We start from the raw sequence: 57,269 nt of genomic DNA, 5'->3' as shown, positions 1-57,269 counted from the left end.
CTGCCGCCTGCCGGGGGCCGACGGCCCCGGACGGCTCTGGCGGCTGTTGGCGGACGGCGTCGACGCGGTCGGCAGGGTGCCGGGCGAGCGGGCCGCGCACCACCCGGGCTGGCGCGAGCCAGGGGTGGGCGAGGGCGGGTTCCTGCCGGACGTGGAGGGCTTCGACCCGGCGTTCTTCACGGTCAACGCCCGCGAGGCGGAGGCGATGGACCCGCAGCAGCGGCTGCTGCTGGAGGTCGCGCACGAGTCCCTGCAGGACGCCGGGCTCCGCCTCGCCGATCTGGCCGGGAGCCAGACGGGCGTGTTCGCGGGCATCAGCAGCGGGGACTTCCTGGTCAGCAGCTTCAGCCCGGGACTCGCCGCGGCCGAGCCCGGCCTCTACACCCCGACCGGTGTGGCGCACAGCGTGGCCGCCAACCGCATCTCCTACGTCTTCGACCTGCACGGCCCCTCGATGTCCGTCGACACCGCCTGCTCGTCGTCGCTGGTCGCCGTCCACCAGGCGGTGACCGCACTACGGACGGGGCAGTGCGACATCGCCCTCGCCGGCGGGGTCAACGCCATCCTCTCGCCGGAAATCGGCCTGTGCTTCCGTACGGCGGGCGTGCTGGCCCCCGACGGCCGGTGCAAGTCCTTCGGCGCCGGGGCCGACGGCATGGGCCGCTCCGAGGGCGCCGTCATGGTGACGCTCCGGCGCCTGGGCGACGCGCTCGCCGCAGGGGACCGGATCTACGCCCTCATCCTCGGTGGCGCGGTCAACAGCGACGGGCGTACCAACGGTCTGATGTCGCCGAGCGCCCCCGCGCAGGTACGGCTGCTGCGCGCGGCATGCCGAGCCGCGGGGGTCGACCCCGGTGACGTCGGCTACGTCGAGGCGCACGGCTCGGGCACCCGGCTGGGCGACCTGATGGAGCTGCGCGCCCTGTCGGAGGTGCTGGGCACGGCGCCGCGCCGCGCCGCGCTGCGGATCGGCTCGGTCAAGAGCAACCTGGGGCACCTGGAGGCGGCGGCCGGTGCGGCCGGCCTGGCCAAGCTGGCCCTCGCGCTCTTCCACGGCACGCTGCCCGCCAGCCTGCACGCCACCGAGCTCGCCGAGGACTTCGACTGGTCCGGCGGCGGCCTGCGCGTGCAGCGGAGCCTGGAACCCTGGACCGGCCGCCTGGCCGGCGTCAGCTCCTTCGGTTTCGGCGGCACCAACGCCCATCTGATCCTCCAGGCACCGCCCGAGCGGCGGCGCACACCCGTCACGCGTGGAGGCGTTCCCGCCCGGCGGCAGGCCTGGGAGGACTGCGAGGGGGGACCGCCCGCCGAGACGTGGTCGTATCCACCGGCAGCGGTTTCGCGCACCCGCCACTACCTGCCGCTCTCGGCGCACACGCACGCCGGGCTGCGGGAGCTGGTCGTGCGCTGGCGGACCGCGCTGGACGATCCGGAACTGGACCTGGCGGCGGCCTGCCACACGGCCGGGGAACGGCGCGACCACCACGCCTACCGGGTCGGGGTGACCGGTGCCGACGCCGCCGAGCTGAGCCGGGAGCTCGACAGGGCACTGACCGACCTGGCCGCCGCGACACCCGGCGGCGCGGCACCCGGCGGCCTGGCCCTGGTCTTCGCCGACGAGCCGGGCGCCGGGACGGCCGCCGCGCACGCCGGCCTCGCCGCCGAACTGCGCCGGGCGGGCGTCCGTCCCGACCTGGTGATCGGCCACGGCGCGGGGGAGGTCGCCGCCGCCCGCCACCGCGGCGTGCTGTCGCCCACCGCCGCGGACGCCGTCGCCGGGCACCGCGCCAGGCTGCTGGCCAGGTCGGCGCCGGTGCACGCGCTACGGGTGCGGCTGGCGCGCAGGCTGGCGGAGGCGCTGTGCGCGCGGATCGGTCCCGCGCTCGCGGTGGCCACCGTGGAGGACGCGCAGACCTGTGTCATCGTCGGTCCCCGGGCCGCGCTGGCCACCCTGGCCGCCACCCTCAGCGCGGGAGACGTGCTCTGCGGCGACCTCGGCCCCGCCACCGCCGACCACAGCGCGCTGGCCGCGCCACTCGCCGCCGAGCTGGAACTCGCCCTGCGGGGCCTGCCCGTCAACACCGGTGAGACGGTGGCGCTGTCGACGCTCACCGGCGGGCCGGTCGACGGCCGCGCGCAGGGCGCCCGGCACTGGGCGCGCCACCTGGCCACCCCGAGCCTGCTCGGCGACGCGCTCGCCCTCGCACTGGACCGGGGAGTACGCACCTTCGTGGAGATCGGTGCCGCCGAACTCGGCCCCCGGCTGCGCGGCGCCCCGGGGGGCAGGCAGGCTCGCGTGGTGCGCCACGCCACCGCGAGCGACCTGCCCGGCGTGCTGATCCGCCTCTACGAGCTCGGCCACGACCTCGACTGGGCCGTGCTCAACCCACCGGGGGCCGTGGCGTCCATCCCATTGCTGCCCTGGTCCCGCGAACGGCCCGCGCACCTGCCCGCGTCCGGCCACGCCGGCACCGTCCCGCAGGAGGTGGTCGCGTGAACACCGTCCTGCACGAGGTGGCCCGGCAGGTGAGACAGGCGCCCGGCGCGGTCGCCGCCCTCGACCCGGCCTCCGAGCTCAGCTACGGGCGACTGGCCGCCCGTGCCAACGCGGTGGCCGACGTCCTGCGGGAGAGAGGGGCACGCCCCGGTGACGTGGTCGGTGTCGCGCTGCCCCGCTCGGCCGACTACGTGGCGGTGATCCTGGGCATCTGGCAGGCCGGCGCGGTCTTCCTGCCCCTCGATCCGGCCCTGCCGCCCGAGCGGCTGCGCTTCCAGCAGCGCCAGGCGGGCATGAGCCTGCTCCTCGACTCCGTACCGTGCGCCGAGGGCGTCGAGGGCGCCGAGGGCACGGCCGAGTTGCGGACCGGTGACGCCGAGCCGGAGCGGTGCGCGTACGTGATGTTCACCTCCGGTTCCACCGGGCGGCCCAAGGCGGTGCTGGTCTCGCACGCCTCGCTGCACAACTGCGTGCGCGCCGTCGCCGAACTGCTCGGCCCCGGCCCCGACGACCGGTACGCCGCCAACCAGACCTTCTCCTTCGACATCGCGCTGCTGGAGATGTTCGTCCCGCTCAGTCACGGCGGGGCGACCCTGGTGACCTCCGAGGCGCTCCAGGCCGCCCCGGAACGGCTGGTGGGCTGGCTGGAGAGGCACCGCGCCACCGTCGTGCACGCCACCCCCACCGCCTGGCGCTTTCTGCTGCCGTACCTGACGCCGGGGCGCGAGGAACTGCAGGCCGTCTGCGGCGGCGAGGTGCTGACCGCCCGGCTGGCCGCCGAGCTGGCCGGGCGCGCCGGGCGCGTCTGGAACTTCTACGGCCCCACCGAGGTCACCGTGTGGTGCACCGCCGGGCTCGTCACCGCCCAAGAGCCGGACCCGCTACCGGTGGGCAGGCCGCTGGCCGGTTACCACGTCGTCCTGCTCGACGACGCCGGTGAACGGGTACCGGACGGCGAGCAGGGCGAGATCCACGTCGGCGGGCTCGGCGTGGCCCTCGGTTACGGCGGCGCCCCCGAGCTGACCGCCGAACGCTTCGTCGACCACCCCGAGCACGGCAGGCTCTACCGGACCGGCGACCTGGGCCGGCTGCGCCCCGACGGCCGGCTCTGGTTCACCGGGCGCCGTGACCGGCAGGTCCAGCTGCGCGGTTACCGGATCGAGCTGGGCGAGATCGAGTGCGTGGCCCAGGAGCACCCGCTGGTCGAGCTGGCCGCCGCGCACGTCGTGGACGAGGGTCTGCTGCTGTTCGCCCAGGGAGACGTCACCCCCCGGGCGCTGCGCAAGCACCTGGCCGCCCACCTGCCCGCCTACATGATCCCGTCCAGGATCGAGGTGCGCGGCGCCTTCCCGCTGACTCCCACCAAGAAGATCGACCGCGTCGCCCTGCTGGCGTCGGCGAACCGTTAGGAGAAGTCGTGGCCGGATTGCACGAGCTGGTCGAAGCCCAGGTGGAGCGGACCCCCCGCGCCGTGGCCGTCATCGATGCCGACGGCCACACCCTGACCTACCGCGAGCTGGACCGGCGCGCCAACCAGCTCGCCCACCACCTGCGCGAGCTGGGAGTGGTCGCCGACACCCCCGTGGCGGTGTGCGTGCACCGGGGACTGGACCTGGTCATCGCGCTGTGCGGCATCCTCAAAGCGGGCGGAGCCTACCTGCCGATCGACCCCGACGCGCCGCCCGCCCGGGCGCGGCTGATGGTCGCCGAGGGCGCGGCGCCGGTGTCGGTGGGCGAGCAGGCACTCGCCCACCTGCTGCCCGGCGACCTCACCCGCGTCGTGCTGCTCGACCGCGACAGCGCGCTGATCGACCGCCACCCGACGACCCCCGCCGGCTCCGGGGTACGCCCGGGCAACCTGGTCTCCCTCTACTACACCTCCGGCTCGACGGGCACTCCCAAGGGGGTCGCCAGCACGCACGGGGGCTGGGTCAACCGGATGCGGTGGATGCAGGCCGAGCACCGCCTCGAACCGGGCGAGGCCGTGCTGCACAAGACCACGCTCAGCTTCGACGACTCGGCGGTGGAGGTGTTCTGGCCGCTGTCGACCGGCGGGGTGGTGGCGATCCTGCCGCCGGGCGAGCACCGGGACCCGGTTGCGCTGCTGGAGGCCACCTCGCGCTTCGGCGCCGCCGTCGTGCAGTTCGTGCCCAGCATGCTCGCGCTGTTCCTGGCGGCGCATCGCCGCGCCGGGCTGCCGCCGCTGCCGCACCTGCGCCACGTGATCTCCAGCGGGGAGGCGCTGACCGCACCCCTGGCGCTCGCCTTCCACGAGCAGATCGGCGTGTACGGCTGCGGGCTGCACAACCAGTGGGGCGCCACCGAGGTGTCGATCGACTCCACCCTCTACACCTACGACCCGCACGACCCGCACGCGGGCCCGGTCGTCTCCATCGGGACGCCCTTCACCGGCAACCTCGTGCGCCTGCTGGACGAGGCGGGAGACCCCGTACCCGACGGCGAGGTGGGCGAGCTGTTCATCGGCGGGATCGGCCTGGCACGCGGCTACCACCGCAGGCCCGCGCTGACCGCCGAGCGCTTCGTCCCCGACCCGTACGGCCCGCCGGGCTCGCGGCTGTACCGCACCGGCGACCTGGGGCGCCGCCGCCCCGACGGCGCCCTGGACTTCCTCGGCCGCACCGACCACCAGGTCAAGATCCGCGGGGTACGGGTCGAACTGGGCGAGATCGAGGCCACCCTGGACGCCCATCCCGGGGTCGAGCGCTCCGCCGTCACGGTCGCCGGGGAACGCCTGCTCGGCTACGTGGTGGCCTCCGGTGCCGCCCCCGACCCGGCGGAGCTGCGGGCCCATCTGGTCGACCGGCTCCCGCCCTACCTCATTCCCGCGCAGCTCGCGGTGATCGACCGGATGCCGCTGACCAGCAGCGGGAAGGTGGACCGGGCCGCGCTACCGGAGATCGCCCCGCCCGCCGAGCGGGCCGCCGGGCGGCCCCCGGTCACCGCCGTGCAGCAGGCGCTGGCCACCATCTGGGCCGACGTCCTGGACCTGGACACGGTCTGCCTGGACGACAACTTCTTCGAGCTGGGCGGCAACTCCCTGCTCGCCACCCAGGTCATGTTCCGCATCCAGGACGACCTGCGCATCGACTTCCCGCTCTACCTGCTCTTCTCCGCCGAGTCGCTGGAGGAGCTCGCCGAGGAGGTGGCCGAGACCCGCGCCGAGCAGCTTCCGCCGCTGCCGAGGGTGTCCCGCGAGGGGACACTGCCGCTCTCCTACGGCCAGGAACGCCTCTGGTTCCTGCACCGGCTGGCGCCCGGCTCGACCGCGTACAACGTGCCGACCGCCTGCCGCCTGCACGGCCACCTCGATGTGGCGGCGTTCCGCCAGGCGTTCGACGAACTGGTCGCCCGGCACGAGATCCTGCGGACCCGGTACGTGGAGAGCCCCGAAGGCATCCCCGAGGTGCGCGTCGACGCTCACGGACCCCGGCTGAGGTTCGGCGTCGCGCCCGGCGAGACCCGCATCGCCCGCGAGAGCGCCGCCTCCGACGCCCTGCAGGCCGACTGGGAAACCCCCTTCGACCTCGCCGCCGCCGCGCCGGTGCGGGCCAGGCTGACCAGGTTGGACGCCTACGAGCACGTGTTCTCCCTGGTCGTCCACCACGTCGGCTACGACGCCGCCTCCGAGCAGGTGCTCTGGCAGGAGCTGGCCACCCTGTACGAGGCCGCGCTGGCCGGGCGGCCCGCCGTGCTCCCCGAGCCGGCCGCGCAGTACGTGGACTACGCCGCCTGGCAGCGTGAGCACGCCGCGGGTGGCGAGCAGCTCGACTACTGGCGCGCCCAGCTGGCCGGGATCACCCCGGCCGAGCTGCCCATCGACCGGCCGCGCCCGCCCGTGCAGACCTACGCGGGCGCCAGGGTCTCCTTCATGATCGAAGAACGGGTCACCGAGGAGCTGCGCCGGCTCGGCCGCGAGGCGGGTACGACGCTCTTCGCCGCCCTGCTCGGAGCCTTCCAGGCCACGCTCTTTCAGGCGTGCGGCGGCGCCGACGTCGCGGTGGGCTCCCCGGTACCCGGCCGTACCCGGCCGGAGACCGAGCAGATGATCGGTTTCTTCGTCAACACGCTGGTGCTGCGCACCCCCTGCGGCGGCGACCCGACCTTCGTCGAACTGCTCGGCCGCGTCCGCGAGGTGGTCCACGGCGCCTACGCCCACCAGGACGTCCCGCTGGAGCGGCTGGTCCAGGCGCTGCGCCCGCCGCGCGCGCCCGGCCGCTCCCCCTTCTTCGACGTCATCTTCAACGGCGTCCCGCTCAGCGCGCTCACCGGCGCCGAGGGCGTACGCCTGCCACAGCTGACGGTGACCCCCATCGACCTGGCGACCCGTACCACGGTCGCCGACCTCGTCTGCTCGGTCGCGGAGACCCCGGACTCGATCATCGGCGAGGTCGCCTACAACACCGGCCTGTTCGACGAATCCACCGTCGAGAGTCTGGTGGATGCATGGCTGCATCTGCTGGGAGCGGCAGTGCGCGACCCGCACGCGCCGCTCTCGGCACTGTCACCAGCCTCCCATGTGTGAACGGAATCCCGAGATGCTGCGCACGATGTTCAAATCCAAGATCCACCGAGCGACGGTCACCCACGCGAACCTGCACTACGTCGGCTCGGTGACGATCGACGAGAACCTGATGGACGCCGCCGACCTGCTGGACGGCGAGCAGGTGGCGATCGTCGACATCACCAACGGCGCCCGCCTGGAGACGTACGTCATCGCCGGGGAGCGCGGCAGCGGGGTGATCGGCATCAACGGAGCCGCCGCCCACCTGGTCGCGCCCGGGGACATGGTGATCCTGATCTCCTACGGCCAGTACTCGGGCGAAGAGCTGCCGGGCTACCGGCCCCGGGTCGTCCATGTGGACGGGGCCAACCGGATCGTCGACGTCGACCACGACCCCGCCCGCCCGGTGCCGGGGGCAGAAGACCAGCTCGCACCCGCGGGTGCGGCGAGGAGGACACGATGAGCGCGCCCACGCACACCCCCGTCCACCAGGCGCTGGCCGACGACTGGACGCTGCTGCTCGGCCTGGACGGTGTCGGTTTCGACGACGACTTCTTCGAGGCCGGGGGCCACTCGCTGGTCGCCATCCAGCTCGTCGCCAGGATCCGGGCACGGCACGGCGTCGAGGTGCCGGTCGCGGACGTGTTCACCCACCCGACGGTGGGCGAGCTGGCGCAGGTCGTCATCGGCCTGCTGGAAGACGGAGCGTCACCCCTCCCACCGCACTCGCCGCTGGAGGTGGAAGGTGCCGGTCGTAGCGCCTGAGACATCCTCGTCCGGAGCTTCCCCCGCCGGGACGCCCCGGTCCGAAGGGCCGCCGGCCGAGGCGCCCCCGGCCGTGACCTCTCCCGCCGGGACGCCGCTGTCGTACGCCCAGGAGCGGATGTGGCTCGGCCACCAGCTGGACCCCGCGGGGACGGAGTACAACGTCTGCCTGGCGCTGCGCCTGCGCGGCCCGCTGGACGTCCCGGCGCTCGCCGGGGCGCTCGGCGACGTCGTCGCCCGCCACCAGGCGCTGCGCACCGTCTACCCGAACGTCGAAGGACGGCCGGTGGCCTCGGTGCTGCCACCGGCGCCGGTCGAGCTGCCGGTACACCCCGTGGCCTCGGAGGAGGAGGCCCGCAGGACGGCCGTCGCCGAGGCGCGGCGGCCGTTCGACCTGGCCGCCGGGCCGGTGCTGCGCGTCCAGCTCGCCCGGCTGGCCGCCGACGACCACGTCCTGGTGCTCGCCGTGCACCACATCGCCTTCGACGAGTGGTCCATGGGCGTCTTCCTCGGCGAGCTCGACGCCCTCTACCGGGCACACCTCGCCGGGCTGCCCGACCCGCTGCCCCCGCTGCCCGCCGGGTACGACGAGGTGGTGGCCGCCGAACGGGCCGTGGATCTGGCGCCCGCCCTGGCGCACTGGCGCGGCGCCCTGGCCGGCCTGCCCGCGCTCGACCTGCCCACCGACCGCGTCCCCGCCACGAAGACCGCCGCCGAGCCCGCCACGGAGGGGGCGACGCTGACCTTCACCGTGCCGGCCGCCACCGCCGCCGTGCTCGGCACCGTCGCCCGGCGCTGCCGGGCCACCCCGTACATGGCCGGGCTCGCCGCGTTCGCCGCGCTGCTGTCGCGCCACTGCGGCCAGGACGACATCGCGCTCGGCAGCACCGTCGCCAACCGCGCCGCGCCGCACTCCGAGCACCTCGTCGGCGCCTTCTTCAACACCGTCGTGATGCGCGCCGACCTGTCGGGCGACCCGAGCTTCACCGAGTTGCTCCGCCGGGTCCGCGCCTACTGCCTGGACGCCCTCACCCACCAGCACCTGCCGTACCCGATGCTCGCCCAGGGCCGCGCCCCGCTCTTCCGCGTCCTGTACGAGCTGCACGCCGGCCTGCCGGGGAGCACGGCCCTCGGCGACCTGGCCGTGGAGCCGTTCGAGTTCCCCGACACCGCGGCCAAGTACGACCTCGCGCTGTCCCTGATGCCGGCAGGCGGCCACCTGCTGGGGCACCTGACCTACCGCGTCGACCTGTTCGAGCCCGGCACCGCCCGGCGGCTCGCCGAGTCCTTCGTCCACCTGCTCGCTCAGGTCGCCGCCGCACCCGACGTACCGCTCAGCGCCCTGGAGATCCTCCCGCCCGCCGAGCGCGAGACGCTGCTCGCGGCCTGCCGGGGGCCGGAACCACTGGGTTCGCCGGACGGTTGTGTGCACCAGCTCTTCGAGCGGCAGGCCCGGCGTACCCCCCAGGCCGTCGCGCTGACCTTCGGCGGGACCCGGCTGAGCTACCGGGAGCTGAACGCCAGGGCCAACCGGATCGCGCACTGGCTGCGCGGCAGAGGCATGGGCCCGGAGAGCATCGTCGCCGTCCGCCTGCGACGCTCCGACTGGCTCGTCGCCGCCTTCCTCGGCATCTGGAAGGCCGGGGCCGCCTACCTGCCGCTCGACCCCCAACTGCCGTCCGCCCGGCTGGAGTACATGCTGGCCGACTCCGGTGCCCGGCTGGTGCTGGACGATGAGGCCGCCCTGGAAGCCGAGAGCGCCGGATATCCCTCCGGCGACCCGGACCCGACCGCCGCGTCCGGCAACCTGGCCTACCTCATCTACACCTCCGGCTCGACCGGGCGTCCCAAGGGCGTCATGGTCGGGCACCGGGGCCTGGTGAACTTCCTGCGCTGGTGCGTGTCGGCCTACGCCGTCGGCGGCGTGGGCGGGGCCCCGCTCTTCTCCTCGGTCGCCTACGACATGGTCGTGCCCAACATCTACACGCCGCTGGTGGTGGGCCAGTGCCTGCACATCGCCGCCGAGGACACCGCCCTCGACGAGTTGGGCACCGCGCTGTCGGCCCGGCCGTACGGGTTCGTCAAGCTCACCCCCGGACACCTGGAGGTCCTGGCCGGGCAGCTCTCCGCCGAGCAGGCCGCGGGACTGGCCGGGGTCCTGGTGGTGGGCGCCGACGCCTTCCCCAGCCGGGCGCTGGCGTTCTGGCAGGCGCTGGACCCGGCACCGGTGCTGCTCAACGAGTACGGCCCGACCGAGGCGTCCGTCGCCAACTGCGTGCACACCGTGACCGGCCCGATCGGCGGAGAGCTGGTCCCCATCGGCAGGCCCATCCCCGGCACCGCCATGTACGTGCTGGACGACGCCATGCGTCCGCTCCCGATGGGGGTGCCCGGCGAGTTGTACATCGGTGGCGAGTGCGTGGTGCGCGGCTACCACGGCAGGCCCGCGCTGACCGCCGAGCGCTTCCTGCCCGACCCCTTCGGCCCGCCGGGCTCGCGGCTCTATCGCACCGGGGACCTGGGCAGGCTCCGTGCCGACGGGGAGTTCGAGTTCCTCGGCAGGCTCGACGACCAGGTGAAGGTAAGGGGATTCCGTGTCGAGTTGGGAGAGGTCGAGGCCGCCCTGGACGAACTGCCGGGCGTCGACCAGTCGGTCGTCATCGCCGCACCCGTGCCCGACCCCCGAACCGAACCCGGAACCGTACCGGTACCCGAACCCCGGCCCGGATCCGGAACCGCGCCCGCACCCGGGCCCCGGCCCGGACCTGGAACCGTACCCGTCCCCGAGCCCCGGCCCGGATCCGAAGCCGCATCCGGATCCTCTGGACCCGCATCCGCGATCGGTTCCGGCTCCGGAGGAGGGCGAAGGCTCGTCGCCTACGTCGTCGGCACCGCCACGGCGGCCGAGATGCGCGCGGGCCTGGCCCGGAGCCTGCCCGAGTACATGGTGCCCTCGGTCTTCGTGCCGCTGCCCGCGATCCCGCTCAACCGCAACGGCAAGGTGGACCGATCCGCGCTGCCGGAGGTGAACGCCGCCACCGTGCGGGACGCGGAGGAGGAGCCCGCTCCGCGCCGGGCGCGTACCGCCGTCGAGGGGCAGATCGCCGACCTGATCGCCGGGCTGCTCGGGATCGGCTCCGACGACGTCGGCGCGGACGAGGACCTGTTCGCCAGGGGTATCGACTCCCTCGGCGCGGTACGGCTGATGGCGAGCGTGGAACAGCGCCTGGGCGTGAAGGTCAAGCTCCGCAGGTTCCTGGCCAACGCCACGGTCAGCGGCCTGGCCACCCTGGTGTCCGCGGCCGTCCCCGGTTCCGACCGTGGCTTCGGGCACGCCTCCGACGGGTCTTCGGGGCACGACCCGGCCCCCGGCGCCGGCAGCGGCCCCGATCCCGGCTCCTCCGGTCTCGGTCACGGCCAAAAGAACGGCCCCATCTCCGGCTTCGGCCCCGCCCGGGAGCCCGGCCACGGCGCCGACCTGGGGAGTGACGGTGTTCCGGCCGCCTCGCTCCCCGTGATCACCCCGCTGGCCGTCTCCTCGTCCGCCGGAGCCCCGCTGTACTGCTTCCATCCGCTCGGCGGCTCCGCGCGCTGCTACGCGGGGCTGGCGGCCAGGCTCGCCGCGCACCGGCCGGTCCACGCGCTGCAGGCGCTGGAGTCGGGGGTGAAAGCCGGTTCGCTACCGGACATGGCCGCCAGGTACGCCCGGGAACTGGCCGGTTCGGGACTGGACCTGGCGCGTCCGTACACGCTCGCCGGCTGGTCCGCGGGCGGTGTGCTGGCCTTCGAGACGGCCAGGCGGCTACAGGCGCTCGGCCACCACGTCGACCACGTGGTGCTGATCGACTCGGTGCTGCCCGAGGTGTTCGTGACCGACCTGCTGGGCGAGCTGGCCGAACTGGAGACGCTGATCGACCGGCTGGCCCCGCTGGGCGCCGCCGAGGCCCGGCAGGCCCTGCTCGACTCCAAGGTGGGCTTCTTCGCCGGACTGGGCATGACGTCCTCCCAGGTGGCCGCCTACCACGAGGCGTACGGGCCGGAGCTGCTGCGGCTCTGGCGCGACAGCCTGCGCGGCCTGGCCGGCTACCGGGCCGGCTGGTTCCACGGCCGCGTCACCCTCCTGACCAGCGAACTGCACCCGCCCAAGCTGCGGGCCGTCCAGGAGGCGGGCTGGCGCCAGACCGTCTCCGACCTGACCGTCCACGAGATCCCCGGAGAGCATCACGAACTTCTCCGCGCCCCGCACGTCGACCTGATCAGCCGTTTCCTCACCGGCTGAGGACGTCGGCAGAGGGTCGGCCTTGGCGTCCTCATTTGTTTTTAGGTACCCTCGATCTTCAGGTCGAGAGGCGCTGCAACGGGTTCAGGCCCGCCACGCTCGACCCCGATCCTCGACCAAGGGCGCCTCCCACAACGGGAGGTGGTCTGGTGAGCGATTCTCCGAGGCACGGCGACGAGCACGGGCGTGACAGCGGAGCGAGTCACGAGAACGGCGTGCCGAAAGCGGGCGGCCAGGCACTGCGGGAGCTGCTGGATCGGCGGATCGCGGTGCTCGACGGGGCCTGGGGCACGATGCTGCAGGGCGCCTCGCTCACCCCGGCCGACTATCGCGACGAGCGGTTCGCAGAGCACCCGCGTGACCTGACCGGTGACCCGGACCTGCTGAACCTGACCCGCCCCGACGTCATCCTGGACATCCACCGCCGGTACCTCGCGGCGGGCGCGGACATCACCACCACGAACACCTTCACCGCGACCGGCATCGGCCAGGCCGACTACGGGCTGGAGCCATGGGTGCGGGAGATGAACCTGCGGGGCGCCCAGCTGGCGCGCCAGGCCGCGGACGAGGCGGGCGGGCGTTTCGTGGCCGGCTCGATCGGCCCGCTGAACGTCACACTCTCGCTCTCCCCGCGCGTCGAGGACCCGGCCTACCGGGCGGTGACCTTCGACGAGGTCCGCGCCGCCTACGCCGAGCAGATCCAGGCACTGGCCGACGGCGGGGTCGACCTGCTGCTGATCGAGACGATCTTCGACACGCTCAACGCGAAGGCCGCGATCGCCGCCGCGCGCGAGGTCGCCCCGCACCTGCCGCTGTGGATCTCGGTGACGATCGTCGACCTGAGCGGGCGCACGCTGTCGGGGCAGACCGTCGAGGCGTTCTGGAGCGCGATCCGGCACGCCGAACCGCTCGTGGTCGGCGTGAACTGCGCGCTGGGCGCCAAGGAGGCGCGCCCGCACGTCGCCGAGCTGTCGCGCCTGGCGGACACCTACGTGGCCTGCCATCCCAATGCCGGCCTGCCCAACGCGTTCGGCGGCTACGACGAGACCCCGGAGGAGACGGCGGCGCTGCTCGACGAGTTCGCCAGGGCGGGCATGGTCAACATCGTCGGCGGGTGCTGTGGGACCTCGCCGGGGCACATCGAGCGGATCGCGGCCGCCGTGTCCGGCCTCCCGCCCCGCCAGATCCCGGCGCCGGAGGCCCGCACCCGGTTCAGCGGCCTGGAGCCCTTCGAGATCGGACCGGACACCGGATTCGTCATGATCGGGGAGCGCACCAACGTCACCGGCTCGGCGCGTTTCCGGCGCCTGATCGAGGCGGACGACCACCAGGGCGCCGTCGATGTCGCCCTGGAACAGGTGCGCGGCGGGGCCAACCTGCTCGACGTCAACATGGACGCCGACCTGCTCGACAGCGAGCGGGCGATGACCACCTTCCTGAACCTGATCGCGACCGAGCCGGAGGTCGCCCGCATCCCGGTCATGATCGACAGTTCGCGCTGGAGCGTGCTGGAGGCCGGGCTCAAGTGCGTGCAGGGCAAGGGCGTCGTCAACTCGATCAGCCTCAAGGAGGGCGAGGAGTCGTTCCTGGAGCAGGCGCGGATCATCCGGGGCTACGGGGCCGGCGTGGTGGTCATGGCCTTCGACGAGCAGGGACAGGCCGACACCGTCGAGCGCAAGGTGTCGATCTGCGCTCGCGCCTACGACCTGCTGACGCAGAAGGCCGGGTTCGCCGCCGAGGACATCGTGTTCGACCCCAACGTGCTCGCGGTCGCCACCGGCATCGCCGAGCACGACGGCTACGCGAAGGCGTTCATCGAGGCGCTGCCGCTGATCAAGCAGCGCTGCCCGGGGGTGCGGACCAGCGGCGGCATCTCCAACCTGTCGTTCTCCTTCCGAGGCAACGACGTCGTACGCGAGGCGATGCACTCGGCGTTCCTCTTCCACGCCGTGCGCGCCGGCCTCGACATGGGCATCGTCAACGCCGGGCAGCTCGCGGTCTACCAGGACATCCCCGCCGACCTGCTCGAACTCGTCGAGGATGTGATCTTCGACCGGCGTCCGGACGCCACCGACCGGCTCGTCGCCTTCGCCGAGACGGTGAGCGGGTCCGGCACACGTCGGGTCGTGGACCTGTCCTGGCGGGACGCGCCGGTGGAGGAGCGGCTGGCGTACGCCCTCGTGCACGGCATCGTCGACTTCATCGAGGCCGACACCGAGGAGGCCCGGCAGCTGAAGGCGAGCCCCCTGGAGGTGATCGAGGGGCCGCTCATGGACGGGATGAAGACCGTGGGCGACCTGTTCGGCGCGGGGAAGATGTTCCTGCCGCAGGTGGTCAAGAGCGCGCGGGTGATGAAGCGTTCGGTCGCCTACCTTGAGCCCTTCATGGAGGCCGAGAAGGAGCAGGCGCGGCTGGAGGGGCGCCTGGACAGCGGCCGAGGGCAGGGCAAGGTGGTGCTCGCCACCGTCAAGGGCGACGTGCACGACATCGGCAAGAACATCGTGGGCGTCGTGCTGGGCTGCAACAACTACCAGGTCATCGACCTCGGGGTGATGGTCCCGGCCTCGGTGATCCTGGACACCGCGGTCGCCGAGGGCGCCGACGTCGTCGGGCTCTCCGGGCTGATCACCCCGTCGCTGGACGAGATGGTCACCGTCGCCGAGGAGATGCGGCGCCGCGGACTGAAGCTGCCGCTGCTGGTCGGCGGCGCCACGACGTCGCGCCAGCACACCGCGGTCCGCATCGCCCCCGCCTACGACCACAGCACGGTCCACGTGCTCGACGCCTCCCGCGTCGTCGGCGTGGTCTCCGACCTGCTGGACACCGAGCGGGCCGGAGAGCTGGACGCGAGCAACCGCGCCGACCAGGAGCGCCTCCGTGAGCAGTACGCGGGCAAGCAGCGCACCCCCCTGCTGGCCATCGATCGGGCCCGGGCGAACCCCGAGCGGGTCCCGTTCGACGATCTGCCCGTCCCCGATTTCACCGGCGTCCGCGTCGTGGAGCCGGACCTGGCCGTTCTCCGGGAGATGATCGACTGGCAGTTCCTCTTCCTGGCCTGGGAGCTGAAGGGCAAGTACCCGGCGATCCTCGACCAGCCGGTGGCCCGTGAGCTCTTCGACGACGCGAACACCCTGCTCGATCAGATCATCGCCGAGGGCCACTTCCAGGCCCTGGGCGCCTACGGCTACTGGCCCGCCCACTCCGAGGGCGACGACATCGTGCTTGAGCACGGCCTCCGCCTGCCGATGCTGCGCCAGCAGACGGCCAAGCCCGAAGGCCGGCCCAACAGGTGTCTGGCGGACTACCTGGCCCCGGCCGGGGATCACCTCGGCGGGTTCGCCGTGGCGATCCACGGCGCGGAAACCCTCGCGGACGCCTACCAGGCCCAGAACGACGACTACCGGGCGATCATGGTGAAGGCCCTCGCCGACCGGCTGGCCGAGGCGTTCGCCGAGCACATCCACCTGCGGGCGCGGCGGGACTGGTTCGAGCCGGACGCCGACCCCCGCATTGAGGACCTGCACGCCGAGCGCTTCCGCGGCATCCGCCCCGCGCTCGGCTACCCCGCGAGCCCGGACCACAGCCAGAAGCGGGACCTGTTCGACCTGCTCGGCGCCGACCGGCTGGGCATGGGCCTGACCGAGTCCTTCGCGATGACGCCCGCGGCCAGCGTCAGCGGGCTGATCTTCGCCCACCCGTCGTCGCGGTACTTCACCGTGGGGCGCCTCGGCAGGGACCAGGTCGAGGACTACGCGCTGCGGCGCGGCCTGGACCTCGCGGAGGTCGAGCGCTGGCTGCGTCCTAATCTCGCCTACGACCCCGAGTGATCCGAACCGTCGGCCGGTGCCGTGGGTCGCTGACGGCCCGGCCGCCGGGATGTGGTTCATCCCGATGACCGGTGGCGGAGGTCGGGGAGGGGCGAGGGTGACGTGCTCGCTGCTCGCCACGGGAGCTCGTGACCGCGTCCGAGGTAGGCCGGTCCCACGTCTCGCACCACGCCGCCGGCCATCGCGACGATCGAACGGCCCCCAGCCGCGCTGGGGGCCGTTCGCCGCGTTCAAAGAGCGGGAGATCAGACGCCGAACGCCGCCGGGTAGCGGATGACGCCGCCCGGGACCGGCCGTTCAGGGTCGAGGGCGAGCGCCATCATGTACTTGTCCTCGACGTCGAAGGGCGGGCGGACGCCGTACCCGGAGGCCGGGGTGAAGCCGAAGCGCGGGTAGTACTCGGCGTGGCCGAGCACGACCACCAGGTTCTCGCCCTGCTGGCGGGCGGCGTGCAAAGCGGCGCGGATGGCGGCGGAACCGGCGCCTTGCCGCTGATGTTCGGGCCTGACGGCGCACGGGCCCAGGGCGAGGGCGGGTGAGTCGTCGACGTGGCAGCGGGTGAGCAGCGCGTATCCGGTGAGGTCGCCGCCAGGGGCCTCGGTCAGCCAGGACATGCCGGGCAGCCACGCCTGCGGGTCGGCCCGCAGCGCCTCGACGAGGTCGGCCTCGTGCGGGCTGGGGAAAGCAGCAAGGTTGATGTCGCGGATGGCGGCGACGTCGCCGGCGCTCTCGGGGCGGGTGGTCCAGGAAGAGGTCATGGTCGGGTTCGTCTCCTTGTCCTGCGGGTGCAGGACGTAGCTGGTGTACTGGTAGTCCGCGCCGTGCTCGCGGCGCATGGTGATCTCTTGCAGGGTGGCCGTGACCGCCTCGCGCATCCCGGGTACGGCCAGGTCGGCCGCGTGGGCGCGCTGTGACAGCAGGTGGCGGGTGGTCGCGTCGGAGCCGGGGCCTTGACGTGCCAGGTTGTCGTGCAGGGCGAAGAACGCCGCCACTGCGGGATCGCTGATCGGGTCGTGCGGGCTTTCGGGCATGGTGGTGCGGGCTGCTGACGGACGATGAGCGGTCGGAAAGGTCGGTGGGACGCGGCCGGTCATGGCTGCTGGTCCCGGAACCTGTAGGTGGCGCGCAGGTGACTGGTAATGGCCTTCTGCCGGTTGACGCGCTCGTCGCGCAGCCGGGCATCGGTACGTGAGGCTGCCCAGACGTTCTCCCGTTGCAGCTTGCGGTAGCTGCGCAGACGACGTTCGGGCAGTTCACCCGCCCCGATGGCGGCCTGGACCGCACATCCTGGCTCGGTGTCGTGGGCGCAATCGCCGAAGCGGCAATGCGCGGCGAGGTCTTCGATCTCAGCGAAGACCTGCTCCAGGCCGTCGGCGGCGCCGTGCAGGCTGATCCCGCGCAGGCCAGGCGTGTCGATGAGGACCCCACCGCCGGGCAGGGGGACCAGCTCGCGGCGGACGGTGGTGTGGCGGCCCTTGCCGTCCTGCGCGCGTACCGTGCCGGTGGCCAGCAGTTCCTCGCCGAGCAGCGTGTTGCCGAGGCTGGACTTGCCCGCACCCGAGGGGCCGAGCAGCACGGTGGTGCCGCGCAGCAGAGCGGCCAGCACGTCGATGTTGTGACCGGTGGCGACGCTGGTGACCAAGATGTCCACGCCGGGTGCCAGCGTGCTGGCCTCGGCGTGGACGGCCTCGGGATCGGTGGCCAGGTCCGCCTTGGTCAAGACGATCACCGGCTGTGCCCCGCTCTCCCAGGCCAGGGCGAGCAGCCGCTCCAGTTTGGCCGCGTCCAGGGGCGTGGCCAGGGACAAGGCGATGACGACCGTGTCGACGTTGGCGGCGAGCACCTGCCCGTGGGAGGACCTGGACGCCGACGAGCGCACGATCGCGCTGTGCCGCGGCAGCAGCGCCGTCAGGTGCGGCTCGGCGCCCGGGCGCAGCGCGGCCCAGTCGCCGGTGCAGGGCGTCAGGAGCGGGGCGGGCGGGTGTGGCGCGACGAACGTGGCCCGCATCGGGCCCGACGCGGTGATCGCCGTGCACAGGCCGCGATCGACCCGGGAGATCCGGGCCGGCACCAGGCCCGCTTCGTGATGTTCAGTGAAGGTTTGGTCAAGTGCGCCGGTCCACCCGTACCGGGACAGGCCGGATGGAGCGGTGTATGTGTGTGGCAATGTGAGAGACCCTTGCGGAGAAGGGACCCCGACGAGACACGGACATCACCCTGCCTGGCGAGCCGGGTGGCTCAAGGCTGGGGGAAGAAGTGGGTCAGACCGGGGCCCGGGACGTGAGGTTGGTCCGGGCGCTGCGCATGGCAGCGGTCTTCACCGCGGTCATCAAACCTCACCTCCCTCCCACGAAGATCCAATACCGAACGAACGGCAGCCTAGCACCCCGGCAGGGTCGGTTGTACCGCTGCCGTTCCCGCTCTTGTCCGCCGACGCCTCCGGCGTGGCACCGGGTGCTGGACTCCGACGGCGGGGTGCTCGATGACGCGCACGCCGCATGGCCCTGTCGTCGTGGCACGCATCCGTAACTCCTCCCTACCCCCGAGACCCACCTCTCGCCGTGCAACGACACCGATCCCCTTTCAAGCTCATCCTGACTCGCCCGTCACCAGGTGCAGACCCGGGCCCAACTCTGCTCGCTTAACCACCGCGGTGGCGCATGAGGCATCCGGGCAGCTCCCGCTGCTACGTCAAAGAAGCGATAATCTGCTCACCCGGTGGAAACACACTTATCCATTCTCGGCTTTCCCGAACACCGCGAATGCGGGCTCATCTGTCGGTGGTGCGTGTTTACATCTCCCATAAGCCACTACACGGCGAAACACCACCAACATTTTCAGGGAGCCGTCATGTCGCGAGGCAGGTATTATCGGCGTGGGCATTGGGTCAATAGACCGAAGCCGAAAAGCGCGAAGGGATCCGGCTGGGTCCTTCTGGCCGCCATCGCCGCCATCGCATGGTTTTGGAACCAGAGCGGCACTGAGCAGCCCACCCCGGCCCAACCGCCGTCCTCGGTGTCAGAGCCCGCACCCCCGGCACAGGTCCTGGCCCCCGAGCAGGTTGCCGACGCCGGTCAGGAGTCGCCGCCCGAGCCGACCGGGGCGCCGTGAAACACCTCACACGCGCACTGCGGCGGCGCCTTCCCCGGCCACGAATGCCCGCCGGACCGGCGGAATGGTGTGCCGCCGCCGTCATCACACTCATCACCGGATCTTTCGCGATTCAAATCATCGGCGTCGTTGTCGACGCGATTTTCAGCACCTGGTACATCGGGGTTTCCGTGGGAGTGTGCGCCGTTCTGGCGATTATTGGATGGTCTCAACTCAAAGCCGTTGCCGCCCGGCACCGTTCTGAGCGGCTGCGCCATCTGCAGTTGACGCTGCCGCAACTGGATGCGATGAATCCCACTGATTTCGAGCGGGCCGTGTGCGACCTCATGATCCGGGACGGCATCGCGGCCCGGCACGTGGGACAGCGCGGAGACAAGGCGGCCGATGTCATCGGCCGCGAGCGCGGCGGCTACGTCATCGTCGTACAGTGCAAGCACACCACCACCGCCGCCAAGGTTGCTTCCCGAGTCATCTACGAGGTCAACGGCACGGCCGCCGCCGCGCACGGTGGCGACATCGCCGTGGTGGTCACCAATGGCTCCTTCACCCGCGATGCCCGCCAAACGGCCGATGACTTCCGGATCCACCTGCTGGGCCGCGACGAGCTCGGCCGCTGGGCCGCCGGCGAGACGTCCCTGCAGCATCTGCTGAGACTGACCACCCCGCTGCGCCGCTGGCGGCGTCTGCGCCACACCTCTTCCCGGCTCATCCGCCACCCCGCCCCGCACCACGACACCCTCCAACCCTGAAACGAAGGTGCGCCAACGGGTACGGTGTCGCGGACCGTAATTTCTGCTTGCGTTGCGTGACAAACTCCAGTTCCCTGGGCTTTCGTCGCTGTCCGAGGAGATGTTCGGGAGGGCTGGCGCTATCGCTGTCCATCGGCCCAAGGTCCTGGCCTCCGTGGGGCCTCCCGCTGGCGGCTTCGCCGTTTTCCTGGTCAGGCGGGGGAACCATCCTTCACTATTTTCGTGGACGCAACCGTCGACCGCCGACAAGGATTGATCGTGGACGAGACAGAGTTTCCGCCCTCCCTGGGTAAGGTTGCGCCACGTGGACTGGCGGCCAACGGGATAACCCGTTACGAACAGTTGGCCGCCCGGTCCGAACGCGAACTCCTGGACATCCATGGAGTCGGACCGAAGGCCATACGAATCCTCCGTGAGGAGTTGGCATCTCGCGGTCTGAGTTTCCGCGATGACTGATGCTGGACGTGCTGGGATGTGCTGCTGCCGAGACGGCCGACATCCTGGACACGTCGGTCGGTTCGGTGACGAGCGCACTTCAACGTGCGCTGGTGACCCTCGCAACGAAACAGGCGCCGTCGGTCCCGCTGGATCCGTCGTCTGAGGTGCTGCTCGCGCGGTACTGCGAAGCGTTCGAGAACGATGACGTCGACGCCCTGGCCGGGCTTCTGCGCGAGGACGGCACGACATCGATGCCTCCATTCCCCTGGTGGCTGCGCGGTCGCGCAGACATGGAAGCCGCATTGCGAGCAGCGGGCAACCCTTGCGCCGGCTCGCGCGTTGTGCCGGTTCATGCGAACGGGACAACCGCGGTCGCACTGTACTCGCCAGACGAGATCGGGCACCTGCGCCCGTTCGGGCTCACGGTCATCGAGTGGCTCGACGGCCAGATGATCGCCGGGACCACGTTCCTTGAACAGCCATCGCGGATGTTCGAGATGTTTGGTCTGCCCGATGAGTTTCGGGAGGCTGCCTCGTATACCTTGGCATGAGCAACTACATACACCTTGGCGAGGTCGATCTCTGGTACGACGAGAAGGGCGCTGGGGAGCCTGTCGTCCTGATGCACGGCAACTTCAGCGACTCTCGGGACTTCGCAGGGAACCTTGACACACTCTCCTCGCACTCGCGGCTGTTGCTGCCCGAACGCCGGGGCCACGGGCACACGGCGGATGTCGCCGGTCCCATCACCATCGACAACATGGCGGCGGACATGATCGCGTTCGCTGAGCGGATAGTCGGCGGCCCGTCCTCGCTTGTCGGATACAGTGCGGGCGCCAGCGTCGCCCTGTGGGTCGCGACCCAGCGCCCCGACCTCGTGTCGCAGCTCGTGCTGATCAGCTGCGCGTTCGACCCGGCCGGCCTGATCGTGCGACCCGATGCCGGCGGAGAGTGGCCGCCCCAAGTGATCAAGGCATATGGCGAGGTCTCGCCCGATGGCGAGGCCCACTTCCCCGTCATCGCACGCAAGATCGCAGCATCCGTCGATGACGGTGTGCCACTCACTTCCGAGGCCCTGGCACAGGTGAAGTGCCCCACGCTCGTGATCGCCGCGGACGACGACATCGTGACCCTTGAGCACACCCTGGAGCTGTATCGGGCTCTCCCCGACGGATACCTCGCGATCGTCCCCGGATCGAGTCACCTGCTGCTGTTCGAACACCCGGAACTATGCACGCGGCTCGTCGGCGATTTCCTCTCGGGACGACGCGGACCACGGTGGATGCCTGTCTCCCGTGCCGGAGAGTGAGCTAGGCCGTGTCTCACAACCTCCAAAGTGAGACGACTCGTCATTCCCGGTAGCCCCAGCTCGGCGAGATGGTCTGACACCAGCAGGCCGCCCGGACGCCCTGCGCGGCGGGATACCTTCACGGCGACCTCCTGGCCCTCTGTCGTCGTGGCTCGCAGGACCGAGGCATCGGTGTCCTGCGAGCCGGCGACGAAAGAGGGCACCGAGCAGCGGAAGCCGAAAATCGCTTCGATCTCACCCTGCAGCACTGCGACGTCGACCGCAGGCCTGGCCGGGGCCGAGAAGGCGCTCATCCCGTCACCGTCCCAGCGCCCGCGGGGAGCGAAGAAGCGTGCGCGTGCACCCACCAGGCGAGCGGAAGTGCGATCAGCACCACCGCCTGGATCGCGAGCAACGCCGGAACGATGCCCCAACGGTCTGCCACCAGGCCGGCTCCCAGGGCGACGAGCGCGTAGAGCACGCTGCCGAGCAGCGACGCAAGCGAACCCATCGTCGCGCGTTCCCGGTCGGTGAACTCGCGCTGCAGCAACGTCTGCTGGGCGATTGTCGACATGCCGTAGGCCGGTGACCCAAGCAGCACGGGCGAAAACACCGTCGGCTTGACCAGCGCCACGAAGTTCGCCACGTTGTCGAACAGCTCACCGAACAGCAGAGTGCGGGCCGCGCCCACCCGGCCGATCACCCAACCACTGACGCGGAAGCCGACGAAGGCCACGCCATGGCCGAAGGTGCGCCACAGGCCCAGCGCCCAGAGCGGCCACAGCCCTGCCACGAAAACAGGCGACAACTGGGCCGCGCTTTCGCTGCTGTAACGAAGCGCCGACACCAGAGTCATCCGGCGGAGCACCGGATTACGGCGGATGCCGCGCAGGGCCGATCCGAGATGCACCAGCACGTTCGATTCCAGCGGGCCGTGCACCCGCGGTTCCCGGACCCGCAAGGCGACGAGCACGCACAGCACCTGCGGCACGACCGACAGCACGACCACCACACGCAGCGACCACGCGCCGGCGACCACGCCACCCATGGCTGCCGCCAGTGCGAGCGCGATCTGGAACATCGAGTTCACCCGGCCCGAGTGCCGGGGGAACTCCTCCTCCCGGCCGGCTTCGAGCAACGTGTCGTAGAGCAGAGACTCGTTGTTGCCGCTCCACAGTGAGGTCGCCAATCCCTCCAGCACAACAGCTGCCAGGAGGAGGCCGTAGCCCGAAGCGCCGGCGTACCCGAGATGGGCGGCCACCATGACGACGGCACCGGCGATCATCGTGCCGCGTCGGCCGAGGCGGTCGGAGAGCACCCCGGTAGGGACTTCGAACGCTGCCGAAGACAGCATCTTCACCGCCAGGAGGCTGGCGGCAGCGGTGTACGAGCCGGTGACTTGCGCGAAGTAGATGACCATAATCGGCCCGTACATGCGGAAGTCGCCGAAGAAGTTGAACCAGCTCAGCAGGCGGACATTCCGGTTGACAGTCTGATCAGCGGAGTTCGGAGCAGGCGGAGCTGACCTCGACCGTTGAGATTTCCTGCCGAACGGGGCAGCGATCAGGCGTTCGACCAGGACACGTACACGGAGCAGTGAAGAATGACGAGCGGACACAGCAGAACTCCCGGAAAGGCGAACGGAGACGCCAAACAGCGCCAAGGGCCGGTGACACGTGTCACCTCGCCCCGGCGACCGGGATGTGTGCTGACTTTGCTGCTACACGCGCGGCGTTACAAGCCTGCGACTGCGGTCACCAAGGGGCGAACGGAAGCTCCGGTCATCGTTGTAGACATCAGTGCTCCTCAATTCCCCAGGTGGACGGGATTCCGCAACAGCTTCAACTCTAGCGACCGAAGGATCTACGTGTCCGCTGAATCACGGACACAACGGCGGGTGACCGCGCCTCATGGCCGCTTGAGCCAATCCAGGACGGCGGCGAGGACAACGCCGCCGCGGTAGACAACGGCATGCTTGTCGTAGCGGGTGGCCAGGCCGCGCCAGTTCTTCATCCGGTTGAAGAACCGTTCCACGACGTTGCGGTTCTTGTAGTCCTCGCTGTCATGGGAGACGGGCCGGCCACCCCGGGAGCCACGACGCCGGCGGTGCCCCGCCTGGTCTGCCGGCTCAGGAATGACCGTCTTGATGCCACGCGCCCGCAGCATCGCTCGATGGCCACGTGACGAATAGGCCTTGTCCCCCCGCAGCAGTTCAGGCGTGGTGCGGGGCCGGCCGGGGCCTTTACGGGCCACCCGCAGCTCGGCGAGCAGCTTGGGCAACGCCGGCGAGTCCCCGGCCTGACCAGGGCTGACAAGCACCACGAGCGGGCGGCCTTTGCCGTCGACCAGCGCGTGTGTCTTGGTGGTCAGGCCGCCGCGTGACCGGCCGATGCCATGATCGTCGGGCTCGACAAGCTGATTCGTGTCATTCGGTGCCGCCCCCCGTGTGCGAGAAGGGCGACACCGACGACCTCGCAGCGGTCGCACCGTGCTGATGCACCCGCGCGATCGTGGAGTCCACCGACACCCGCCAATCGACCTCTCCGTCCGCGTCAGCGTCTGCCTGCAGGGTGGCGAGGATCTCGTCCCGCACCCCGTCACGTGACCAGCTCTGATGGCGACGGTGCACCGTCTGCCACGCCCCGAATTCCTTCGGCAGATCTCGCCACGCCACTCCAGTGCGAAGGCGGTAGAGCACAGCCTCCACCACCGGACGATGCGGCCGGAACGGCGGACCCATCGGCCCCTTCGTCGGCGGCAGCAGAGGCTCGATCCGAGCCCACATGTCATCGGAAAGCAGCGCCAGACGCGTCATCTGCCGATCTTCTACTGAACGCGCGCTCAACTCGTGAGACGCGCCCTAAGTGGTGGGAGGAAACAAGCGATGCGCGCGGGTGATGGTCGAAACGGCTTCGACTTTCTCCACGGCGTCATCTTCCGCCGCCCCGATGCCATCCTCCAGGCGATCCAGGACCTACTCGGCGGACTCGGCAACTGAATAGTGGCCGAACGCGGTGTCGTCGCTCGTCCAGGTAGCGGGATGCCATCGACGGGCGACAGCTGTACCGGAACCCGCTCAGCCCCCGGACACGGCCGAGGGCGAGACTCACCCCGATGACCAGCGGCGGAGGTCGGCCAGGCCGGGTCGGAGGTCGGGGAGGGACGGGAAGATGAGGCGGTTGCCCGAGAGGGTGGGCAGGGCGAAGGCGACAGCCTTGCCGGGGGTGGCGGTGGTGAGGGTGATGGCCGGGTAGGTCTGGCAGTGGCCGCCGGAGAGCTGGTGGGCCAGGAGCAGGCCGCGGCCGTTCTCGGCGAGCAGGGGCAGGCCGATCTCCTTGACCGAGTGCAGCAGGTTGAGGATGAGGCGGACCTCGTGGGTGTTGGGGTCGCCGTCGACGATCTCGCACCAGCTGGGAGTGCCGTCCAGGCTGAAGACGCGCAGCTCGTACGGGGGACGGGCGTGCTTCTCGGCGTTGGCGGCCAGCTCGGCGACGATGAGTTCGGCGGTGTCGATGTCGTCCTCGGGCAGCCCCGTGTGCTGGAGCACCTCGCGGACGATGGCGCGGGCGCGGCGGGAGACGGAGCCGGGTCGCAGGACCTTGACCAGCGCACGGATGTCACTCCGCCCCGCCGCGTCGCTGGCTCGCCCCGTCGTCGTCCCGTTGTCCAGCCTGGCCGTGCTGCTTTCCCATGCCGTCGTCCCGCTGTATAGCTCCGTCGCACTACTGTCCTGTCCCGTCGTGCCGCTGGCCTTGCCCGGGGTTTCGGCGTTTTGTCCTGGCGTCTCGATATTCCGGTCCGTTGTTCCGGTGTCGTACCTCGGCGGGGCGACCGGTCCGGCCGGGGTGAAGGGCTTCCAGTTGTGGGTGGGTGGGGGAGCCGGGCTTTCTGCGGGGTGGTGCGGGGCACCTGGGGGGATGTCGCCGGCTGGTGGCATGGGCGTGCTCCGTTCGCTGTGGGGCTGTGCCCAGCAGGAAACGCCAGCATGGTGACGAGGGTGAACATCGACATCTGATCATTGATCACTGTCCGATGAGACCCGGCCAACGGCGAACGTGGCTGGGTGTCAGCCGGTCGTATCGAGCATTGGTGGGCGAAAATCTGTCGTTTGGCTGGGGGGATGGTGACCGAGGCCTGCGGACATCACAATGGGTGGTGATTCGACTACCGAAAGAGAGTGGCCATGAGGAAGGCGCGCGACGGGAAGGGGCGTCCGGATCTGTTGAGGGCGCGGCTGGAGCGGGGGATGACGCAGGAGGAGGCGGCGGCCGCGGTGGGGGTGGCCGTGGGGACCTGGGGGCGGTGGGAGCGGAGCGAGCAGGGAATCCGGCCGCACAGCCGCAGGAAGATCGCGGCGGTGTTCGAGGCGGAGTCCGCCGAGGTCGAGCAGTGGATAGAAGGGTGGGCCCTCGGGGAGACATCTTCGTGGCCGGTCGCGGAGTACGGCGACACATCGACGGCGGCTAGCGTGAAGTCGGCCGCTCTGCTGTGGAGGTATGAGATGGACGAGTCCCGTCGCCACCTGCTGGCCACGTTGCCGTTCGTGCCTTCGGTTTTGGCGGGGTGGATAACCGCATGGAACTACGGCGATTCACCTCAAACGGTCGCGCTGCGAGGAAACAGGCGCACGGTAGGGCAAGCCGACATCGATCGGATTAACGAGGCTCGCCAGGTGTTCGGTCAGATAGACGACCAGTTCGGGGCCGAGTTGGTCCGTCCGACGGTGGTGCGCTATCTCGACAGCACGGTGACCCCGTTGCTGCGGGGCCGCTACGACGACCAGGTGGGGTCGGCGCTGATGTCGGCGGCAGCGGGGATGACTCTGTTGGCAGGCTGGACAGCCTTTGACCTGAACCAGCATGGCCAGGCACAGCAGCACTTCGGTCAGGCGCTACGGCTGGCGAAGACGGGGAACGACCCGCTGACCGGTGTCTGGATACTGGCGACGATGACCCGGCAGGCGATTCATCTGGAGCAGGCCACCTTGGCGGTATGGCTGGCACGAGCCGCGACCGACGCCGCTCGCCGGGCGCAGGTCTCTCCCCGCGTAATGGCGTTTGTGCTGACCAGACAGGCATGGGCAACGGCCCTGCAGACCAAACCGGCCGAGACCAACGACAAGCACAGCGCCAAGCGGGTCGAACGCTTGCTCGCCGAGGCGGAGAACGCCTATGCCCAAGGACCCACGGATCGTGATCCGGACTGGGTTACCCGATATGAAGAGGTGGAACTGAACGCTCAGGGAGGTCGTTGCTGGAGCATGCTTGGCGACCACCAACGAGCGGCGGCCCGTGCGGAAGCAGCCGTGGTGGAGTTTGGCAATCGCATCCCGCGAACGGCCCAGTTCAACCAGGTGCATGTCGCCGAGGCGTACCTGGGAATGGGGGAATTGGAACAGTCCCTCGCCGCCGCCCGAGCCGCGATCCCGGCAACGAAGGCGTTGACCTCCGCCCGCTCGACCGACCTGATCCGGCAGTTCGCCGACCGGCTTGAGCCGTACAGGGGCAGCATGATGGTCCGTGAGTTCCGCGACCACCTCAACCACGAACTCGCCGCCTGAACACCTGCGGGACGGAGCTGCAACCGGTGAGCGGGTCTCACCGGTTGGTTCACCTCGTTTCCGCGACTGTCTGAACCGTGAGCTCGTTGCCTGATCGTGTGTGGGATGGGGGTGGTCGTTCGGTGGGCGGGTCTCGCCTGGTGGTTCGCTTCGTTTCCGTGACCGTCTGAACCACGAACTCGCCGCCTGACGATCAGGCCGGGGCCGATGTCGTAGGGGAGCGGGAAAGGCTGCCCGCCCGGAGCGGATTCGGCCCGGCAGTACCCCGGACCGCCCGCCAAGCCACCAGATGGATCCACCCACGGCGCCAGAGGCGGGCTGGAAAGACGTCTCATGGATCGCGGCAACACCGTGACGGCAACCGGCAACGGATTTGCATGCAATCTGCATGCTAGCGTGGAAGGATGGGAATCATTCAGATTCGAGATGTCCCCGAAGCGACCGAGCGGACGCTGAAGGCGCGAGCCGAGCGCGAGGGAAAATCACTGACGGCCTACCTACGTGACCTGCTGAACGAGGAGGCGGCCACCCCGGCGCTGGACGAGGTGATGGCCAAGATCGCCGCCGACGAGCCGGTGCCGTACGACCCCGATTTCGTCCGCGAGACGCTGCGCGAGGACCGCCGGTGAGCCTGGTCGTGGATGCCTCGATCGTTTTCCGCCTGCTGGCCAACGTGAAGGGCGACGACCTTCTCCGTCGGCGGCTGGCGCGCAAGGTGCACGCCCCGGCGTTGATCGATGTGGAGATCGCCTCGGTGGTGCGCGGTCATGTGATCACCAGTAAGCCGGAGGTGCGGATCTCCGAGACGCGGGGCCGGATCATGTTGGAGCGCTACGCCCAGCTGCGGATCGTCCGGCATCCGATGCTGCCGCTGCAGCCGCGAGTGCTGGAACTGCGCGACAATCTCACCGCCTACGACGGCATGTACGTGGCCCTCGCCGAACTGCTGGGCATGCCACTGCTGACCGACGACGCCAAGTTCGCCGGCGCGACGGGACACCGAGCGGAGATCCACCGCTACCCACCCCCGCTGTCGTAACCACGAAACAGCGGAGGCGTAATCGGTTGGCTGGTAGGTCCGCCTCCAGCTCAGCCAGGAGCCGCTGCTGTAACCACGAAACGCCAGAGGCGTAACCGGGAGAAAGCGCGAACGCCGGGCTCCCGATCTCACCGGGGAGTTCCCGGCGCCACTTCCGCACCCCGGAGGACACGCTTATCGCACTATGCCGTCGGGGCCCACTCGGTGGCGAAGGTTTCCATCTGCTTGAGGACGAGGTCCACGGCCGCGCGTTCCTCGTCCGGGGGATAGTCGAACCTCGTGAGCAGGCGTCGGATGCGGTTGCGGAGCTTGGCGCGTACCGGTTCGCGGGAGAGCCAGTCGACGGTCAGGTTCTTGCGGATGTCCGTGACCAGCGCGCGGGCGATCTGTGCGAGGGTGTCATCGCCCATCAGGGCCTTCGCCAGGCCATGGTTGGCCACCGCGTCGTAGAAGGCCAGTTCGGCGTGGTTGAGCGGAGGGTCGAAGCGCTCACCGCGCCGGGCTTCCGCGGAGACCTCCTTGGCCATGGCGATCATTTCGGCGCTGCTGAGCTGCTGCCGCATGTAGCGAATCATCAGGTCTTCGAGCTTCTCGGCGAAGCTCTCCCGGCGGATGATGTTGTGCCGGGTCACCTCGCGCATCTTCTGCTCGATCAACCGGCGCAGGGCCTCGGCCGTCAGGTGCGGGGCCTCGGAGTTCTGGAGTTTGCGCACGCCGTGCTACCGCGATCGTGCAGGCCATCCTCATCCTGCAACTCATCGAAGCAGGTCGCTACTCAGGGGGAAAGGGCGCAGGAGATGGTGATTGCATAGTCAATGTTGCTATTTTTCTGGATTGCCCAACTCTGTAAGCCGCCGCATGGCAAAGTGGGATGCTTCCAACTTTCCCGTCTACCGAACCGGCGGCCCAAAGATGCCTTCCTTTGTGCAGTCCGCTCTATTTTGGATCTTTCTGGCGATCACCGGAATCCTTGTGTTCATGATCTCAATAACGGTCCCCAAGTTGCCAATCTGGGCTGTTTTTATAGGGATTGGCATAGTGGCGATACTTTTAATGCTGATTGCTCGGAAGTATCGAGGGCAACAGCATACGCGCCAAAGCGAGCACGATGCGTCATCGCAGCCCGATGGAGGTGCCGAGGGCTCCGGCGCCCCATCCGTCCCCTTTCTGGTGACGTGCGTGTTGGGTATTACATCATTCATCGCAGGTAATATCGGCCAGCCGCTCATTCAACCTTACATACCCTTTCTTAACCCAATCATGGATAGCATGGTAGGGATTGAGCCGTTGAGAATATCCACTCAGAGCTGGCCTGCCGACTCGGGATGTGATTTCGCCACATCGGTGGCGATGCCCGCAGGCGGACCACGCGCCGAGCGCATCCCGTACACCTTTCAAGAAGATCCGCGAGAAAGTGTGATCAAGAAGGGGGGTGTCTCTTGGGAGCGTGGGGTTTTGACGGTCACCTTAAACTCTCATCGCACCGTGCACATCCAGTCCATTAATCCAGTCATTACCAGCCGCCTGGAAAAACCCGGCTTCGACTGGGTGCTCACACGAACGCGAGGTTGCGGACCGGGAACCGGAAAATTCCTGCGCCTTGATCTGGCCACTTCTCGATTATTCGAGGTGAAAGACGGAAAGGAATATCCGGAGGGTTCCTCCGAAGGCGGGCCAGGCGTGCGCGGCGCCACGGTCACCCCCAGCGCTCCTCTCCAACTGCGCTTGGAGGTGACGAGTTGTGCCGCCCGAACCTACAGCTGGTTTTTGAAAGTCCGCTACGTGTCCGAAGGCCGCCCTGATGAGCTGGAGATCGGTTCCGAACAGAATCCGTTCCGTTCGACCGGGGGAGTCGCGGGGATCCCCATTTTTAACATCAGCTCGGGGGAATTAGGGAACGAATACAAACCTATCGATACCAACAAGCGGACGTCCAAAAAGTGTGGGGATGGCTCATGACCCGGCTATATCGGGCGTTAACCGTCTGTCTCCTGCTCCTGACAGTCGCCGACAGTGGGTATCTGGCTGGGCCCGGCCTCGACCGTTGGCGCTTTCTGCCGCTCTCCAGCCTCGGTTTGGAGAGCGGGACTTTCAATCCCGAGTTTGTGGTCGCCGCTGCTGAGGGTTTTGTGGCCATAGGCGCAGCAGGTGATGGATCTCGTCTGCAATCCTGGATATCCAAAGACGGACTGCACTGGCGCCCAGGTCTCCTCGCCCGGATCGACCCACCGCCCAACATGCGTTTTCAGGCGAGTGGCCTTGTGGCGTGGAAGGGCGGGATCCTCGCTGTCGGTGCGATCCGGGATGATCGCCGTTTCCGCTACGCCACGTGGCTTTCACCCGACGGTCATACATGGACAGCGGGCCCAGGTATCCCCATGGACTCAGGCGGCGGACCCAGGTGGCCCGCCGCGGCACCCCACCGAGGCGAGGTCATGGCCCTCGCCGGCTATCCCGCTTCTCTGTGGATCATGCGCGAAGGTCAGCCATGGCAGCGCGTTGAACCTGACCTGCCTGCCCGCTGTACCATCCACCGGATGGAAACCGACGCGAATTCGCTCGGAGTCGTTCTACTAGGCGAATGTCCTGGCCATCCACCCGGGAGTCTGATTCCGCACGCCGTTTTCATCGAGCGCGAGAATGGCGCGTACGAGGAGATCACTCGGGAGCTGCCTCTCACCTGGGTTGAGAGCGTCGCTGCCAGTGGAACCGCAGTACTCATTGCCGGCGCTCAGAAGTCGTCGAAACCGACCACCACCACCCCCTCGAGGAGGAGGACGCCGTTGAATTAGTGGTGTACCGATCAACCGACCAAGGGCGGACTTGGTTCCCTGTCCAACGATTTCCAGAGAAATATGGGCGAAGGCCAGAACGAGTGAACTTGATGAGTGCCGGGTCGGGGACTTTCGTCGCAGCCGGGTTAAGCATTGACTTGGATACCACCACCGATGTGCCCACGGTATGGACTTCCGCAGACGATGGCGAGAATTGGGTCACGCATTGGTTGCCTGCATATAGTGATCAGATGAATATCCGTGCAATGGCGGTCTCGGGTAATACCGTCGTCGTTATCGCGCACATCGGATATGGTCCTGATTTCACCACAGCCGGCCTGATTACGAACGCCCGCGCCAGGTAGCCGTTGGCGGACCATATAATGAAGCATCAGTTCTCACTTGCAGTCAGGAGTGCGCACTCGTTCTGACAGGACCCCAGGCTTCGCGCTGTTCTCGAACAATCGCAGCACAGTCGATCGATGATCACACCTTCTCCGGGAATCTCCAGCAGTTCCGTATCCGTGTGGCCGCTGTCGAGATGACGCCCGTAAGAATGTCGGGAAGCCAGAGGAGTTCGTCGTGCAGGGGATCGGCCTAATCGACGCGCATCCCGTCAGGTAACACGTTCTGCGCGCGCAGAGCATTCACCATGTTGCCTGCCTGGCCCCGCTAAGCTGCCCGTTGAGGTCTTCGCCGTTCTCCTGGCCGGGCCTCGGGGCAGGCGGGAATCCCGTCTTCTGGGGAGGGCGGCGGTCAGGCGTGTTCGTGTCGGCTGGGCCGAGTTCTGTTCGCAGCCGCGTTATCAGGTGCCGAGTCGCTTCGAAGCGGCCGGCGGTATCGCCGGTGAGCATCGTTTCAACGAGTGTGTCCTCGTCTTCGGCCAACGGAACCCGATGCAGGTAGGCCAGCCGCCGCGCGCCGGCAGGCAATGGAACATCGTGTACGGCGTACAGGCCGTCCAGCGCCGTCTCCATGCAGATCGCGGCCCAGAATCCGAGTTCCCGGGGTGTTCCGGCCGCCTGTGCGCGGTCCGGTTTCGCCTGACCGTGCCAGAGAGTGGTCGCGAGCAGCTCACGCAGCTTCGCCGACGTGCGATAGGTCTCCAACACCCTCGTGGCCGCCTCCACGAGACGGGTGCCCGGCCCCAAGTCCATCAGGACCTCTGCCTCGAGAAACGAATACAGCCACGAGGTCTTCGGCCGGTCGAAACGGGTGAGCCATTCCGCTTCCGGCCGCGCGATCCACTCCACCAGCAGGCCCTCGACCAGCCGTCGAGGCCCCACCTCCAGCGAGGAGTCTTCCGTGGTCACGACGAGCAGGTCGACGTCGGAGGTGGCCACATGCTCGCTGCGGCACACTGACCCGGCAAGCAGGACGGCGAGCACGTCGTTTCGTTCGGTGAGCTCTGCTCCGACACGTTCGGCGACCTTGCGATGTGGATCCATCTCCCCGACTTTAGTGGGTGTTTAATCCGCAAATATGGCGAAAGATGCTACTTCTTTGGCGCCTCTGTATCGGCGGAGCAGAGGCGCCGCCTCATCGGCGAAAACACCCCAACCTGGCGCGGCACCTGAAAGCGAACCAGGCGGAACCTATGGGATCAAACACCCACTGAGGAACATTGGAACCGGATCGTGCGCTAAACCGGTTCTGTTGCAGGTCCACCCCCGCACCGCGCCTACTCGGGGTGCTCGCAAGAATTGCGACAGACGGCCCAAACCTGCCCTGGGGTACCAGCAAGGCCGTTGACGATCTGGCCTCAGCGGCGCGGTAAGCCGGAGTGGTTGTCGATCTTTGGCGGCGGGGGTATCGCAAGTGTGGGTGTGGTGGCGCCGAGCGTGCGGAGCAGGGTGGTGTGGAGTGCTTGCACCGCCTCCTTGGGCGACAGGCGGCCGGTGTCGATCTCCTCGCTTGCGGCGTGAGCGAGCTTGATGGTGACCGTGGCCAGCCAGTCGGGCGAAAGCCGGTCATCGAACTCGCCGGCCTGTTGCCCGCGCCGGATTACTCGCTTCAGACGGTCGGCGAGCGGCGTGTGGCTTTCATGGTCGGCCTGCGGGCTCACGGCCAGCGAGCTGATCTTCTGGAGCAGGACGGGGTAGCGTCCCGCTGTGCGGGCGCTTGCGTCAAGCAGTCGCAGCAGCGCCTCGGCCGCCGGGCCCGTATCAGGGTCGGCGGCGTCCATCGCGGCGACGGCCTCCTCGGTGATCCGGTCGATGACGGCCGCCAGCAGCTGCTCCCGCGAGCGAAAGTGGGCGTAGACGGTCTGGCGGGTCACATCTGCTGCGGTGGCGATGGCTTCGACACTGGCGTCGGGATGGGCATTGAGGAGTTGGAGCGCGGCATCCAGGATGGAGGCCCTGCTGCGTAGGGCATCGGCGCGGCGGTTGTGAGCCTGGGGCGGAGTCATCTCTTACATCTTGTCAAAGTTTTGGGACGCTGTATATCTTACGGCTTGTAAGAGATCGTATCTAAGGCCTATGGTGCGATGGGAACACCGTGAGCCCGCTCCATGACACCAACCCCAAGCAGTTCATCGCCGACTTCTTCACCTCCTTCACCGAGGAGCTGCTGTGCGGCGACGAGGACCTGGCGCTGATCGTCGACCGCTATCACACGCCGGACATCGTCCAGATCGCCGACGGAAACCGGATAGACCGGGACAAGCTCATCGCGCACACCCGCCCCGTGCGCAAGAACCGGCCCCAGAGCCGTATGGAGGTGCACGAAGCACTGGCGAACGGGGACCAGATCGCTGCCCGGTACACCTTGCGCGTGCACAACCGCAAAAGAGACCTCGCCATAGAGGTGTACTTTTTCGGGCAGTTCGCTCCTGATGGGCGGATGCGGCAGGCGCACATGCTCACCCGCACTCTCCCCACCGACGGCGACCCGGGACAGCCGGCGCCCACGATGTCCGATCGGCAGGAGGCGTCGGCATGACCGAGAGCACCTACAGCGTGAGCGGTATGGCCTGCGGGCACTGTGCGGGCTTTGTCGCCGAGGAGATCGAACGCATCCCCGGTGTCGGCGCCGTGGTGGTTGACGTCGAGAGCGGCACGGTCACGGTGACCGGCGACAGGGAACTCGATATCGCGGAGGTGCGCGCTGCGGTCGAGGAAGCAGGCTATGAACTCACCACCGCACCCAGCCCGTAGGGTCTGAATCTGCCTAATGGGCCCTCCACTCGGGTCCGAGCAGCCAGCCCCAAAGAATCTCAATGACCATGTCAAGCAGCAGCCGCGATGACCTGCTGCGGTGGCGCTGGCGAGAAGGTCCGGTTGTCACGCAGCAGGGCCCACAGCACATCGACAAGTCGCCGGGCCAAGGCAAGCAGAGCTTGGGTATGAAGCTTGTTCTCGTCGCGTTTGCGCTGGTAGAAGATCTTGGATGGGCCGTCGACGCGGAGGCTGGACAGCGCGGCCATGTAGAAGACTCGGCGCAAGGATCGGTTGTAGCGTTTGGGGCGCCGCCAGTTGCCGGTGACGCGGCCGGAGTCCTTGGGGACAGGCACGAGCCCGGCGTAGGATGCCAGCCGCCCGGGGTTGCCGAAGGCGGCCTGGACGTCGCCTCCGGTGGCGACGATGAAGTCCGCACCCAGGATCGGGCCCATGCCGGGCAAGCTCTCGATGATCTCGGCTTGAGGGTGGGCACGGAAGCGGCTGGTAATGAGCTTGCCGGCGTCCTTGATCTCTCGATCCAGGTCCAGAAGCTTGCGGGCCATCTGCTTGACCAGCAGTGCGGTAGTGACCTCGCCGGGCAACGCCACGGTCTGCTCAGCAGCAACCTGCAGGGCGGTGGTGGCCATGGCGTCCATGCTCTTGCGCCAGGCTCCATGTTCGGCCAGGTAACCGACCAGCCCGTCATACTGGGCGGCCTGGACTTCGGCCGGCGTGCAGAACCCGGTGAGCAGGATCAGCGCCGACCGGGTGGTGTAGTCGAACGCGGTCTCCAGGCTGGGGAAAATCGAGCCCAGCAAGGCGCGCAGGCGATTGACCCCGCGTACCCAGTCGGCCATCAGGTCAGCGCGGTGCGAGGTCAGCCGGGTCAGCTCCACCACCAATTCGTCGGTCACGGTGACGCGGGTCAGGTCTCGGCGCATCCGGGCGGTATCGGCGATGATTGCCGCGTCCTTCGCGTCGGTTTTGCCCTCACCGCGGAATACTCCGGCCATGCCGTTGACCATCCGACCGGGCACGTAGACGACGTTCTGGCCGCCGGTCAGCAGCACCCCCAGCAGCAGCGATGCCTGCGTGCTGATCAGGTCCACCGCCCATCGCACCTCGCCGCCGGTCTTGGCCGCCCGCGCCACAAGCTCTTCGAGCTGCCGCTGACTGTTGCCGACCTTCACCGACCACAACCGCCTGCCGTCGGCGTCCACTGCCACGGCGTGGTGGCTGGTCTTGCCGGCGTCGATGCCGACCCAGGCCACATCAGGGACCGTCATCCGGCTCGCCCTCTCGTCTTGGCTGGTCAACCCCGTGGACGCCCCCGCCGACAGGTCCCTAAACAGCGACGATTCGCATCAGATCTCAATAAGCGGTCGGGGAGTCCCAAACGATGGGGTGGCCATTCTTTCGAAGCCACGACAGAGGCAACATCCCAGCAGCCACACCCCGTCGCCTTGGGCATCCAGAGCGACTCACTCCAGACAAATCGATCTTAGGGACATCCCAGGAGCTCAAGTGTCAAGCGGCGAGGGGGTCGGTGTGGTGCGACGGGTGGTCTCGGTGGAGGCGTGGCCGAGGCGGCGGCGGACGACTTCGATGGGGACGCCGTCATTGATGAGTCCGGTGGCGTGGGCGTGGCGGAGCAGGCGGGGAGGCTCCGCGTCAGGCCGGGCCGAGGACGCAGAACTCGTTGCCCTCCGGGTCGGCCAGAACCTTCCATGGGAGGTCGCCCTGGCCCACATCGGCGGACGTCGCGCCGAGCTCCTTCAGGCGCGCGACCAACTCCGGCTCATCCCCGAGGGCGCCGCCCAGCCGAACGGATACACAGAGCCGATCCTGCACGCGCTGAGGCGGGAGAAGAAGGGCTCGGCCGCGGAGTGAGGCGGCCGGGCAGCTCTCGCCCCGCCGTCGTCCGGCTCGCGACGACCTCTGCGGCGAGAAGACCGGCGTGGACCTCCAGACGCCCTGCACCGCTGAACAGGTCTACTCCCAGCCTCGCCTCGACCTTCCTGATCCGGTGGTAGACGGTCGCACGGTGAAGATACAGGTCTGCCGCGACCTGCTTGACGTTCCCCGCCGTGGTCAGGAACGCCCTGAGAGTCCGGACGAGGTCCTCAGCCGACTCGTCTTCGAGAAGCCATCGCAGGGACGGGCTGATGAAGTGGCGCACGAGGACGTCCGTGGGCACCGCGGCGAGCCCGCGCATGTGCGCGGTTCTCTCCCAGTGGACGACCTGGTGCTTCCAGCCCATGCTCTCGGCCAGGTCCAGGCCCTGCCTGGCCTGCCAGACGGCGACACTCGCGCGATCGGCCACGATCGTGCTGACAGCGACGAGCCATGGGAGGTCGATGCCGTTCCGCCGGGACCGGAAGATCAGGTCAACGGTCTTCGTCGCGAGCAGCCCTGGCAGGGTCGTCTGGACGTCGCGCGGGTGAGGTGCCAGCAGCGCGAAGCTGACGGAACCGCTGAACGCGATGAGGCACCGGTCGCGCAGATGGTCCTCGGCGAAGCGGTTCGTCACGGTGGTCAGCCGCCGCTGCGCCGCCGATCCCGACGAGTCCGGGTCAAGCGCTGCGGGCATCGAGAGCGCAAGGCAGACGAAGGTCCCGTCGTGCAGCAGCTTTCTGTCGCGGATGGCCCGGCCCAGCAGCGAGTCCAGTCCGTCCAGATCCCCTGAAGCGAAGGCACGGCCGACGTGGTCGTCCGCCCATTCGGGCGATGCGAGCAGCCCGGCTGTCTCCAGCGCGCAGACGGTGGCCTCCGCGATCCGTCCCACGCTCTCGATCCGCTCGGGCGACAGCGGCCCTCGCGCGCAGGTGATCCAGAGCAGCAGCGACGGCGCCGAACCGGGCGATCGCACCGGGATCACCAGCGTCAGGGGCATCCCGAGGTCGGCGCTCCCGCCGATGTAGATGGGTTCGGAGATCAGGGCCACGGAGCGCGCGCTCAATCCGAGGTGCCGAGGCGACACCGCCTCGGCGAAGTCCTCGTCCGTGGAGGAGTTCGGCATCGACCGGGCGATCCGGTTCAACTGCACGTCGGTGACCTCGACCGGCACGTCCAGCGATGCGCCGAGAGAATGCACGAGCTCGTGGAGGTGCTGCGTGAGGACGCCGTTCACGCCGCTCCCCTCCGCCCGAGCGCCCTCGGCCCTGTCCCGGCCCGCGTCGCCGGCACAGCGGTCAGCTCCCGCCGGTCGCCGGCGGGGTGCCGGACGCCGACCTCGATGATGCGGCCGCGCCGACGGGCAGGGCGGCGTCGACGCGGGTCGACCGCGTCGGCCGGATCGCACCGTCGCGGATGCCCTCCGCCCAATGGCAGGCGACCCGGTGGGCGGCGGTCGTCCCCGGAACCCCGACGGTCCGCAGCTGCGGGCGCTCGGTGTCGCAGCGGGTCTGCTGCTTCCACGGACAACGGGTGCTGAACCGGCATCCGGGCGGCGGGTCCGCCGGGCTGGGCAGATCGCCGCGGAGCAGGATCTGCTCGCGAGAATCCTCGTACCGGGGGTCGGGCTGCGGCACGGCGGAGAGCAGCGCCCGCGTGTAGGGGTGCAGCGGCTCGGCGAACAGCTCCGCAGTGGGCGCCTCCTCCACCATCCCGCCGAGGTACATCACCCCGATCCGGTCGCTCATGTGCCGGATCACGGCGAGGTCGTGCGCGATGATCAGGTAGGTCAGCCCGTATGCGGCCTGGACGTCCTCGAGTAGGTTGATGACCTGCGCCTGGACCGACACGTCCAGGGCGCTGACGGGTTCGTCCGCGACGATCAGCTGCGGCTCCACCGAGAGTGCCCGGGCGATGCCGATGCGCTGACGCTGTCCTCCGGAGAACTCGTGCGGGTACTTGCGCAGCGCCGTCCGCGGCAGCCCCACCGAGTCGAGCAGCTCGTCGAGGCGCCCGGAGACATCTCCCTTCGCCAGTCCGTGCGCGGCCATCCCCTCACGGAACATCTGCTCGACGCTCTGCCGGGGGTCCAGGCTCCCCAGCGGATCCTGGAAGACCATCTGCATGTGGCGGCGCTGGCGGCGCAGCGCCTCACCGCGCAGCGACCGCAGGTCGATTCCGCCGAAGCGGATCTCCCCCGAGGTCACGGGGGTCAGCTGGAGCACGGCGCGCCCGAACGTCGACTTGCCGCACCCCGACTCCCCGACCAGGCCGTAGGTCTCCCCACGAATGATCTGCAGGTCGACGCCGTCGACCGCGTGGACGTGGCCGACGGTCCGCTCCACGAACACCCCTCGGCGGATCGGGAAGTGGACCTTGAGGTCGCGGACGTCGAGGAGGGGCTGCTCACCGGCGCCCGGTCGGGTCGGAACGGCGACCGTCGTCATGGAGTCGTCTCCTTCGCCACGATGATCGGAACGGGCAGCGGGTGGTGGCAGCGCGATCGCCGCTCGCCGTCGGCCGACCAGGCCGGCCCCTCCTGGAAGCAGAGGTCGGTGGCGACGCGACAGCGCGGCGCGAAGGCGCACCCCTGCGACCACGGGATGTTGTCGGCGACGGAACCCGGGATGGGTCGTAGCCGCTCTTCCCCCTCACCCAATGCCGGTACGGATTCCAGCAGCCCTCCGGTGTAAGGATGCCGGGGCGCGTCGAAGAGCGAATAGCGGTCCGCCCGCTCGACGATGCGTCCGCCGTAGAGCACGTTGACCGTGTCGCACAGGCCGGCGACCACGCCGAGATCGTGGGTGATCATGATCAACGAGGTGCCCGAGCCGACGACGAGCTCCTTCAGGAGCGCGAGGATCTGGGCCTGGATCGTGACATCCAGCGCCGTGGTCGGCTCATCCGCGATCAGCAGCCGCGGTTCGCAGGCCAGGGCGATGGCGATCAGCACGCGCTGGCGCATGCCACCGGAGACCTGGTGCGGATACTCGCGCATCCGCCGGGCGGGATCGGGGATGCCGACCCGCTCCAGCATCTCCTGCGCCTGCCGCGTCGCCCGGGACCGGCTCATCCGGCGATGGCGCTGGATGACCTCCGCCACCTGCACTCCCAGCGGCACGACAGGGTTCAGCGAGGACAACGGGTCCTGGAAGATCATCGCCACGTCGGCGCCACGGCGATCGCGCAGCTCACGATCGGACAGTGAGAGCAGGTCCACGCCGTCGAAGACCGCCCTGCCGCTGACGCGGGTCCCCCGGCGGGGCAGGAGCCCCATGATGGCGAGCGAGGTCACGGACTTGCCGCAGCCGGACTCGCCTACCAGGCCGACCACTTCGCCGGGACGGACCTCGAACCCGACCCCGTCCACGGCTGTGAAGGGCTCCTGGCCAGGTCGTGAGAACGTGACCGACAGGTCTTCGACCACCAGCAGCGGATCCGCTCCGAGCCGGGTCTGGTGCGCATGCGCATTCATCTGCATCACCTCCGGGTGCGGGGGTCGAGGGTCTCGCGCAGCGACTCGCCCATGAGCGTGAAGCCCAGGGCGACGACGATGATGCACAGCGCCGGGTAGATCGCGAGATGCGGGAACGAGTTGAAGTACTGCTGCGCGCCGCCCAGCATCTGCCCCCACTCCGGCCGGCCGTCGTCGGGGTTGCCCAGCCCGAGGAAGGACAGGGCGGCGGCGTCAAGGATGGACACGGCCAGGCTCAGGGTCGCCTGTACGATCACCGGCCCGAGCGCGTTGGGGACCATGTGCCGGAAGACGATGGCCCCCGGCTTCACGCCCAGCGCCCGCGCGGCCAGCACGTGGTCGGTGCCGCGCTGCACCAGCATCGATCCGCGCATGAGCCGGGCGAAGATCGGCACCTGCACGATCGCGATGGTGAGGATCAGGGTCCACTCGTTGGGGTGGGCGAACAGGGCCGCGATCGAGAAGGCCATCAGCAGCGACGGGATCGCCAGCATCACGTCCACCGCCCGCATCACGAGCGTGTCGACCTTGCCGGCGAACACGCCCGCGACGAGACCGAGCGCGATGCCGCCGACGAAACCGCCGAGCGTCGCCATCACCCCGACGATGAGGGTCTGCTGGGCTCCGGCGATCAGCCGGGACAGCAGATCGCGACCGGAGGGATCCCCGCCCAGCGGGAATCCGTCCTGCGGAAGCGGAACGGGGTTCGACTGCGCGCGCACCTGATCGAGCAGCAACGGAGCGGCCGGGTCGTGCGGCGCCAGCACCGGCGCGGTGACCGCGACGAGGACGAACACGAAGGTGATCGCCCCGCCGATCAGGAACGCCGGCTGGCGAAGCAGCCGCCTCAGGGTCTGCGCACCCGGTCGTCCGGTCGCGGCACGGTGGCGCGGAACGGCCGGGGCGGCGGTCATGGCGTCCTCACTCTCGGATCGCACAGCGCATAGGCGATGTCGACGACGATGTTGATGACCAGGTACAGGACGGCGGCGAGCATGATGAGGGCCTGCAGCACCGCGTAGTCGCGCGTGGTGAAGGCCAGCGCCATCGACTGCCCCAGCCCGCGGTAGTTGAAGACGGTCTCGGTGAGCACGGCGCCGGCGAACAGGCCGCCGGCCTGCAGCCCGATCACCGTGATCACCGGCAGCAGCGAGTTGCGCAGCACGTGGCGCCCGGCGATCGTCGGGTTCCGCAGGCCCTTGGAGTTCGCCGTGCGGATGAAGTCCTGCTGGAGCGTCTCGGTCACGGACGCCCGGGTCAGCCGGAAGATCACGGCGAAGGGGATGATCGCCAGGGCGATCGTCGGCAGCGTGAGGTAGGTGAGGCTCTTGGCGAACGCGGCCCCGCTCCCGGCGAGCAGCGAGTCCAGGAGCGTCAGCCCCGTCGGCGTCGGTATGGAGTCGCTCAGGTCGGCCCGTCCCGACGGCGGCAGCCATCCCGCGCGGACGGCGAAGACGTACTTGAGGATGAACGCGGTGAAGAAGACCGGCACGGCGAGGCCGAGCACGGAGAAGCTGAGGAAGGCGACGTCGAACACGCCGCGCCTCTTCGCCGCACAGTAGCCGGCGGCGATGCCGAGCACGGCGCCGACGGTCAGCGCGCTCAGGGCGAGCTCGATCGTGGCGGGCGCCCGCGTGAGGATCACCTCGGTGACGGGCGCGCCGCGCCAGACGCCCGTCGACACGCCGAGGTCGCCGGTCCAGAACCGTCCCAGGTAGCGCAGGTACTGCGTCCACAGCGACTCGTCCAAGCCGAGTGACTCGACGAGCTTGGCGCGGTCCTGCGGGGTGGCGTTCTCGCCGAGCAGCGCATCGAGTGGTCCGCCCGGGAGACTGCGCAGCCAGACGAACAGGATCGCCGTGAGGGCGGCGAAGGTCGCGACCGCCTGGAGCGTTCTTTGGAGGATGAACCGGAACATGTCTATCCAATCGGTGCGGGGCGCGCCTGCGCGCGGCCCGCACCCGGGTGGGGCTATTTGTCGAGGGTAGCCGTGGCCAGGCGCTCGCCACCGACCGGGCTGGCGACGATGCCGCGCACGCTGCCGTCGAGCACCAGCGCGGAGGGGCTACTGGCGATCGGGATCGACGGCAGCCAGTCATTGGCCATCTTGCGGTTGATCTCGAGGTACATGTCGACGCGCTTCTGCTGATCCGGCTCGCGGTCCGCCTCCTTGAGGGCGTCGACGAGCTCCTGGCCGAAGCCGAGCAGACCGGTGTCGAACGCGTTGTCGGTGGCGCCGAACAGGATGCCCAGGAAGTTCTGGGCGCTGTTGTAGTGCCCCGTGGTGCCGAGCAGGTAGACCGGTGCCTGGCCCGCCTCACGACCGCTGAGGTAGCCGCCGGCCCATGACTTCGCGACCGGTTCGATCTGGATGCCGACTGCCTCGAGATCGGCCTTGATCAGATCGAAGAAGCGCTTGGGCTCGGGCATGTACGGGCGCGTGACTTCGGTCGGGTACCACAGCTCGATCTTGAGGTTCGGCACGCCGGCCTCGGCGAGCAGGGCGCGCGCCTTGTCCGGGTTGTACGGGTACCCCTCGACGCCGCTGTCGTAGCCTTCGACGGAACGGGGGACGAACTGCGTCACGGTCTCGGAGCCCTCGGGCAGCAGCGTGTCGACGATCTGCTGCTTGTTGATCGCCCAGGCGATGGCCTGGCGGACACGGAGATCTTTGAGCTCGGGCACGGTGGTCGCGTTCAGGCCGAGGTACATGACGTTGAACGGCGGCCGGGTGACGACCTGGAACCCGCCGTCCTGCAGGCTCTTCCAGTCGCGAGGGGCCGGCAGGTCGTAGGCGTGGATGGTGCCGGCCTCGAGCTCCTGCCGGCGCGCCGTCTCATCCGGGATCGTGCGGAACTCGATGCCCGCGATCTTCGGTGCGTCGCCCCAGTATTTGTCGTTGCGAGCGAGCTTGACCGTGCCGGTCGAGTCGTCGTACGAGACGAAGGTGAACGGGCCGGTTCCGGTCGGGTGCAGGCGGCCGTACTCCGGGAAGGCGAAGCCCTCGCCCTTGGCCTCGACTCCGTTGGCGTTGTACTTCTCCATCGCCGTCGGGCTCGACATGGCGTAGGTGCCGTGCGCGAGGATGGTGGGGAACTTCGAGCTCGGATTGGTCAGGCTCAGCACCACTGTGGACTCGCTCTGTGCCTCGCATCCGGCGTACAGCGAGGGAGTCTTGTCGCCCTCGAAGCCTCCGAAGTCGTTCACCCAGGTGTGGCTGACCGCTGAGGTGCGCGCGATCTTGGGCTGCCGGTACCACCGGTCGAAGTTCGCGCAGACGGCGGCGGCATCGAAGGCTGTGCCGTCATGGAAGCTGACGCCCTCGCGGAGCTGGAACGTCCACTGCTTTCCGTCCCCGTTCTGCTCCCACGAGACCGCCAGGCCGGGTGCGGGGTCGGCCGTGCCCGGCTTGAGGCTGAGCAGTCCTTCGAACATCTGGTTGTTCACCCGGGCGGTCTCGCCGTCCGAGGTGTAGAACGGGTCGAAGAGAGACGGGGCGCCCGCAGCGCCGAACACGAGGACCTTGGAGGTCGATCCGCCGCCGGTGCCCTTGTCGGACGTGCCGCCTCCCCCTGAGCACGAGGTCAGGAGCGTCACGCCGGCGACCGCGAGGACCCCGGTCTTCTTGAACTTCATCGTTACTCCTGATCTTGGGTGTGGGTGAGGGGAAGCTGCGCGCCGTAGAACCAGAGGCGGGAGAAGCCGCCGTCGGGCAGGGCGCGCACGCGGACCTGCTGCGCGTCGGTGGCGGCGAGCTCGATGGCGGTCGTCGCCCCGGAGACGATCTCGAAGGTTCCCAGTGCCGCCCAGCCGGACGCGTCGTCCGCCCGCGCCTCGATGGCGATCCGGGCCGCGCAGTTGCCGCGGAACGGCGTGGCGACGACCTCGAGCGTCCGCAGCCGGACGGGCTCCGGCCAGGAGAGCTCGACGAAATGCCGATCGGCGTCGGACCGCCGGGGAGTCTCCCAGCCGTCGTGCGTGTTCCGCGGCATCGCGTGAGAGATCACCGACCACGGCTCCCCGAAGGAGCCTTCCGACGCGAGCACGCGGCATCCGAGCCGGATGTCCGAGAGGCGCACGCCCTCCGGCGGGCGGCTGCGGGAGACGTCGACGATGCCGTGCGCGCGGAAGCGGGCGACTCCGCCGTCGGGGATGATGCGCAGCCGGACGAAGGCGGCCGAGCGGCCGGCGTCGGCGACCGGATACTCGTTCACGGAGTTCGGCTGCACCTCGGCGTCGGCGAGGATCTCGTGCCATGGGCCGTCGGCGGCGTCGGAGATGTCGACGCTGATGCGCCGCGGGGCGTTGAAACGGAACCCGGTGGTCTCCAGTTCGACCTGCTCGATCCGGCCCGGATGGGCGGCGCGGATCACGACCCAGTCGTGGTCGGGGTTGTGCCGGCGGCTCTCCCATCCGTCGACATCCGCTCCACGCAGTCCGTAGGTGCCGGGGCGCTGCGGCGGGGCGGAGAGGAGCAGGGCGTCGGCCGCGCCGAAGAACTCGTCCGAGCAGTCCACCACGGATGCCCCGAGCTCACGGGCCAGCAGGTTGAGGGTCATCGTCGGTCTCCTTCGTCGTTCCGTGCCTCGCCGTCCAGATGCGCGACGACATCCGTGCCGCGCGCCCACCACAGGGCGTCCATGCCGCGCAGGGTGCGCAGCGTCTCGCGCAGGTGCGCGAACCGGAACGGCTGGCCGATGAGCCAGGGGTGGAGCCCCAGCACCAGCGTCCGGGTGCGGGGTGCGTCCTCGTCGAGCAGCCGCCGTGCGGATGCGGTGATGTTGTCGGCCCACGTGCGGATCGGCGTGCCGCGCTTGAGGTGGGAGAACACGTCGTCGAGGTGGATGTTCACTGGGATGTCGACGATGTCGCCGCGGGACGTGGCCAGGATGTTCGGCGCCTCGTCGTTGGGCCAGTCGGCAGTCCAGCGGATGCCGAGGTCGGCGAGATCCTCCAGGGTCGTCGTGGACTGCGCGTAGTCCAGGCCGCTCCAGCCGATCGGCCGGATGCCACTGGCCTCGGCCACGGCGTCGATCGACTCGGAGAGGTGGGCGCGCTGCTCTTGGGCACCCATCCCGTCGTGCAGGATGCCGGCGCCGTCCAGCCCGTGCGCCGCGAACTCCGCACCGGACTCGGCGATGCGCTCCACCAGGCGGGGACGGTTCCGGGCGGAGAAGGCATCGATCGCGACCGTCGGGGCGATCTCCAGCTCGTCGAGGAGGTCGAGGATCCGGAACGCTCCAACCCGCAGCCCGTATTCGTGCTGCGACGTGGTGTGCACGTCCATGATCTGCGGGTACGGGCCGCGCGTCGCCACGCTCGAGGGCGGGAGACCGGGCGCGGAGCCGGGGAGTGCGGGCACGTGGTCGAGGTGCATCAGCACGACAACGGCCAGGCGCGCGCCGCTGGGCCAGCCGCGGTTCGGGGCGAGGCGGGATCCGCCTTCGGTCTCGTGCAACGCTCTCACAAGCCGCATGTCAGCACCATCCGATCTCATCGACGTGGGCGGCGATCTGCTCCGGGGTGGTCCACCAGATGTCGTCGTGCGAGCTCAGCCGCTCGAACATCTGCGCCAGGTGGCCGATCCGGTGCGGGATGCCCATGTAGAGGGGGTGGAGCGCGATCGTCATGACGTACGCGGTGTCGCGTTCGTGGGCCTCGGCGGAGAGCACCTCGTACTGCGACTGGACGATCTCGGCGAAGTAGTCGCTGTCCAGACCGAACATCGGCGACCCGGGGAAGAGCAGCGCGTCGTTGACCTCGCGGGAGTAGGGCACGCCGATCAGTCCCCCGCCGCTCGGCCCGTCGAGCCGAAACGGCTGGTCGTCGATGAACCAGTCGGTCGTGTAGGTCATCCCCGCCTCGGCCATCAGCCGGTAGGTGGCCGGGGTGGCGCTGAACGACGGTCCCAGCATCCCTCGCATGCGGTAGCCGGTGAGCTCCTGCACGGTGGAGATGGTGTAGTCGTAGAACTCGCGTTCCGCGCTCTCGGACTCGCCGAACAGGAGACGGCTGTTGTAGGTGCCGTGGCTCATGAAGCTCCACCGCCGGTCGACCATCGCCTCCGCGATGTCGGGGTACAGGCGCAGCACCTCGCAGTTGAGCGAGCAGGTCACCTGCACGGGGGAGTCGTCGAGCACCGGCAGCATCCGCCAGAAGCCGACGCGGTTGCCGAAGTCGCGGAACGAGTAGCCGACGATGTCCGGCTTCGCCGGAACGCGGTAGAAGTAGTCTCGGTGCGGGTTCGTCGGCGGAAGGTACTCGTAGTGCTCGATGTTCATCACCACGTTCACGGCGACGCGCTTGCCGTCGGGCAGGGTCAGGCTCTCCCGCCGGTCGAGGGGCCGGTAGCTGAGGAACTCGTCCATCACTGGTTCTTTCCGTATCTGCTTCAGGGCACGGTCGCGGGCTGAGGGGTTAGCGCCTCGACGACCTGGTCCAGGCTGCGGACGCGGCCGAGCTGCGGGAAGACGGCGTGCACCGAGTGGTGGTGCTGCTCGGCGGCGTAGGCCGACATCGCCTCGGGGACGAATACGATGTTGTAGGCGTGGTCGTATGCCGCACGGGCGGTCCCCTCGACGCCGAATCCGGTGGAGATTCCCGCCATGATCACGGTGGTGACCCCGCGCCGGCGTAGCTGCAGGTCGAGGTCGGAGCCGTGGAACGCGTTCCAGCTGCGTTTCACGATCACCGGCTCGGTGGGCAGCGGATCGACGCCGGGGAGGAAGTGGTCCCAGCCGGGCCGCCGTACCGGGCGTGCGGGGCGTTCGACGTCGGTGAGCAGCTTGCCGCCGAGCGAATCACCCTCGTCCGGTAGGAAGCTGGTGCGCACGTGCACGACAAGGCCGCCCGCGTTCCGAGTCGCGTCGATCAGCCGGATGCAGCGCCCGACGACGTCCTCTGCGGGGTGCGGGTGCACGGGGTGGTCGGCGTTCGAGCCTTGCAGGTCGATGAGGATGAGCGCGGTGCGCAGCGGATCGATGTCGGTCACACGATGTCCTTCTATGGGATATGAGCGGGGTCAGGCCCCGAGGATCTGACGGGTCATGCGAAGCAGGGTCTCTTCGGAGCCGGTCCCGGTGGCTTTGCAGAGCAGCCGCAGGCCGTCGAAGTCGCCCCCGGTGATGTGAGCGGTCGGGCACAGCGGCTCCAGTTCGAGCCCCGCGCTCAGGCTCGTGCCGCCGAGCTGCTGGACTAGCGCCGTGGTCGTCAGGCCACCGCTGGCGACCACGCCGAGGCACTTGTTCTCGCTGCGGGCCGAGGCGTCGAGCAGGCTGCGCACCGCCCCGGCGAGCTGCTCCGCGACGACCCAGCGGTCGGGGTCGTCGCGGTCGGTCTCGTGTAGCGCGAGGATCCGATGAGAGGCAAGCACCTCGTGCGCGGCATCCGCCCCCCAACTTGCGGCTTCCGCGGCGGTGGTGATCAGCGCACGGGAGCCGTAGGCCGCTCCGAGCCGGCGCAGCTGCGCGCGGTCGGTGTCGTGGTTGCCGGGGGTGACGACGACGACGAAACCGTCGCGGCCGAGGTCAGGGTAGAACCTCAGCCAGCCGCCGGTGCTCGCGGTCGCGACGGCGTGCCCCTCTTCGCGGAGCCGGGTCGCGGCCTGCGCCGCGGTGCCGAGGTGCGCCTCGACCGTGCCGTCGAGGACGAACCGCCGGATGCCGCGGGCGAAGGCATCGAGGATGCGCGCGGTGACGGCATCGGCACCCTGGTTCAGCACCGTGAGCCCGATCAGCTCGGCGCCCTCGGCGCGGATCGCGGACCGCACGTCGACGTCAAGCCCGTTGCCCGCCGGCATGGGGGCGAGCAGATGGCCGTCGACGCAGACACGGCCGGCGGTCGGATAGGCCGGGACGACGAGAAGGATGCCGTTCTCGTCCTGCCCCGCGTCGATCCCGGCGATCAGCGCATCCGGAGATCCGCGCAGCTCGGCGTTGAGCTTCACCTCGACCCGCTCGCAGCCGTGGTCGTCGAGCCAGGCCGCCCACTCACGGATATGCGCCTCGGCGGCGCCCGCGGCGTGGTGCAGATCGAGGTCGACGACGATGGCATCCGCATCGGAGACGACAGATGCGGGGTCGCGCACGATCACCGGGTCGAGCCCGCGCTGGCGCAGCCGGCAGGCGACCGCGACAGAGCCCTGCAGGTCCTCTGCGAGGATGCCAATCGCCGGTCCACGAGGGGGACGCGGCAGCTCTGAGGGGGTCATCGGCTCGGTTTCCGTTCTCGACGTTGACAACTCCCCCGAGAGTATTGACGCCGATGACGAGCAGTCATTCGACGAATGTCGCACGTTCGCTGACGGGGAGCGCTATCGGCCGGAGCGGGCGGGACCTGCGGTGATAGGACCGGATCGGCGGGCCAGGCATGCCGGCGGAAGGTGAACGCGCACATCACCAGGGCCCAGTGGCGGCGGATCGCGGCATCGCAGCGGACCTGGAAACCGGCCCAGCCGAGTTCGTCCTTAACCTGCTTGTAACCCTGTTCGATCCAGGTGCGCAGGCCGTAAAGACGCACGATCTCGGCCAGGCCGGCGGCCGGGAAAATGGGAAATGCGGTTGACGTGGGAACATATGTCGGCTTGAGATGGCAGGACGCAGATGGTCGGCACACTCTGGAGAGAGCCACCGCTGAGGCGCCGAAACGACTTTGGGGCTGCTACCAAACCCAGCAGCCCTGTCCGGGGCCGTTCTTACGTGATCACCGCCTGCTCACCGGAATGCCTTCCGAGAGCCGCCGGGGCGATCGGCATTTCGGTCATTACTTGTTATCTCTCCATACAATGTCCAGTATTGTTTCTGGAACACCGGCACGGGCGGGCTCCTTTTCGGTGAGTGGGGAGCGTTCCGCACGGTCATCTACGGCCCTGGCATCGCCGATGCCAGGTGACCCGGTTCCGGCCTGTGCGGCGAGCACGTGAACGAGCAGCTGAAGCGCATCATTCAGCAGGGTTTGACAGGCCGCCGGGATTCGGACCCTGGCGGCCCCTTGCATGTCCAAATAAACGAGCAGGAGGCGGGAGCCGACACGACCCAGCTGACCCTCGACTACACAACGGTCGAAAAGAACCGCGCCGCCGGGGTCGGCGGCGGCATCAACAACTGGGTCGGTGCCAAGGTCACGCTCAAGAAGAGCGAGATCGTCTTGAACCTGCCCACGAACTGCGCGGGGAACGTGCCCGGCTGCTGGTGACCTCTCAGTCTCGTTGTCAGGCCCTCGCATCGGGTGGATGGCGCACAGGGCCGCCCCGGTGGCCGTCGCGAGAGCGGCGACCACCTTTAGAACCCAAGAAGCCTCTTGGGGCCTGATGTCATTCGGGCCCGGTCTGTGTCAAGCAGTTGGCATCAGAGAGGTGCCGTTCTCTGGACGGCCCCGGCGAGGACGAGAGATACGGCGGCCAGCACAAAGAAGCCCCCAGGAAAGGCGATGTTGCGGAACACGCGGGCGCGAACGTGGGCGGCGATGGCGCCGATGAAGAACAGAACAAGCCCGACAGCGGCGGCGATGCCGATGAGCCGAACACCCAGGAGCCCGAGTAGGAGCCCGGCGGCTCCGGCGGCTTTCAGGGCGGCCAGCAGCGGGATCCAAGACTGCGAGATACCCACTTCGGTTGAGTTGGCCAGGACGAACTCGGCCCGTGCGAGGTCGGCGAAGGCGACCCCGGCGTTGGCCACGATCGTGATGACGGTGACGACGACGTAGGCGATGAACATTCGTATGGCCTGCGTTCAGCCGAAGCGATAGGCGCCAAGGACGTCGAGTGGCTGGGGTGTCGGGGCGGGCCCCACAGCCCACCTGGCCACGGTCGCTTGCAGCTGTCGCGCCGCAGCGATGCCGGGCAGTGGATTCTCGACGCCCTCGTCAAGATCCAGCAGGGCGACGAACTCGGTGCTACCGGCACGGCGCAGGTACGCGTACCGGACGCCTTCCGGCTGCTCCGTCGCCACCGCCGCGAAAGCCGTCTCGATCGCTTCGACGACCTCCGCGACACCTTCGTCGGCCACCTGGTAACGAATCATCAGAACAGGCATGGTGTCTCCCCGCCGATCGTGTGAGTGTTGGCGAGCCACTGCCCGCCTGCTGGGTCAAGCCTCACCGAGTGCCAGGTTGGCGTCCAATACCTGCATCTATAACCTGACGGCATGGATATCGACACCCGGTTGTTGCGGTACTTCATCGCCGTGGCAGAGGAAGGGAGCCTCACCCGCGCTGCGGAACGACTGTTCGTATCGCAACCGGCGCTGACCAAACAGATCAAGCAACTCGAGATCCAGCTTGGAATGCGGCTGTTCACGCGATCCCGGGCAGGCATGGCCCTCACCGAACCGGGTCAGGCCCTGGCGAAGCGGGTACCCGCCCTGCTGGCCGGCTGGGACCAGGTGCTGCGGGAGACCAAGCACGTGGCGAACCGGGCCGCCCGTGTGTTGCGGGTCGGCTTCATGGCCAGCGCCGCCAACGAGGCCACCCAGCACATCGTCGCGGCGTTCGCCCGCCGTCGGCCGGGCTGGAGAGTCGACATGCGGCAGGCCGCATGGTCGAACCCGGCCGCCGGACTCGCCGACGGAGATGTCGACGTCGCCCTGCTGCGCCTGCCCTTTCCCGGCCAGGACACCCTGCGAGTGGAGGTGCTGTTCGCCGAGCCCCGCTGGGTCGCGCTCCCCACGGCACACCCGTTCGCCACGCGCGACCTGATCCCTTTCCGGGACCTGTGGGATGAGCCGTTCGTGGCAGCCCTATCGGAAACAGGCCGGTGGCGGGACTACTGGCTGGCCGCCGACGAGCGTGACGGCCACCCGGTCCGCGTCGGCGCCGTCACCGACCATCCCGACGACTGGCTGAGCGCGATCGCCAACGGCTACGGCATTGCCCTGGCCCCCGAATCCGCCGCCCGGTTTTACGCGCGCCCCGGCGTCACCTACCGGCCCGTTGGCGGCGTCAGCCCCAGCCAGGTCGGCGTCGCCTGGGCACCCGCCGGCGACACCGACCCCGTCATCCAAGATTTCGTCCGCTGCTGCATGGAAAGCAGCCCACCCCGACCCGACGCGACCGTCACTTGATCAACATCTTTCCCGGTGATTCCGGTGCGCGTAGATGTCGTCTCATCTGGAAAGTCGGCGAAGGCAACCAAGGAACCGCCGCGCCGGCTCACCCCTGGCACCTGCCTGGCTCGGCAGCTCGATGAAGGCGTACCAGGCCATGATCGCTGTCCACCCGATGGGGAGGGCGAGGGAGATGAAGAGTGTGCGGCCGGCCGCCGCCTCCGCCTCGTCCTCGATCCACGCTGTCGTGGGGTTCTTCGGCAGGTAGCGCACCTTTACCGTCGAGCCGGGATTCCTGCGTTCGCGCATAATGATGACGCGTGATTCGAACCGCGCCGGATTCGATGGGACGGCGTGGCGTCCCATCGAATCCGGCGCGAGATGCTCGACCTCGTCTCTCAGGCGGTCTATGCACGGCCGCGGCAGAATCGGGTCGATCGCGGCCCGAAGCCGAACCGATTCAGCCCCGCCCCCCTCATCGGCGCAGGACTTCAAAGGTCAGGCGTTCACCGCGTGTCGCCCCGGCCGCCGCCTACCCGCGACGAATGCCTCCGCAGCCGAGGCGACGCGCTTTCGACCGCTCACCTGCCGCGAGCGTCCGGTCCGGCTGCTCCTGCAGTGAACGTCAGGTGGTGGTGATCGTGACCGTGATCGCAGAGACGAGAGTAAGGCAGGTTTTTCTGCATGGATACAGAGGGGTCTCCATCTTGCTGGGAAGCATGTCCAGAGAGTTGATGTCGAGTTCCATTACTTCTCTCCTTTTGTTGGGGAGGACCTCCACCGATACTGCGGCGGTCTCCGTAACCGCCGGTCCATCCGGCGGAGTCTGTGTGGTCGGACCCGGTGCGCTGCCTGCCGTGCCGCTTCATCGGCGCGGGCGGGAACTTTCTGCGCGGGGGACCACCCGCCTACCGTGCGGCGCGTGAACGGGTGCGGTGAGTCGGACGCAGGATGTCGAGCTCCAGGAGCGGCGTCCATGTCTTCGGGGCAGGGCCGTGCCGCCCCGCCGCCACGGTGACCGCCGACACCTCGTGTCGCCGGCCCGATCTCGTCACAGGCCGAGCAATGTGCCGTCTCCGTCGCGGACCTGCCGGTATGTCGAGTTCATCGGCCCACCGGGTGGTGTCTGCCTCGGTGCCGACCGCATCACCGCTCACTTCGCCCTCTTCCTCGACCAGGATCGCGCTCCGTGTCCGTGCCGGTACGGCGAATTCGTCGTACCAGGACAGCATCGTGGCGGGCACTTATGAACCACTTTCGGCTGGGATGACAAGGTGTTCCCGACTCGTGGGTCAACTTTCGTCGATCACCGAAGCGACCGGGACGGAAGACACTGTTTTCGGCAGGCCGGATGCCGTTCGCCACAAAACAGCAGCTGGTCACGACCGTGCTCACCCGGGCGCTGGAGGCCGGGGTTCCATTTCGCCGGTTCACCGCCGATGAGCCCTTTCGCGCCGCCGATAATCCGCAGGCGCTTAAGAAGCCTTAACCATCCTTAACGGTCGTTTATGCTGATCTTGAAAGGCTGAGGTGGCCGGTCATGGTTCTCGATTTCCGGCTCATCGCAGAAGAGGGTGTAGTCGGGGTCCGTCGGTTTTCGGGGTCGCCTGCACGGATTTTCATGCTCGGCCGCACTCCTATCCGGGCGCGACGAGACGTGCGCCGGGGAACGAGCTATGCACCGTCGTTGCCATCGCGCAGGGAATGGATCATGCTCTGCAGGATCCGGAACGCGTCTGACTGCTCGGTCTCGGTCATGCCGGCCAGCATTCTGACCTCGACGGACCGGACCGCTACGGTCGCCTTCTCGAGGCTCCGTCGGCCGCGAGGCGTGAGCCGCGTGGGAAGAACCTTCCCGACGGGTGCCTCCGCAGGCCTGGTCACGTAGCCGTCTCGTTCCAGGGCCTGGAGCAGCACGTTCATCGTCTGCCGTGTCACGAACGCGCCCCGCGCGAGCTCGGAGTTCGACAAGCCCGGTCGTTGAGCCAGCAGCTCGAGGCAGGAGTAGTGCGTCACGCCCATCCCGAGCGGCCGCAGCACCTCCTCCATGGCTGCACGGAGGGCGCTCGACGCCTCTTTCAGCAGGTAGCCCAGTGACGTCTCCAGGTCGACGCCGACACCGTTTTGACTCATGTCAGTATTCTGACATAGATTGACCTGTGTCAGGAAGCTGACACGAAGAGAAGGAGCATCATCATGCCCGCCACCGGCCCCGACTTCATCTCGCTCCAAGCGCGCGACCTCGACGCTTCGCAGGCGTTCTACGAGCAGTACCTCGGCCTCGTCCGCTCGCAGGCCGGGCCTCCGCACGCCGTCGTCTTCGAGACGAAGCCGATCGCGTTCGCACTCCGCGACGTCGTTCCCGGCACCGATCTCGCATCCGTTGCTCAGCCCGGCATCGGTACCGCGATCTGGCTCCACGCCACAGACGTCCAAGCCATTCACGATGCTCTGGTCGCCGACGGTCACACCATCGTCTCCGCACCGATCGACGGCCCCTTCGGTCGGACATTCACCTTCGCCGACCCCGACGGCTACCAGGTCACTCTCCACGATCGCGCCTGATCGGCCAAACGCCACCGGCCAACGACTCGACCCCGACCGTGCCGTCCTCGCCTGCCGTGTCGTTGAACCTGACCGCAAGCTCGGCAAGGAGTTGATGGAGAAGCTGATCGACTCCCTCGGCGCCGGCGTCCCGGCTGCCCTCACCGAGCTCGTCACGCTCGGCCGGACACTGAAGAAGCGCGCCGACGACGTGCTCGCCTACTTCGACCGCCCCGGCACCGGCAACGGACCCACCGAAGCGATCAACGGACGACTCGAACACCTACGCGGCTCCGCTCTCGGCTTCCGCAACCTCACCAACTACATCGCTAGGTCCCTGCTCGAGACCGGCGGCTTCAGGCCGCGACTACACCCTCGTCGGTGAAGAGCCCGATTTCCCTGGCTGTACACCGGAGATATGAGATATCCAGACAGTGGAGGACTGTCGGCTCGGGCGCGGCTGTAACGTGAGCGCCTGCGCTTTCGAGCGGCGGACATGTTCTCCTCGGGAATGACCGCGCCGCAGGTCGCCCGATAACCGAAGGTGACCCGCAAGTCGGCGTGCGCGTGGTCGACTCCGCGTCGTACGGCTCGACCTGGAGGCCGCAAGGGAGGGTGGCCGCGCTCTCCTACCGCGGGCGGCTCAACCTGACGGTGATCGCCGACCGCCGGAGGTGCACGGACGTGGACGTCCTCACCGCCGGGATGCGGCGGCCGTGGGCGGAGCCGGCGGCTTTCTCCGAACTACTTGCGGATCATGAAACGGGAGCGGCCGGATCATCAAGGACAGGTTCGTAGCGAGGGTGCGGTGGTTGCGGTGCGGTAGAACTCGGCTGCGGTGACGGTGGCGGGGACGCCGAGTTCGGCGGCGACCGCGGTGATCGCGGTGGCGCCGACGGCGAGGTCGGCTTGGCCGTCGGTGGTGAAATACGGTGCGATGAACGTCTCGTAGTGGGCTCGGGCTTCGTCTGAGGTGTGCCGGCCGAGGAACGTCTGGATGTGCCGCACCGTGGTGTCGGGTTCGTTGTGGATCACCTGCAGGGCGCGCCGGTGGGCTCGTACGACGGCCTGGACCGCGGGGTCGTCCGGGTGGATGTAGGTGGGGTCGACGGCCACGCCTACGGTGGGGATCTGGAAGTGGTCGCCGACCCAGGCCGGCACCTGCCAGCCGTGCTCGGCGGCTATCGCCTCCGGTGCCATGGTGCTGCCGACCAGGGCGGCGTCGATCCTGCCATCGTGCAGCCAGCGCAGGTCCATGCCGTAGTCACCGGGCGGGCGGACGATGGTGTGGATGTCGCGGTCCGGGTCGAGGCCGGCCTGGCGCAGCACGATCCGGGCGAAGCACCCGGGTGCGGTGTGGGGGGTGTGTATCGCCAGCCGCCGGCCGGCCAGGTCGGCCAGGGAGGTCAGGCCGGGGCGGGCGAGGAACCAGAACAGCGGGCGGTGGGTGTTGACATTGAGTGCGACCCAGGGGATGCCGTCGGCCAGTCGGGACAGCAGTGCCCGGCCGAGCCCGATGGTGGCGCCGTGGCGCAGCCGCTCCTCGTCCCAGGAGCAGCCGTCGCGCAGCGCGACGTGGACGCCCTCGTCGGCGTAGTAGCCCTGCTGGTCGGCGATGTAGGCGACCAGTTCCTCGTGCAGGCCCCGCCCGACGTAGGCGAGATCGATCGTGTACATGAACGTTTTTCCTTGATCGTGTCACCGCCGTGCGCCCGCGCGCGCCGCGGGCCCGGCTGCTGCGGCCCATGGTGCTGAGGTGACGGTGTGCCGGATGCGGTCCGGCCGACGGCCGGACCGGGACGGTATGGCCCCGCGTGCGGAGGACAGCGGGGCGTCAGTACATGGACATCCCGCCGTTGACCGCGGCCGTGGTGCCGGTCATGAAGGCGTTGTCCTCGCTGGCGTAGAAGGCGACCGCTTGGGCGACGTCGCCCGGGTGTGCCAGGCGGCCCAGGGGGGTAGCGGCCACCTGCCGCTGCTTGTGCTCCTCGTCGAACACATCCGCCATGCGGGTCTCCTCCACCGGGCCGGGCTCGACGACGTTGACCGTGATGCCCCGCGGGCCCAGTTCCTGGGCGAGGTACCGGGCGAACTGCGCCAGTGCGGCCTTGGCCGTGCCCAGTGCGATCATGCCCTCCCGGGGCCGGCGGCTGAGGCCGGTACCGAGATAGATGATGCGTCCCCAGCCCTGTTCGGTCATGGCGGGCAGGACGGCTTTGGTGACCGCGAACGCCGCACGCATCTCGTCGTCGAGCTTGCCGCCCAGTTCTTCCCACGTCATGTCCTGGAACGGCTTGATCACATACGGGGTGAGCGCGTTGTGCACGAGCACGTCGATGCCGCCCCATGCCGCCTGGACCTGCTCGATCATGCTCTCGACCGCCGCTGCCTCGCGCACGTCGGCCTGCACGGCCATGGCCTGGCCGCCTGCGGTCTCGATGCCGGCCACGACCTCCTCGGCCGCCGTGCCGCTGCGGAGGTAGTTGACCACCACGCGCATCCCTCGCGCGGCCAGAAGACGCGCGGTGGCCGCGCCGATTCCGCTGCTGGCCCCTGTCACCAACGCCACCCTGCCGGTTGCCCCGGACACGGTCCCGCCTCCTGCTCATCACCGCGGGCCATCGGCATGACCGCCCGGAGTTGTTCATCGTCGACGCCGGGGTGTGCTGAGCGGATCGCCCCGTAGAGCACGGTGTCGACGGTCGCCCGCAGCAGATCGGCCGAGGTGCAGCCGAGTTCGCACGGCAACTGCGAGGTGAGCAGCTTGTCGCGGCGCGCGTGATCCAGCAGGTCGAGCCTGACACCGCAACTCTAAAGGCGGGGCCACTTCAAGCCGACATGTCGGTCTGGGATCACATCACCGATCCGAGACGGGCCCAGCTCAAGCCGCCCGGGTGGGGCACTTCAAGTCGTCATAACCATGCCAGGCCGCCCGAGGTAGCCGGGATGGCCGGATGTCTACTGACAACGACCAGACGCTCAACTTCTGTCTCTCGGCGAGAACTCCACTGCGGTCGGGCCGGGCAACCAGGAGTAGATCACGGTTGCGGGTCGTCCGGAAGGAGCGGGCATGGCAGGTGCCGCAAAGCTCGTCAGGTCGCCGTCGCGGGTCTCGGCCTGCGGCGGTCGTGGCGCGTCAGGGGGTTGCGGGTGGCGTGTCGAGTCCGGTCAGCCGCGACAGCGCGGCGAAGCCGTCGTCGGTACCGGGCCAGTGCCGGCGTACGGCCTGCAGCCCGGCGCGGCGGACCACCGAGCGCAGTACGGCGACCACGATGATGGCGTCGTCGGCATAGCCGAGCACGGGGATGAAGTCGGGTACCAGATCGAGGGGGAAGGCCAGGTAGGCCAGCAGCAGCGCCAGTCGTACCCGCACGCCGCGCGGCAGGTCGCGGTCGGCGGCCAGGCGGCGGATCAGCCGCAGCACGTCCGGCAGCAGCCGCAGCGCCTCACGCAGCAGGCCGCCGCGCGGCCGCACGACGGCCAGTACCACAAGCAGCGCCAGCCAGGTGACCAGCAGCGCGACCGCGATGCCGATCAGCAGGTCCCATCCCCACGCCCCGGTCACCGCCGGCCGCTTTCCCGCTCGTCCACCGTGGCCGTTGCGACCTCGGCGGGGGTGTCGGCGGCCGGCGCGCCGGCCACGGGGTCGAAGCGGCCGGCCTGTGCTCGGCGTTCCAGCCGGCGGCCTGCCGGCCGAACAGCGCCGTGACCGCACGGGCCGGCTCCGGGTGTCCAGGCCTGGCCGCAGGCGATCCGCCGGGCCGGCTCCTGCAGGCCGCCCGCGTCACCGACATCGGGTTTGCCCGCAACCGCGGGAGACAGGGCGAACAGGCGGCGAACAGTCATCGGGGCCCTCCCGGGGCGACAGCAGGTCAGCGGGCGCGGACTTTACCTGGCGGCCAGGAGTTCGGCCAGGTCGGCGGGCAGGGGCATGGGCTGGGTGAGGCCGGCACGGGCGCGGCCGGTGTTGCCTTCGGGGTAGCGGCCCAGCGCCGAGCCGGGCGCGGCCACGATGATACGCACCACCTGGCCGAACGCTTCGCGGCGGTCGCGCTGAGCGACGGCCAGGACGAACATCGCCAGGTGGTTGCGGGTGTGGGGCCAGGGCCACGGCTGGGAGATGATGTGGGCCCGTTCCAGATGCCGCCAGCGCGCCGCGGCGTCTCCGGTGGCGCGGGCGGCGTTCATCTCGGCGCGGTAGGCGGCCCGCACACGGGCGGGCATCGGGCGGCCGATCATCGATCGTGCTCCTTCTCAGCGGTGCAGCAGCCATCCGCGCATCCGGCCAAGGCGCCTGACCCGCCGACG

General features: G+C 69.2%; 51 protein-coding genes, 2 pseudogenes and 1 riboswitch (2 of these 54 cut by a window edge). Of the genes and pseudogenes, 20 read left to right on the top strand and 33 right to left on the bottom strand.

Features of this window, described 5'->3' with window-relative positions; translation table 11 throughout:
* From ABT130_RS06435 to metH, 7 genes are all read left to right on the top strand, one after another.
* Positions 1-2,497, top strand: the 3' portion of a protein-coding gene (locus tag ABT130_RS06435; protein WP_350953394.1) for a beta-ketoacyl synthase N-terminal-like domain-containing protein. It extends 323 nt beyond the left edge of the window; the window shows 2,497 of its 2,820 coding nt (coding positions 324-2,820); its start codon lies off the left edge, out of view; its stop codon occupies positions 2,495-2,497.
* Positions 2,494-3,906 carry an amino acid adenylation domain-containing protein gene (locus tag ABT130_RS06430; RefSeq protein WP_350953393.1) on the top strand — a complete coding sequence of 471 codons (1,413 nt, stop codon included), beginning with the start codon at positions 2,494-2,496 and terminating at the stop codon, positions 3,904-3,906. Before ABT130_RS06435 ends, ABT130_RS06430 begins: the two co-directional genes overlap by 4 nt.
* Before the next feature lie 8 nt (positions 3,907-3,914).
* Complete coding sequence (locus ABT130_RS06425) at positions 3,915-7,040, top strand: non-ribosomal peptide synthetase (RefSeq protein WP_350953391.1); 3,126 nt, start codon at positions 3,915-3,917, stop codon at positions 7,038-7,040.
* Between the two features lie 13 nt (positions 7,041-7,053).
* Positions 7,054-7,482 (top strand): aspartate 1-decarboxylase, encoded by a 429-nt coding sequence (gene panD / locus ABT130_RS06420; protein WP_350925222.1) that lies wholly within the window; start codon positions 7,054-7,056, stop codon positions 7,480-7,482.
* Positions 7,479-7,784 (top strand): phosphopantetheine-binding protein, encoded by a 306-nt coding sequence (locus ABT130_RS06415; protein WP_350925224.1) that lies wholly within the window; start codon positions 7,479-7,481, stop codon positions 7,782-7,784. The genes panD and ABT130_RS06415 overlap by 4 nt, the downstream gene beginning before the upstream one ends.
* A 73-nt stretch (positions 7,785-7,857) precedes the next feature.
* On the top strand, positions 7,858-12,063 hold the full coding sequence (locus ABT130_RS06410) for a non-ribosomal peptide synthetase (protein WP_350953389.1): 4,206 nt from the start codon (positions 7,858-7,860) through the stop codon (positions 12,061-12,063).
* A 59-nt stretch (positions 12,064-12,122) separates the two neighbouring features.
* Positions 12,123-12,198, top strand: a riboswitch (S-adenosyl-L-homocysteine riboswitch).
* Between the two features lie 14 nt (positions 12,199-12,212).
* Positions 12,213-15,890, top strand: a complete 3,678-nt coding sequence (gene metH / locus ABT130_RS06405; RefSeq protein ID WP_451935158.1) for a methionine synthase — start codon at positions 12,213-12,215, stop codon at positions 15,888-15,890.
* 245 nt (positions 15,891-16,135) lie between these two features.
* Here the strand turns inward: metH and ABT130_RS06400 are convergent, their stop codons facing one another.
* Together ABT130_RS06400 and rsgA are read right to left on the bottom strand one after the other, a co-directional pair.
* Positions 16,136-16,648: a GNAT family N-acetyltransferase gene (locus tag ABT130_RS06400; RefSeq protein ID WP_350953426.1), complete on the bottom strand. Its 513-nt coding sequence runs from the start codon at positions 16,646-16,648 to the stop codon at positions 16,136-16,138.
* A gap of 332 nt (positions 16,649-16,980) precedes the next feature.
* Positions 16,981-17,961, bottom strand: coding sequence for a ribosome small subunit-dependent GTPase A (rsgA, locus tag ABT130_RS06395; RefSeq protein WP_350953387.1), 981 nt, complete (start codon positions 17,959-17,961; stop codon positions 16,981-16,983).
* 1,084 nt (positions 17,962-19,045) lie between these two features.
* Between rsgA and ABT130_RS06390 the strand changes: the two genes are divergently transcribed.
* The 3 genes from ABT130_RS06390 to ABT130_RS06380 all read left to right on the top strand — a co-directional run bounded on the left by ABT130_RS06390 (position 19,046) and on the right by ABT130_RS06380 (position 21,497).
* Positions 19,046-19,750: a restriction endonuclease gene (locus ABT130_RS06390; RefSeq protein ID WP_350953385.1), complete on the top strand. Its 705-nt coding sequence runs from the start codon at positions 19,046-19,048 to the stop codon at positions 19,748-19,750.
* A gap of 455 nt (positions 19,751-20,205) precedes the next feature.
* Positions 20,206-20,739: a nuclear transport factor 2 family protein gene (locus ABT130_RS06385; RefSeq protein WP_350953383.1), complete on the top strand. Its 534-nt coding sequence runs from the start codon at positions 20,206-20,208 to the stop codon at positions 20,737-20,739.
* Positions 20,736-21,497 carry an alpha/beta fold hydrolase gene (locus tag ABT130_RS06380; protein WP_350953381.1) on the top strand — a complete coding sequence of 254 codons (762 nt, stop codon included), beginning with the start codon at positions 20,736-20,738 and terminating at the stop codon, positions 21,495-21,497. The genes ABT130_RS06385 and ABT130_RS06380 overlap by 4 nt, the downstream gene beginning before the upstream one ends.
* A 289-nt stretch (positions 21,498-21,786) precedes the next feature.
* Here ABT130_RS06380 and ABT130_RS06375 read toward each other — a convergent pair whose 3' ends face one another.
* From ABT130_RS06375 to ABT130_RS06365, 3 genes are all read right to left on the bottom strand, one after another.
* A complete protein-coding gene (locus tag ABT130_RS06375; protein ID WP_350953379.1) occupies positions 21,787-23,094 on the bottom strand; it encodes an MFS transporter in 1,308 nt (435 codons plus the stop codon).
* A gap of 290 nt (positions 23,095-23,384) precedes the next feature.
* Positions 23,385-24,291 (bottom strand): IS5 family transposase gene (locus ABT130_RS06370; RefSeq protein WP_451934993.1). Its coding sequence is split into 2 segments (ribosomal slippage): positions 23,385-23,951 and positions 23,953-24,291, totalling 906 coding nucleotides; the frame shifts between segments, so codons are not numbered across the junction.
* A gap of 291 nt (positions 24,292-24,582) precedes the next feature.
* Positions 24,583-25,413 carry an ATP-binding protein gene (locus ABT130_RS06365; RefSeq protein WP_350953377.1) on the bottom strand — a complete coding sequence of 277 codons (831 nt, stop codon included), beginning with the start codon at positions 25,411-25,413 and terminating at the stop codon, positions 24,583-24,585.
* A gap of 246 nt (positions 25,414-25,659) precedes the next feature.
* On the opposite strand from ABT130_RS06365, the gene ABT130_RS06360 reads away from it, so the two are divergent.
* The 3 genes from ABT130_RS06360 (at position 25,660) to ABT130_RS06350 (ending at position 28,075) form a co-directional block, all read left to right on the top strand.
* Positions 25,660-27,036, top strand: coding sequence for an NsdA family TPR-like regulatory protein (locus ABT130_RS06360; protein ID WP_350953375.1), 1,377 nt, complete (start codon positions 25,660-25,662; stop codon positions 27,034-27,036).
* A 404-nt stretch (positions 27,037-27,440) separates the two neighbouring features.
* Positions 27,441-27,665: a FitA-like ribbon-helix-helix domain-containing protein gene (locus ABT130_RS06355; RefSeq protein ID WP_350925258.1), complete on the top strand. Its 225-nt coding sequence runs from the start codon at positions 27,441-27,443 to the stop codon at positions 27,663-27,665.
* Positions 27,662-28,075, top strand: coding sequence for a type II toxin-antitoxin system VapC family toxin (locus ABT130_RS06350; protein WP_350953373.1), 414 nt, complete (start codon positions 27,662-27,664; stop codon positions 28,073-28,075). The genes ABT130_RS06355 and ABT130_RS06350 overlap by 4 nt, the downstream gene beginning before the upstream one ends.
* Before the next feature lie 182 nt (positions 28,076-28,257).
* On the opposite strand, the gene ABT130_RS06345 is transcribed toward ABT130_RS06350, so the two are convergent.
* Positions 28,258-28,788, bottom strand: a complete 531-nt coding sequence (locus ABT130_RS06345) for a type I restriction enzyme endonuclease domain-containing protein (protein WP_350953371.1) — start codon at positions 28,786-28,788, stop codon at positions 28,258-28,260.
* Positions 28,789-28,933: 145 nt separating this feature from the next.
* Here ABT130_RS06345 and ABT130_RS06340 point away from each other — a divergent pair, with 145 nt between their 5' ends.
* A complete protein-coding gene (locus ABT130_RS06340; protein ID WP_350953369.1) occupies positions 28,934-30,034 on the top strand; it encodes a hypothetical protein in 1,101 nt (366 codons plus the stop codon).
* A 1,462-nt stretch (positions 30,035-31,496) separates the two neighbouring features.
* On the opposite strand, the gene ABT130_RS06335 is transcribed toward ABT130_RS06340, so the two are convergent.
* Both ABT130_RS06335 and ABT130_RS06330 read right to left on the bottom strand, forming a co-directional pair.
* Positions 31,497-32,297: a nucleotidyltransferase domain-containing protein gene (locus ABT130_RS06335; RefSeq protein WP_350953367.1), complete on the bottom strand. Its 801-nt coding sequence runs from the start codon at positions 32,295-32,297 to the stop codon at positions 31,497-31,499.
* Between the two features lie 314 nt (positions 32,298-32,611).
* On the bottom strand, positions 32,612-33,259 hold the full coding sequence (locus ABT130_RS06330; protein WP_350953366.1) for a TetR/AcrR family transcriptional regulator: 648 nt from the start codon (positions 33,257-33,259) through the stop codon (positions 32,612-32,614).
* An 89-nt stretch (positions 33,260-33,348) separates the two neighbouring features.
* Here ABT130_RS06330 and ABT130_RS06325 point away from each other — a divergent pair, with 89 nt between their 5' ends.
* Entirely contained in the window at positions 33,349-33,792 is a 444-nt protein-coding gene (locus ABT130_RS06325; protein ID WP_350953364.1) for a nuclear transport factor 2 family protein, read from the top strand.
* Positions 33,789-34,007 carry a heavy-metal-associated domain-containing protein gene (locus ABT130_RS06320; RefSeq protein ID WP_350953362.1) on the top strand — a complete coding sequence of 73 codons (219 nt, stop codon included), beginning with the start codon at positions 33,789-33,791 and terminating at the stop codon, positions 34,005-34,007. Before ABT130_RS06325 ends, ABT130_RS06320 begins: the two co-directional genes overlap by 4 nt.
* Positions 34,008-34,078: 71 nt before the next feature.
* Here the strand turns inward: ABT130_RS06320 and ABT130_RS06315 are convergent, their stop codons facing one another.
* The 14 genes and pseudogenes from ABT130_RS06315 to ABT130_RS06250 all read right to left on the bottom strand — a co-directional run bounded on the left by ABT130_RS06315 (position 34,079) and on the right by ABT130_RS06250 (position 47,587).
* Positions 34,079-35,296, bottom strand: a complete 1,218-nt coding sequence (locus ABT130_RS06315) for an IS110 family RNA-guided transposase (RefSeq protein WP_350953360.1) — start codon at positions 35,294-35,296, stop codon at positions 34,079-34,081.
* Positions 35,297-35,530: 234 nt separating this feature from the next.
* Entirely contained in the window at positions 35,531-35,761 is a 231-nt protein-coding gene (locus ABT130_RS06310) for a tyrosine-type recombinase/integrase (RefSeq protein ID WP_350953358.1), read from the bottom strand.
* Positions 35,688-35,861 (bottom strand): annotated as a pseudogene (locus tag ABT130_RS06305) (VOC family protein); the annotation flags it as partial. The gene ABT130_RS06310 and the pseudogene ABT130_RS06305, both read right to left, overlap by 74 nt.
* Positions 35,809-37,140 (bottom strand): PucR family transcriptional regulator, encoded by a 1,332-nt coding sequence (locus tag ABT130_RS06300; RefSeq protein WP_350953354.1) that lies wholly within the window; start codon positions 37,138-37,140, stop codon positions 35,809-35,811. The gene ABT130_RS06300 and the pseudogene ABT130_RS06305, both read right to left, overlap by 53 nt.
* Before the next feature lie 61 nt (positions 37,141-37,201).
* Positions 37,202-38,350: an ABC transporter ATP-binding protein gene (locus ABT130_RS06295; protein WP_350953352.1), complete on the bottom strand. Its 1,149-nt coding sequence runs from the start codon at positions 38,348-38,350 to the stop codon at positions 37,202-37,204.
* Positions 38,347-39,378 carry an ABC transporter ATP-binding protein gene (locus ABT130_RS06290; RefSeq protein ID WP_350953350.1) on the bottom strand — a complete coding sequence of 344 codons (1,032 nt, stop codon included), beginning with the start codon at positions 39,376-39,378 and terminating at the stop codon, positions 38,347-38,349. Before ABT130_RS06290 ends, ABT130_RS06295 begins: the two co-directional genes overlap by 4 nt.
* Before the next feature lie 5 nt (positions 39,379-39,383).
* A complete protein-coding gene (locus ABT130_RS06285) occupies positions 39,384-40,292 on the bottom strand; it encodes an ABC transporter permease (RefSeq protein ID WP_350953349.1) in 909 nt (302 codons plus the stop codon).
* Positions 40,289-41,296, bottom strand: coding sequence for an ABC transporter permease (locus ABT130_RS06280; RefSeq protein WP_350953347.1), 1,008 nt, complete (start codon positions 41,294-41,296; stop codon positions 40,289-40,291). Before ABT130_RS06280 ends, ABT130_RS06285 begins: the two co-directional genes overlap by 4 nt.
* A gap of 53 nt (positions 41,297-41,349) precedes the next feature.
* Complete coding sequence (locus ABT130_RS06275; RefSeq protein WP_350953345.1) at positions 41,350-43,014, bottom strand: ABC transporter substrate-binding protein; 1,665 nt, start codon at positions 43,012-43,014, stop codon at positions 41,350-41,352.
* A gap of 2 nt (positions 43,015-43,016) precedes the next feature.
* Complete coding sequence (locus ABT130_RS06270; protein WP_350953343.1) at positions 43,017-43,937, bottom strand: hypothetical protein; 921 nt, start codon at positions 43,935-43,937, stop codon at positions 43,017-43,019.
* Positions 43,934-44,854, bottom strand: coding sequence for a polysaccharide deacetylase family protein (locus ABT130_RS06265; RefSeq protein WP_350953341.1), 921 nt, complete (start codon positions 44,852-44,854; stop codon positions 43,934-43,936). Before ABT130_RS06265 ends, ABT130_RS06270 begins: the two co-directional genes overlap by 4 nt.
* Position 44,855: 1 nt before the next feature.
* On the bottom strand, positions 44,856-45,746 hold the full coding sequence (locus tag ABT130_RS06260) for a polysaccharide deacetylase family protein (RefSeq protein WP_350953339.1): 891 nt from the start codon (positions 45,744-45,746) through the stop codon (positions 44,856-44,858).
* Positions 45,747-45,769: 23 nt separating this feature from the next.
* Positions 45,770-46,369, bottom strand: coding sequence for an isochorismatase family protein (locus tag ABT130_RS06255; RefSeq protein WP_350953337.1), 600 nt, complete (start codon positions 46,367-46,369; stop codon positions 45,770-45,772).
* Between the two features lie 30 nt (positions 46,370-46,399).
* Positions 46,400-47,587: a four-carbon acid sugar kinase family protein gene (locus ABT130_RS06250; protein ID WP_350953335.1), complete on the bottom strand. Its 1,188-nt coding sequence runs from the start codon at positions 47,585-47,587 to the stop codon at positions 46,400-46,402.
* Positions 47,588-48,294: 707 nt separating this feature from the next.
* On the opposite strand from ABT130_RS06250, the gene ABT130_RS06245 reads away from it, so the two are divergent.
* On the top strand, positions 48,295-48,570 hold the full coding sequence (locus tag ABT130_RS06245) for a hypothetical protein (protein WP_350953333.1): 276 nt from the start codon (positions 48,295-48,297) through the stop codon (positions 48,568-48,570).
* Positions 48,571-48,722: 152 nt separating this feature from the next.
* Here ABT130_RS06245 and ABT130_RS06240 read toward each other — a convergent pair whose 3' ends face one another.
* Both ABT130_RS06240 and ABT130_RS06235 read right to left on the bottom strand, forming a co-directional pair.
* Positions 48,723-49,091 carry a DoxX family protein gene (locus tag ABT130_RS06240; protein ID WP_350953331.1) on the bottom strand — a complete coding sequence of 123 codons (369 nt, stop codon included), beginning with the start codon at positions 49,089-49,091 and terminating at the stop codon, positions 48,723-48,725.
* 15 nt (positions 49,092-49,106) lie between these two features.
* Positions 49,107-49,409: a hypothetical protein gene (locus ABT130_RS06235; RefSeq protein ID WP_350953329.1), complete on the bottom strand. Its 303-nt coding sequence runs from the start codon at positions 49,407-49,409 to the stop codon at positions 49,107-49,109.
* A gap of 111 nt (positions 49,410-49,520) precedes the next feature.
* Between ABT130_RS06235 and ABT130_RS06230 the strand changes: the two genes are divergently transcribed.
* The gene (locus ABT130_RS06230; RefSeq protein ID WP_350953327.1) at positions 49,521-50,435 is read left to right on the top strand and encodes a LysR family transcriptional regulator; all 915 of its coding nucleotides are present in this window, start codon (positions 49,521-49,523) and stop codon (positions 50,433-50,435) included.
* A gap of 42 nt (positions 50,436-50,477) precedes the next feature.
* Here the strand turns inward: ABT130_RS06230 and ABT130_RS06225 are convergent, their stop codons facing one another.
* The 3 genes from ABT130_RS06225 to ABT130_RS06215 all read right to left on the bottom strand — a co-directional run bounded on the left by ABT130_RS06225 (position 50,478) and on the right by ABT130_RS06215 (position 52,550).
* Positions 50,478-50,912 carry a DUF3592 domain-containing protein gene (locus ABT130_RS06225; protein ID WP_350953325.1) on the bottom strand — a complete coding sequence of 145 codons (435 nt, stop codon included), beginning with the start codon at positions 50,910-50,912 and terminating at the stop codon, positions 50,478-50,480.
* A gap of 130 nt (positions 50,913-51,042) precedes the next feature.
* Positions 51,043-51,165, bottom strand: a complete 123-nt coding sequence (locus tag ABT130_RS06220; RefSeq protein ID WP_350953323.1) for an ALQxL family class IV lanthipeptide — start codon at positions 51,163-51,165, stop codon at positions 51,043-51,045.
* 926 nt (positions 51,166-52,091) lie between these two features.
* Entirely contained in the window at positions 52,092-52,550 is a 459-nt protein-coding gene (locus tag ABT130_RS06215; protein ID WP_350953321.1) for a MarR family winged helix-turn-helix transcriptional regulator, read from the bottom strand.
* A 63-nt stretch (positions 52,551-52,613) separates the two neighbouring features.
* Here ABT130_RS06215 and ABT130_RS06210 point away from each other — a divergent pair, with 63 nt between their 5' ends.
* Positions 52,614-52,982: a VOC family protein gene (locus ABT130_RS06210; protein ID WP_350925280.1), complete on the top strand. Its 369-nt coding sequence runs from the start codon at positions 52,614-52,616 to the stop codon at positions 52,980-52,982.
* Between the two features lie 70 nt (positions 52,983-53,052).
* Positions 53,053-53,346: pseudogene (locus ABT130_RS06205) on the top strand (transposase); the annotation flags it as partial.
* A 395-nt stretch (positions 53,347-53,741) separates the two neighbouring features.
* Here the strand turns inward: ABT130_RS06205 and ABT130_RS06200 are convergent.
* From ABT130_RS06200 to ABT130_RS06175, 6 genes are all read right to left on the bottom strand, one after another.
* The gene (locus ABT130_RS06200; protein ID WP_350953319.1) at positions 53,742-54,638 is read right to left on the bottom strand and encodes an ABC transporter substrate-binding protein; all 897 of its coding nucleotides are present in this window, start codon (positions 54,636-54,638) and stop codon (positions 53,742-53,744) included.
* A 157-nt stretch (positions 54,639-54,795) separates the two neighbouring features.
* The gene (locus ABT130_RS06195; protein WP_350953317.1) at positions 54,796-55,551 is read right to left on the bottom strand and encodes an SDR family NAD(P)-dependent oxidoreductase; all 756 of its coding nucleotides are present in this window, start codon (positions 55,549-55,551) and stop codon (positions 54,796-54,798) included.
* 546 nt (positions 55,552-56,097) lie between these two features.
* Positions 56,098-56,526: a YkvA family protein gene (locus tag ABT130_RS06190; RefSeq protein ID WP_350953315.1), complete on the bottom strand. Its 429-nt coding sequence runs from the start codon at positions 56,524-56,526 to the stop codon at positions 56,098-56,100.
* Positions 56,523-56,807 carry a hypothetical protein gene (locus ABT130_RS06185; RefSeq protein ID WP_350953312.1) on the bottom strand — a complete coding sequence of 95 codons (285 nt, stop codon included), beginning with the start codon at positions 56,805-56,807 and terminating at the stop codon, positions 56,523-56,525. Before ABT130_RS06185 ends, ABT130_RS06190 begins: the two co-directional genes overlap by 4 nt.
* Before the next feature lie 42 nt (positions 56,808-56,849).
* Positions 56,850-57,200 carry a DUF3703 domain-containing protein gene (locus ABT130_RS06180; protein ID WP_350953310.1) on the bottom strand — a complete coding sequence of 117 codons (351 nt, stop codon included), beginning with the start codon at positions 57,198-57,200 and terminating at the stop codon, positions 56,850-56,852.
* Positions 57,197-57,269 carry the 3' portion of a cation efflux transmembrane domain-containing protein gene (locus ABT130_RS06175; protein WP_350953309.1) on the bottom strand. 647 nt of this gene lie beyond the right edge of the window, so the window shows 73 of its 720 coding nt (coding positions 648-720); its start codon lies beyond the right edge, outside the window; it ends in the stop codon at positions 57,197-57,199. Before ABT130_RS06175 ends, ABT130_RS06180 begins: the two co-directional genes overlap by 4 nt.

The organism is Streptosporangium sp. NPDC001681 (assembly GCF_040298085.1).
GTDB lineage: Bacteria > Actinomycetota > Actinomycetes > Streptosporangiales > Streptosporangiaceae > Streptosporangium.
The sequence above is the reverse complement of the archived record's forward strand: the minus strand, read 5'-3'. Positions and strand labels throughout refer to the sequence as shown.

Coding starts and splice junctions, on each gene's coding strand:
- panD (WP_350925222.1), top strand. CDS start 7,054: ATGCTGCGCACGATGTTCAAATCCAAGATCCACCGAGCGACGGTCACC.
- ABT130_RS06415 (WP_350925224.1), top strand. CDS start 7,479: ATGAGCGCGCCCACGCACACCCCCGTCCACCAGGCGCTGGCCGACGAC.
- ABT130_RS06400 (WP_350953426.1), bottom strand. CDS start 16,648: ATGACCTCTTCCTGGACCACCCGCCCCGAGAGCGCCGGCGACGTCGCC.
- ABT130_RS06390 (WP_350953385.1), top strand. CDS start 19,046: ATGCCCGCCGGACCGGCGGAATGGTGTGCCGCCGCCGTCATCACACTC.
- ABT130_RS06385 (WP_350953383.1), top strand. CDS start 20,206: ATGCTGGACGTGCTGGGATGTGCTGCTGCCGAGACGGCCGACATCCTG.
- ABT130_RS06380 (WP_350953381.1), top strand. CDS start 20,736: ATGAGCAACTACATACACCTTGGCGAGGTCGATCTCTGGTACGACGAG.
- ABT130_RS06365 (WP_350953377.1), bottom strand. CDS start 25,413: ATGCCACCAGCCGGCGACATCCCCCCAGGTGCCCCGCACCACCCCGCA.
- ABT130_RS06360 (WP_350953375.1), top strand. CDS start 25,660: ATGAGGAAGGCGCGCGACGGGAAGGGGCGTCCGGATCTGTTGAGGGCG.
- ABT130_RS06355 (WP_350925258.1), top strand. CDS start 27,441: ATGGGAATCATTCAGATTCGAGATGTCCCCGAAGCGACCGAGCGGACG.
- ABT130_RS06340 (WP_350953369.1), top strand. CDS start 28,934: ATGGCAAAGTGGGATGCTTCCAACTTTCCCGTCTACCGAACCGGCGGC.
- ABT130_RS06335 (WP_350953367.1), bottom strand. CDS start 32,297: ATGGATCCACATCGCAAGGTCGCCGAACGTGTCGGAGCAGAGCTCACC.
- ABT130_RS06330 (WP_350953366.1), bottom strand. CDS start 33,259: ATGACTCCGCCCCAGGCTCACAACCGCCGCGCCGATGCCCTACGCAGC.
- ABT130_RS06320 (WP_350953362.1), top strand. CDS start 33,789: ATGACCGAGAGCACCTACAGCGTGAGCGGTATGGCCTGCGGGCACTGT.
- ABT130_RS06315 (WP_350953360.1), bottom strand. CDS start 35,296: ATGACGGTCCCTGATGTGGCCTGGGTCGGCATCGACGCCGGCAAGACC.
- ABT130_RS06310 (WP_350953358.1), bottom strand. CDS start 35,761: ATGTGGGCCAGGGCGACCTCCCATGGAAGGTTCTGGCCGACCCGGAGG.
- ABT130_RS06295 (WP_350953352.1), bottom strand. CDS start 38,350: ATGACGACGGTCGCCGTTCCGACCCGACCGGGCGCCGGTGAGCAGCCC.
- ABT130_RS06290 (WP_350953350.1), bottom strand. CDS start 39,378: ATGAATGCGCATGCGCACCAGACCCGGCTCGGAGCGGATCCGCTGCTG.
- ABT130_RS06285 (WP_350953349.1), bottom strand. CDS start 40,292: ATGACCGCCGCCCCGGCCGTTCCGCGCCACCGTGCCGCGACCGGACGA.
- ABT130_RS06280 (WP_350953347.1), bottom strand. CDS start 41,296: ATGTTCCGGTTCATCCTCCAAAGAACGCTCCAGGCGGTCGCGACCTTC.
- ABT130_RS06275 (WP_350953345.1), bottom strand. CDS start 43,014: ATGAAGTTCAAGAAGACCGGGGTCCTCGCGGTCGCCGGCGTGACGCTC.
- ABT130_RS06270 (WP_350953343.1), bottom strand. CDS start 43,937: ATGACCCTCAACCTGCTGGCCCGTGAGCTCGGGGCATCCGTGGTGGAC.
- ABT130_RS06265 (WP_350953341.1), bottom strand. CDS start 44,854: ATGCGGCTTGTGAGAGCGTTGCACGAGACCGAAGGCGGATCCCGCCTC.
- ABT130_RS06260 (WP_350953339.1), bottom strand. CDS start 45,746: ATGGACGAGTTCCTCAGCTACCGGCCCCTCGACCGGCGGGAGAGCCTG.
- ABT130_RS06250 (WP_350953335.1), bottom strand. CDS start 47,587: ATGACCCCCTCAGAGCTGCCGCGTCCCCCTCGTGGACCGGCGATTGGC.
- ABT130_RS06240 (WP_350953331.1), bottom strand. CDS start 49,091: ATGTTCATCGCCTACGTCGTCGTCACCGTCATCACGATCGTGGCCAAC.
- ABT130_RS06235 (WP_350953329.1), bottom strand. CDS start 49,409: ATGCCTGTTCTGATGATTCGTTACCAGGTGGCCGACGAAGGTGTCGCG.
- ABT130_RS06230 (WP_350953327.1), top strand. CDS start 49,521: ATGGATATCGACACCCGGTTGTTGCGGTACTTCATCGCCGTGGCAGAG.
- ABT130_RS06220 (WP_350953323.1), bottom strand. CDS start 51,165: ATGGAACTCGACATCAACTCTCTGGACATGCTTCCCAGCAAGATGGAG.
- ABT130_RS06215 (WP_350953321.1), bottom strand. CDS start 52,550: ATGAGTCAAAACGGTGTCGGCGTCGACCTGGAGACGTCACTGGGCTAC.
- ABT130_RS06210 (WP_350925280.1), top strand. CDS start 52,614: ATGCCCGCCACCGGCCCCGACTTCATCTCGCTCCAAGCGCGCGACCTC.
- ABT130_RS06200 (WP_350953319.1), bottom strand. CDS start 54,638: ATGTACACGATCGATCTCGCCTACGTCGGGCGGGGCCTGCACGAGGAA.
- ABT130_RS06185 (WP_350953312.1), bottom strand. CDS start 56,807: ATGACTGTTCGCCGCCTGTTCGCCCTGTCTCCCGCGGTTGCGGGCAAA.
- ABT130_RS06180 (WP_350953310.1), bottom strand. CDS start 57,200: ATGATCGGCCGCCCGATGCCCGCCCGTGTGCGGGCCGCCTACCGCGCC.